We start from the raw sequence: 56098 nt of genomic DNA on the forward strand, positions 1-56098 counted from the left end.
TTCCCGCTTCAGAGTCAAGCGATTAATTTCGCTTTTCTCTGCTGACCCGGCGGCGTGTGTGCCGTTGTTCCGTGTCAGTGGAGGCGCATTATAGGGAGTTATTCCGAAGCCGCAAGGGTAAAGTGAAAATTATTTACTAACCGCTCACTTTCCAGGCAATATTTACTCCAGACCTCAATTTTCGCCTGGTTTTTAAACAAAAACGAGCCGCAAGCGGCTCGTTTTTGCGTTTTGTGACTTACTGCACTGCCACAATGCGATCGTCGTTGGCTTCCAGACGGATAACTTTGCCCGGAATCAACTCTCCGGAGAGAATCTGCTGCGCCAACGGGTTTTCGATCTGCTGCTGGATAGCACGTTTTAATGGACGCGCACCGTACACCGGATCGTAACCATTCTCACTCAGCAGCTTCAGGGCCTCGTCGGAGATGTGAATTTCATACCCACGCTCTTCCAGACGTTTGTACAGACGCTGCAGCTGGATCTGTGCAATCGACGCAATATGTTTCTCACCCAGAGGATGGAATACCACAACTTCATCAATACGGTTGATGAACTCAGGACGGAAGTTATGGCTGACGACACCGAGCACCAGATCCTTCATATGGCTATAGTCCAGTTCACCGAAACGTTCCTGAATCAAATCGGAACCCAGGTTCGAGGTCATGATGACAACCGTATTACGGAAGTCGACCGTTCTCCCCTGCCCGTCGGTCAGACGACCATCGTCCAGGACCTGAAGCAGAATGTTGAACACATCCGGGTGCGCTTTTTCCACTTCATCCAGCAGGATGACGGAATAAGGGCGACGGCGAACCGCTTCCGTCAGATAACCACCTTCTTCATAACCTACGTATCCCGGAGGCGCACCGACCAGACGTGAGACGGAGTGTTTCTCCATAAACTCAGACATGTCGATACGCACCATCGCATCGTCGCTGTCGAACATAAAGTTAGCCAGCGCTTTACACAGCTCGGTTTTACCGACTCCCGTCGGCCCCAGGAACAGGAACGAACCGATCGGACGGTTTGGATCGGACAGCCCCGCTCGGCTACGGCGAATAGCGTTCGAAACCGCTTCAACCGCTTCGTTCTGGCCAATCACCCGATTATGGAGATCTTGCTCCATGCGCAGCAGTTTTTCACGCTCGCCTTCCAGCATGCGTGCCACCGGGATACCGGTCCAGCGAGCAAGCACTTCCGCGATTTCTGCATCCGTCACTTTATTACGTAACAGACGCATCGTTTTCCCTTCTGACTGCGTCGCTATCTCAAGCTGTTTTTCCAGCTCAGGAATTTTGCCGTACTGAAGTTCAGACATACGAGCCAGATCGCCGACACGGCGAGCCTGCTCAATGGCAATTTTTGCCTGTTCAAGTTCAGCTTTAATGGTCTGAGTGCCGGAAAGGGACGCTTTCTCGGCTTTCCACTCTTCTTCCAGCTCAGAGTACTGGCGCTCTTTATCGTCCAGTTCTTCATTGAGCATATCCAGGCGTTTCTTACTGGCTTCATCAGACTCTTTCTTCAGCGCCTGCTGTTCCAGCTTGAGCTGAATGATGCGTCGGTCGAGTCGGTCCAGCTCTTCCGGTTTCGAGTCAATCTGCATACGAATGCTCGAAGCCGCTTCATCAATAAGGTCGATCGCTTTATCCGGCAGCTGGCGATCGGCGATATAACGATGTGAAAGCGTCGCCGCCGCAACGATAGCCGGGTCAGTGATCTGCACGTGGTGGTGCAGTTCATAGCGCTCTTTCAGACCACGCAGGATCGCGATGGTATCTTCAACGCTTGGCTCAGCAACAAACACTTTCTGGAAACGACGTTCCAGCGCAGCATCTTTCTCAATGTACTGACGATACTCGTCAAGCGTGGTGGCACCGACGCAGTGAAGTTCACCACGCGCCAGCGCAGGTTTCAGCATGTTCCCGGCATCCATCGCGCCGTCCGCTTTACCCGCCCCGACCATGGTGTGCAGTTCGTCGATAAACAGGATAACGTTCCCTTCCTGCTTCGCCAGGTCGTTAAGCACGCCTTTCAGACGCTCTTCGAACTCGCCGCGGTATTTCGCACCGGCCACCAGCGCGCCCATATCCAGCGCCAGTACGCGGCGGCCTTTCAGGCCTTCCGGCACTTCGCCGTTGACGATACGCTGTGCCAGCCCTTCAACGATGGCGGTTTTACCGACACCCGGTTCACCAATCAGCACCGGGTTGTTCTTGGTACGACGTTGCAGTACCTGAATCGTACGGCGAATTTCTTCATCACGGCCGATAACCGGGTCAAGTTTGCCCTGTTCAGCACGCTCGGTCAGATCGACCGTAAATTTCTTCAAAGCCTGACGTTGGTCTTCGGCTCCCTGATCGTTCACGCTTTCACCTCCGCGCATTTTCTCAATCGCCTGAGTCACATTGGCGGTGGTCGCACCGGCAGATTTCAGCAGGTCGGTCAAGGTACCGCGTGATTCAAGCGCCGCCAGAACAAACAGCTCTGACGAAATAAAGTTGTCCCCACGTTTTTGCGCCAGCTTGTCGCAAAGGTTAAGCACGCGCACCAGATCCTGAGACGGCTGAACGTCGCCGCCGGTACCTTCTACCTGCGGTAAACGGCTCAGCGCCTGATCGATAGCGCTGCGTAACTGGCCAGCATTAATGCCAGCGGACGTTAATAAAGGACGTACCGATCCCCCTTCCTGATTCAGCAAGGCGCTCATTAAATGAAGAGGTTCGATAAACTGGTTGTCGTGCCCCAGTGCGAGGGACTGGGCATCGGCGAGAGCAAGCTGGAATTTATTAGTAAGACGATCCAGACGCATAACTCCTCCCATAACAGGTCAAATTTGCTACTGGAGATTAAATGAGGTCATCCCTCAATTATTCAAGGTTAATGACCTGAATTATGTGAAAAGAAAACGGCACGTACCGGATCGTCTTGATTCTTTAGGTTATATCAGCCAAATGAAACTTGCCATACGCCCCGTGGTCTTGTCGCGACGATAGGAGAAAAAATCACCCTTTTCGGTGAATGTGCAGCGATCGCCGCCGAAGATCTGCGTCACGCCAACGTTATTCAGACGCTGACGGGCGAGCTGGTAAATATCGGCCAGATATTTATCTCCCGAAGGCAGGAAGGCTTCAACCGCTTGCGGATCTTTTTCCATAAAGGCTTCGCGAACCTCTGGCCCTACTTCAAAAGCGCGAGGACCAATGGCCGGGCCAAGCCAGGCCATAATATTGGCTGGCTCATCGCTAAAGCAGGCGACAGTTTCTTCGAGCACGCCTTCACATAGACCACGCCAGCCCGCGTGTGCTGCTGCCACCTCGGAACCTGCACGGTTACAGAACAGAACCGGCAGACAATCGGCGGTCATCACGGCACAAACGGTTCCCGGAGTATTACTGTAAGAGGCATCAGCGCGTTTAGAAGCATAGGGTTCCCCCGTCAACTTCAGCACCGCGTTACCATGAACCTGTTCCAGCCAGATCGGTTTTGACGGCAAATTACCCGCAGCAAACAAACGTCTGCGGTTCTCTTCAACATGTTCCAGGTTGTCGCCACAGTGCGCACCGAGGTTCAAAGACTCCCACGCGCCCTGGCTAACACCGCCAATACGGGTTGAACTAAAGGCGGCCACGCCAGCAGGCAATGGCCACTCCGGGACAATCAGTTTGGTCATAACCAGTCCACTTGATCCTTATGTTCTTCGAAATCAGCACGCATAGCGTCGATAAGATCCACCATATCCTGCGGGATAGGCGCATGCCACTCCATCTGAATACCGGTGATAGGGTGGTAAAGACGCAGCATGGTCGCGTGCAGCGCCTGACGATCGAATTTACGCAATACGCTGATGAACTCATCCGATGCGCCTTTAGGTGGACGCGGGCGGCCACCGTAGACCTGATCCCCTACCAGCGGATGGGTAATGTGGGCCATATGCACGCGGATCTGGTGAGTACGTCCGGTTTCCAGACGCAGACGCAGGCGCGTATGAATACGGAAGTGCTCCATAATGCGATAGTGCGTCACCGCCGGTTTACCCATCGGATGCACCGACATATGGGTACGTTTAGTTGGGTGACGGCTGATTGGCTCTTCCACCGTTCCGCCAGAGGTCATATGCCCAATGGCTACCGCTTCATACTCGCGGGTGATTTCGCGCAGCTGCAGCGACTCCACCAGACGGGTCTGAGCAGGAACGGTCTTCGCCACCACCATCAAACCGGTGGTGTCTTTATCCAGACGGTGCACGATGCCCGCGCGCGGAACATCCGCGATCGGCGGATAATAATGGAGAAGTGCGTTAAGTACCGTACCGTCAGGGTTCCCCGCACCCGGATGAACAACCAAGTCGCGCGGCTTGTTGATCACCAGAATGTCATCATCTTCATAGACGATGTCCAGTGGGATATCCTGCGGCTCGAAGCGGATTTCCTCTTCGATTTCAGCATTGATGGCGACAGCTTCCCCACCTAACACTTTCTCTTTTGGTTTGTCCCAGATCTTGCCGTTTACCAGCACGCGCTGGTCAAGGATCCATTCTTTTATGCGTGAACGCGAATAATCAGGGAACAATTCGGCCAAAGCCTGATCTAAGCGTTGACCGAGCTGATTTTCGGAGACTGTTGCGGTGAGTTCTACTCGTTGTGCCATAAACTGCTTCTTCGTTTAACGTTGGGTTTTACGGCTTTGCCGTTTAATATAGTGTGCTATTGTAGCTGGTCTTAATCGGGAGCAGGAACAGAGTTTCTCCCGGACAAACATTTGAGGAAAGTCAAAACGTCATGACGCGCATGAAATATCTGGTGGCAGCGGCCACGTTGAGCCTGGCTTTGGTGGGCTGCTCCGGTTCAAATGAACAGGTCCCTGACAATCCGCCGAATGAAATCTATGCGACTGCACAACAAAAGTTGCAGGACGGTAACTGGAAACAGGCGATAACGCAACTGGAAGCGTTGGATAATCGCTATCCATTTGGTCCATATTCGCAGCAGGTACAGTTAGATCTCATCTACGCATACTATAAAAATGCCGATCTGCCGCTGGCTCAGGCAACTATCGATCGTTTCATGCGTCTGAACCCGACTCATCCTAACATCGACTACGTGATGTACATGCGCGGCCTCACCAACATGGCGCTGGACGACAGTGCGCTGCAGGGCTTCTTCGGCGTGGATCGTTCCGACCGTGACCCGCAGCATGCGCGTGATGCCTTCAATGACTTCTCCAAGCTGGTGCGCGGCTATCCGAACAGTCAGTACGTGACCGACGCGACCAAACGTCTGGTGTTCCTGAAAGATCGTCTGGCAAAATATGAATACTCCGTAGCGGAATACTATACCCGCCGTGGCGCATGGGTTGCCGTGGTTAACCGCGTAGAAGGTATGCTGCGTGATTATCCGGATACCCAGGCAACGCGCGATGGCCTGAAGCTGATGGAAAATGCTTACCGTCAGATGCAGATGACCGCTCAGGCTGAAAAAGTGGCGAAAATCATCGCCGCGAACAGCAGCAACACCTGATCTTGCCTCAATGCAAAACGGCAGCCCGAAGGCTGCCGTTTTTTTATTCATTTTAGCGCGTCGCTGAAGCGCTTAAGCCCCAACACATCCAGTCAACTATGGCCCCAATTTTTTCCTTCGACAAGGTAAATCTCACCCCTTCCTGCCCTGCCTCACAAAAAAGATTCCCTGACAAAAACCGACAAAATAACGTGATATAAATCACACATTTTGACATTAGGTCGGGTATGCTGGAATCACCAAGACGGAAAGACAAGAGGTAAAATTTATGACAATGAACATTACCAGTAAACAAATGGAAATTACTCCGGCAATCCGCCAGCACGTCGCAGACCGTCTCGCCAAACTGGATAAATGGCAAACTCATTTGATTAATCCACATATCATCCTGTCCAAGGAGCCGCAGGGTTTCATCGCTGACGCAACTATCAATACTCCAAACGGCCATCTGGTCGCCAGCGCAAAACACGAGGATATGTACACCGCAATTAACGATTTGATCAACAAGCTGGAACGGCAGCTCAATAAAGTGCAACACAAAGGTGAAGCCCGTCGCGCCGCAACATCGGTGAAAGACGCCAGCTTCGCGGAACAAGTTGAAGAAGAGTAATCCTTTAAATTGAGTGTACTGCCAACGCGCCTTCGGGCGCGTTTTTTGTTTTTTATTGACAGGGTGAAAACAGTACGGGTACTTTAACGGTATCAATCACAGGATGACTTTATGAAACTTACGCCGTTCTTCTTCGCATTCTTTTTTACCTTCCCCTGAACGGGAGGCGTTTCGTCGTGTTATAAAGAATGCGAAGACGAACAACAAGGCCTCCCACACCAGGGGGGCCTTTTTTATTGATAACGATAAAATGAGACAGGCAACACTATGACACCGGAAAACCCGTTACTGGACCTGCGAGTAAAAATCAGCGCGCTGGATGAGAAACTGCTGGCGCTGCTGGCCGAACGCCGCGCGCTTGCCGTTGAAGTGGGCAAAGCCAAGCTGGACTCCCATCGCCCGGTACGAGATATCGACCGCGAGCGCGATCTGCTGGAACGTCTCATTCAGCTCGGCAAAGCGCATCACCTCGATGCCCACTACATCACCCGGTTGTTCCAGCTCATCATCGAAGACTCCGTTCTCACTCAGCAAGCGTTACTCCAGCAGCATCTGAACAAAACCAATCCGCACTCTGCGCGTATCGCCTTCCTCGGTCCGAAAGGCTCTTATTCTCACCTGGCCGCCCGTCAGTATGCCGCACGCCATTTCGAAGAATTTATTGAGAGCGGCTGCGCGAAGTTTGCCGACATATTTAATCAGGTTGAGACCGGCCAGGCGGATTACGCCGTCGTACCGATTGAAAACACCAGCTCCGGCGCTATCAACGACGTTTACGATTTGCTGCAGCACACCAGCCTGTCGCTGGTTGGCGAGCTGACGATCCCTATCGATCACTGCGTGCTGGTCGCCGGATCAACCGACCTGAGCAAGATCGAAACGGTCTACAGTCATCCACAGCCGTTCCAGCAGTGCAGCCAGTTCCTGAACCGCTATCCGAACTGGAAAATTGAGTACACCGAAAGCACCTCGGCGGCGATGGAAAAAGTGGCGCAGGCTAACTCCCCAACCGTCGCCGCGCTCGGCAGCGAAGCAGGCGGCGCGCTGTATGGTTTACAGGTGCTGGAACGCAACCTGGCGAACCAGACGCAAAATATCACCCGTTTCGTGGTGCTGGCACGCAAGGCAATCAATGTGTCTGACCAGGTGCCGGCCAAAACCACGCTGCTGATGGCGACCGGCCAACAGGCCGGTGCGCTGGTTGAAGCCCTGCTGGTGCTGCGTAATCACAACCTGATCATGACCAGGCTGGAATCACGCCCAATCCACGGTAACCCGTGGGAAGAGATGTTTTATCTTGATATCCAGGCCAACCTGGAATCTGCTTCCATGCAGAAGGCCCTGCGCGAACTGGGCGAGATCACGCGCTCCATGAAAGTGCTGGGCTGCTATCCGAGCGAGAACGTGGTCCCGGTTGACCCGGCTTAACGTTCGATAAACCGGCTTTTCTTCTTCCCTGCCACGCTCACCGGCAGGGTGAAGATGGCTCCGGAGAGCGGATACTTCGCCACCTCGTCCGCATCCATATTTTCCCGCGTGGTGGTAATAAACAGCGTTTTCATGTCATCGCCGCCAAAGCAGACCATCGTCGGGCAACGCACCGGCATGCGGTATTCTTCCAGCTGCTCCCCTTGCGGAGAAAAACGCGCAATACGCCAGCCGTCAAACAGCGCGCTCCAGTAGCAGCCTTCCACATCCATGGCCGCGCCGTCCGGTATCCCTTCGCCCTCTTTAAACTGACGAAACACCTCGCGCCTGCCGGGTTCGCCCTGCTCATCAAGCGGCGTTCGGTAAATAACGCCATTTGGCGTATCAGAAGTAAACATCCATTGATTATCCGGGCTAAACGCTAAGCCGTTGTGGCCGTGAATATCGCACTGGATCACTTTCGGCGTCAGGTCGTTGTCGATGCGCATCAGCAGGGCACCGTTGTAATCTCCCGGCCCCCAAAACGTGCCCGCATAGAATCGCCCCAGAGAATCGGTGCCGCCGTCGTTAAAACGTGCGAGCTGCGGGTTAGAGGGGTTATCGCACACCTTGCGGCGCAGCAGGCCGTGTTTATCGGTCAGCCAGATACCCGTTCGCATCGCAACGATAAAACCACCCTGCTCTCGCAGCGCGAAACAGCCCACCTCCTCGTGAAAAGAAAGCACGGTGTGTTCCGCCGTTGGCAGATGGTAACGGTGGATCTCCCCTTCCAGAATATCAGCCCAGTAGAGCGCGTGCTCTTCTGCGCTCCACGTCGGGCATTCAGGCAGATGCCCGGTGTAATTCAACAGCAGCTGCGGTTCGGCCATGACAATCCCCCAAAATAAAAAAAGCCAGCAATGCTGGCTTTCAGTATATACATCATCGCATTACTGGCGACTGTCATTTGCCTGGCGCAACAACGTCCGGCTTTCACTCTGGAAACGCTGCGCGTAATCGCCAAACCAGTGCTCGACCTTGCGGAAACTGTCGATAAACGCCTGCTTGTCTCCGTGCTCCAGCAGCGTAATGGCTTCACCAAAGCGCTGATAGTAGCGCTTGATGAGCGCCAGGTTGTTCTCGGAGGACATAATAATGTCCGCATAAAGCTGCGGGTCCTGAGCAAACAGGCGCCCAACCATCGCCAGCTCAAGACGATAGATAGGTGAAGAGAGCGCCAGCAGCTGTTCAAGCTGCACGTTCTCTTCCGCCAGATGCAGACCGTAGGCAAATGTCGCAAAGTGGCGCAGCGCCTGAATGAACGCCATGTTCTGATCGTGCTCGACCGCGCTGATGCGGTGCAGTCGCGCACCCCATACCTGAATCTGTTCCAGGAACCACTGATAGGCTTCCGGCTGACGGCCGTCGCAGTAAACCACCACCTGCTTAGCCAGGCTGCCGCTGTCAGGGCCAAACATTGGGTGCAGACCCAGCACCGGGCCCGTATGCGCAGCCAGCATCGCCTGCAGAGGACCATTTTTGACGGAGGCCAGATCCACCAGGATACAGTCTTTCGGTAAAGGAGGAAGCTTTCCGACGATCTGCTCCGTCACGTGGATCGGCACGCTGACGATAACCATCCCGGCATCCTTCATGAGTTCCGGTGCCTGCGCCCAGTCCTCTTTTTCCAGAATGCGCACCTGATACCCAGAAAGCGTCAGCATTTTTTCGAACAGACGCCCCATCTGTCCCGCACCGCCGACAATCACCACCGGCCGCAGGGACGGGCAGAGGGTTTTAAAGCCTTTGTCGTTTTCGCTGGAATAGGATTCCCGCATCACGCGACGCAGAACATCTTCAATCAAGTCCGGAGAAACGCCCAGCGCCTGCGCCTCTTTACGACGGGAGGCCAGCATTGAGGCTTCGCGCTCCGGGACGTAAATCGGCAGGCCGTATTTGCTTTTCACCTCACCGACTTCGGCAACCAGCGCCATGCGGCGCGCCAGCAGGTCCAGCAGCGCCTTATCCACTTCATCAATTTGATCGCGCAGTGCGGTCAATTCAGCAACCATAACTAACCTCTTAAGCCAGACGCGTCGCCAGCTGGCCGCTCAAATCTTTGTGGATCTCACGCAGCAGCGCATCGGTGGTTTCCCAGCTGATGCAGGCATCCGTCACGGAGACGCCGTGCTTCATTGCGCTACGCGGTTGTTCCGATGACTGATTGCCTTCATGAATGTTGCTCTCAATCATCAGACCAATAATCGAACGGTTGCCATCTTTGATCTGTGCGATCACGGATTCCGCAACCGCAGGCTGGCGACGGTAATCTTTATTTGAATTACCATGGCTGCAATCTACCATCAGTGCCGGGCGCAGTCCCGCCTGCTCCATCTCTTTTTCACACTGCGCCACGTCCGCCGGGCTGTAGTTAGGTGCTTTCCCGCCGCGCAGGATCACATGACCGTCCGGGTTGCCCTGCGTTTGCAGGAGGCATACCTGGCCCGCCTGGTTGATACCGACAAAACGGTGCGGCATCGCAGCAGCGCGCATGGCGTTGATTGCCGTCGCCAGGCTGCCATCGGTACCGTTTTTAAAGCCAACCGGCATCGACAGGCCAGACGCCATCTCGCGGTGGGTTTGCGATTCTGTGGTACGCGCACCAATCGCCGACCAGCTGAACAGATCGCCCAGGTACTGCGGGCTGTTCGGGTCCAGCGCTTCGGTTGCCAGCGGCAGCCCCATGCTGACCAGCTCCACCAGAAGGCGACGCGCAATCTTCAGGCCTGCTTCCACATCAAACGAGCCATCCATGTGCGGATCGTTAATCAACCCTTTCCAGCCGACGGTCGTACGTGGCTTCTCAAAATAGACGCGCATCACCAGATAGAGGCTATCGCTGACCTCCTCCGCTAACGCTTTAAATCGACGAGCATATTCTATGGCGGTTTCAGGATCGTGAATGGAGCAAGGACCGCATACCACCAGCAGGCGCGGATCGCGGCCGGCGATAATGTCAGAAATGGTCTGGCGAGAGTGCTCGATCTGAGCCTCCTGCGCAACGCTCAGCGGAAATTCCGCTTTCAGTTGATCCGGAGTGATTAACACCTGTTCGTCAGTGATATGTACGTTGTTCAGCGCGTCTTTTTGCATGATGGCGATCCTGTAAAGCTCGTTTGCGATAGTTGTTTTCCTCAATGAGGTGAAACCACGATACCATAAAAAGTAAACATTTCAATCCAAAATACGTACACTTTACTTTACACACACCAATTTATTGCAAAAATAAGCCGATAAAAACGTAAACTTTAAATTACAGACAGGTTTTCTTTAGCCAGGCTATGCTGAAGAAAAAAGGAGAATGGCTATGCGTTCAATTGCTCTCGCGCTGTTGTCGCTGTTTTTAACCGGCTGTCAGATCAATCCTTACACCTTCCAGCCCGACTGGACCAGCCCATCCTGGTTTGATGCAGGTAAAGAAGACGCCATGAATGGCCTGCCGGTTAAAGATAACCAGGCCCTGGCCGATAGTTTTAACGACACACAGGTTGATCGTAGCGAATATCTTCGCGGCTATGCTGACGGTCAGAAGAAAGTCTGCGAAGAAGGGTTTATTCACGCCTGGGGATTAGCCGGCAAATCTTTCCCTGCCAGTTGCGATACAGCCGAAAACGCGGCCAAACTGCGTGCGTCATGGCAGCAAGGGATGGATGAAAGTATGCGCTCCAGCAGACTGAATTAATCTAATTTCATCCACCGGAAAATAAACAACAGTAGGATTTAGCTTAGGTCGGCCTCATGCTATTTCTGACATAATGACGGCCCTGATAAACAATGGTATTCTGCCCGCAACTCTTAAGGACATCTATTTCCAGAGCGATGTGGCGGATTCTGGTGAGAAATTTATTCTTGATCTCTTTTTTCCGACTCACTCTGGTGCTAACGCTGTTCCTTATGGTGGGCCCTGTGGCGGCAGGCACGCTTACGGAAACGGATAAATCGGTACGCTCGATTGTCTCAGGCATTGTGAGCTATACGCGATGGCCGTCACTTTCCGGGCAGCCTAAACTCTGCGTCTACGCCACTTCTCACTATACGCACGCCCTCAGCGGCGATGAGGGGCATAGCGAGTTACCTTATACTCCCGTTATTGTACGTAACGATCAGGAAGCCCTGGCCGCGACGTGCGATGCGATCTATTTCGGGTCTGAATCACCGGCAAAACAACTTGAATTAATAAGTCAATATCAGGGCAGAGCGTTGCTATTAATCTCAGAGCAAAATCCGGAATGTGTAATTGGCAGTGCCTTTTGCCTGATAATCGATCGCGGCCAGGTACGGTTCGCCGTCAACCTGGATGCATTGACGCGCAGTGGCGTAAGAGTCAATCCGGATGTATTAATGCTTGCACGGAATAAGCAGCATGGATAAAGATTTCACTTCAACGCCACGTCCGACGTTTAAAAGAACGTTGAGGCGAAACAGCATGATAAGCGTCATCATCACGATGACGTTAATATGGCTGCTGCTCTGTTTTGCTTCCGTCGTGACGTTAAAACAATACGCGCAAAAGAATCTCGAATTAACCGGCGCAACAATGAGCCACAGCCTGGAAGCGTCGCTGGTGTTCAACGACTCGCTGGCGGCCAACGAAACGCTGGCCGCCCTGGGCAAACAGGGCCAGTTTGCCGTGGCCGAGGTTATTAACGCGCATAAAAAGCGGTTTGCCTACTGGTCGTGGAACCCGGAGGACAACAACGATACGCTGGGCGCACTGGTCAGCCGCTGGCTTTTCCCCGTACCGGTTGCGCAGCCCATCATGCATAACGGCGCAACGATCGGCGAAATTCGCCTTACCGCGCGTGACAGTCTGATCGGCCATTTCATCTGGATGTCGTTTGCCGTTCTGACCGGCTGCATTCTCTTTGCCGCCGTCGTCGCGCTTATCATTACCCAGTCTTTGCATCGTGGGATGGTTATGGCCCTGCAGAACATTACCGACGTCGTGCATGATGTACGCACAAACCGCAACTTCTCCCGCCGGGTGAAAGATGGGCGTATCGAAGAGTTTCACCAGTTTGGTGAGGACTTCAACAGCCTTCTGGATGAGATGGAGGAGTGGCAACTCAAGCTCCAGGCGAAAAACGCCCAGCTGCTGCGTACCGCCATGCACGACCCGCTCACCGGTCTTGCCAACCGCGCGGCGTTTCGTAACAGCATTGCGGCCTTAATGAACGACCCTTCAGCCAGAACAAACTCGGCCCTGCTCTTCCTCGACGGTGATAACTTTAAGTTTATTAACGACACCTGGGGCCACGCGGCAGGAGACTGCGTGCTGATCGAAGTCGCCAGTAGGATGATGGAGTTTGGCGACAAACGTCATCAGTCTTACCGTCTTGGCGGGGACGAATTTGCCATGGTGCTGTACGGCGTGCACTCTGAACTTGAGGTTCAACATATTTGTGCTGCGCTATCGCAGCAGTTTATCCGTCCGTTTGATCTTCATAACGGACAAAAAGCATCGATGTCACTCAGCATTGGCTTTGCTCTGGCGTGGGAAAATGCTTCCGTGGAAGCATTACTGGAGAGGGCTGACCGCAACATGTACCAGGTGAAAAACCAGCGTACGAAAACAACAAGTTAGAAGGGATACACTATGTTAAAACGTTACTTCGCGCCGATAGTTCTGGCCTCACTGGTTCTGGCAGGCTGTCAGTCGCCGCCGGAAGGTAAATTTACTCCTGAGCAAATTTCGGCGATGAAGTCTTACGGTTTTAACGAACTGAACGGTGACTGGTCGCTTGGCATGTCGGACACCATCCTGTTTGATAAAAATGACGCCAGACTGCGCCCGGAAAGTGAAACGCAGATCCAGTCCATGGCCTCTCGCCTGGCGGAAACCGGCCTGAACCACGCGCGAATGGACGGTCACACGGATAATTACGGGGAAGAAAGCTACAACGAAGCGCTGTCGTTAAAACGCGCCAATGCCGTGGCCGATGCCTGGGCGAAGGGCGCAAATATCCCGCGCAGCAATCTCACCACGCGGGGGTTAGGTCAAAAATACCCGGTTGCGAGCAACAGTACCCCGCAAGGGCGCGCTGAAAACCGCCGCGTCGCAGTGGTGATCAGCACGCCATAGGGTTATTTAGCGGAGGATTCGGCGAGCGTCACCCTGGTTGCCGCTCGCCAGCGCAGCCAGTCCACCAGAACAAACAGCGCCAGACTCATGCCCATGACCGGCAAGGCCAGCCCCAGCAGTATGCTGATTACCACCGTAACCCCTCTTCCCCATCCTGACAGCGCCAGCCAGCTCTGACAAAGCGTCTGTACCGGACTCACTGCCGACCGTGCCGGACGACGCATCCACCACATCCGGTAACCCCAAATAATGAGCACGCACAGGGCGAGGCCGAACGCCACCAGCAGCAGCTGATTCACCAGCCCGAATAAGATCCCCATATGGAAATCCACGCCCCAGCGGGTCAGTTTTGCCATTAACGGGAAACCCTCGAAACGGGTTCTGTCCAGGACCTGCATCGTCGAAGGATCAACCGCAACGGCGTCCACCTGAGTCGGCCAGCTGCGATCGATTTCCGTCACGGTCCAGGCGCTATCCGCCGTTTTTGCCGGGCGGATCTCCAGCCTCTTGGCATCAATTCCTGCGTTACGGGCCGCGCTTAATACTCCGTCAAACTGCGTCAGATCCATCGCCATTTCCGGCATCATCATTCCGCCGTGATGGCCCCGGTGTTCGGCATGCTCATCCACGATCTCCTGTTGGCCGGAAAGCGTCGTGTTCACCTGCGGGGTGAGCCAGTTCATCTCTGCCCGCAGCTTATCGACGTTCCCGCCTGCCCATTGAGACCATGTCAGGCCGGTTGCAGAGAACAGCAACATTCCACCCAGCAGACTCCAGCCCAGCGTCACGTGCAGGCGACGACGATTCTGGAAGCGATTGTTGATCCGCCGTTTGGGTCGGGTGTAAAACCACAGGGCAATACCGCCCAGCGCGGCAACCCACATCCAGGAGGCGGCAAGCTCGCTGTAGAGCCGGCCCACGTCGCCCAGCATCAGAGAGGTATGCAGATAATCAATGGTCTGACGCAGCGGTAAAATCCCGCTGGTGCCGTATACCGTCATATCTCCCAGCACCGCCAGGCTTACCGGATCAATAAAAATAGCCCGGTTCTCCGATGGCCCAAGCGTCGGGTCAGCAAACATTACGCGGGTAGTTTCGCCTTCAGCCAGCCCCGGACGCACGGCGTGCAATTGCAAATCTGAGCCAACGGTTTTTTCCGCCACGGCGATTTGCTCCGCCAGCGGCTGCAGCTCGCCTACGGAATCCATGTGGAGCGCGTGCCGGTAGAGCGCATTCTCCAGCTGTGGAGTCGCCACATATAGCGTACCGGTCAGCGCGGCAAAGAAGATAAACGGACCAACAAAAAGCCCGACGTAGAAATGGAGGCGACGCAGCAGGTTTCCCCATGCCGCGCGCGGAGTGCAGGTTGTCATACTTTTCCTTTTTAAGGCAGTAAGTTATTGATTTATTTTTTAAAGGGAAAAAGCAGACTGCCGCGGCGGCGCGCGGGTATCAGGGTAAAGCCAGGGGAAAAAGTGCCAGTGACTGACCGCCTGGCGCGGCGGCTTAACGCGAAGCCTCTGCAGCACCGCGCTGAGCAGGACGATCAGCGCCAGCATCACGCCAGGAACATGCGCTAACAGTACGCAGTAGCCGCACGCTTCAGCATGGTCGACAGGCATCGTGTGCGGCATATCGCCGTGATGCTCGTCCATCGACATCATGCTCATGTCATGATGCATGCCCGGCATGGCGCTCATGGGATCTTTCTGCAAGGAGACGGAGATAAGCGGCGCTACCACGATCAGCAGGATCGCAAACAGCGCGGTCAAGGCCGCTGCGCGTTTCCGGTTAGTCTGATGCAGTACGTTATCCACTTCCCCTCCATTCAAGAGGCAAGCATTGTAAATGATTTATGACAAAAGGGTTAACGTAAGAAATGCGCAGGGATAAAAAAAGGGCCAGCCTTTCGGCCAGCCCTTTCTAACAGGATGTCGCTTAAGCGAATCTTAGTTCAGACGCTCTTTAATACGAGCAGACTTACCAGTACGCTCACGCAGGTAGTACAGTTTAGCTTTACGTACAGCACCACGACGTTTAACAGCAATGCTGTCAACTACCGGAGAGTGAGTCTGGAAGACACGCTCAACGCCTTCGCCGTTGGAAATTTTACGAACAGTGAATGCAGAGTGCAGACCGCGGTTACGAATAGCGATAACCACGCCCTCGAATGCCTGCAGACGTTTTTTGGAACCTTCAACAACCCATACTTTCACTTCCACGGTGTCACCTGGACGGAAGGAAGGTACGTCCTGCTTCATCTGCTCTTGTTCAAGTTGCTTAATAATGTTGCTCATAATTTAATCTCTTATCCTGGGTAAACTGATATTCGGGAGCGTATTACGCATTCCCATCATGTTCATGCTGCTGGTGCGCGTGTTCTGTTTTGAACTCGGCCAGCAACTTTGCTTGCTCTTCAGTCAGAGCCAGGTTTTCCAGAAGTTCAGGTCTTCTAAGCCAGGTTCGGCCCAGCGACTGCTTCAAACGCCAGCGACGTATCTCGGCATGGTTTCCAGACAGTAACACTGCCGGTACTTCCATCCCTTCTAACACTTCAGGACGAGTATAGTGTGGACAGTCCAGCAACCCATCGGCAAAGGAATCTTCCGTTGCCGAAGCTTCATGGCCCAGAACCCCCGGAATGAACCGGGCGACGGAGTCAATCAGCGTCATTGCGGGTAACTCACCACCGCTGAGAACGTAATCCCCGATAGACCATTCTTCGTCAATCTCGGTTTGAATTACGCGCTCATCTATCCCTTCGTAGCGCCCACAGACCAGAATCAGCTTTTGATTCGTCGCCAGTTCGCTCACGCCCGCTTGATCAAGCTTGCGTCCCTGAGGTGAAAGATAAATCACCTTTGCGCCTTCACCTGCCGCGGCTTTTGCTGTGTGAATGGCGTCCCGTAAGGGTTGCACCATCATTAGCATCCCCGGTCCGCCGCCGTAAGGACGATCGTCCACGGTACGGTGCCGGTCATGAGTAAAGTCACGAGGACTCCAGCTCTGGATGCTCAGCAGGCCATTCTTTACTGCCCGGCCAGTTACCCCGTAATCGGTAATCGCGCGGAACATTTCAGGAAACAGGCTAATTATGCCAATCCACATAGCGCCGTCTTTTACCGTTTATCCGGAGAATTTAAAAACCAGGATCCCAATCTACTTCAATGGTTTGAGTAGTGAGATCGACTTTCTTGATAACCTGTCCATCGAGGAACGGAACCAACCGCTCCTTGATGCCAAATGCATCTTTCAGGTTTGCCTTAATGACGAGAACGTCATTTGACCCGGTTTCCATCATATCGATGACTTTCCCCAGGCTGTAGCCTTCGGTAGTGACTACCTGGCAACCCATAAGGTCTTTCCAGTAGTAGTCGCCCTCTTCCAGCTGTGGCAACTGCGACGAATCCACGACAATTTCACAATTAGTCAGCGCATTCGCAGCATCACGATCGTCAACGCCTTTCAGCTTGATGATGATGTCCTGATTGTGGTGACGCCAGCTTTCCAGCTCGACCTCTTCCCACTTACCGCCTTTCTGGATAAACCAGGGCTGGTAATCAAAAATGCTATCAGCGTCTTCAGTGGAGGAAAACACTCTGAGCCAACCACGGATACCGTAGCAAGAACCCATTTTTCCCAATACGATCGGTTCAACAGGTGCTTTATTGCTCATCATGACCACCGTGACAGATTAAGCTGCTTTGTTTGCTGCTTTGATCAGCGTAGCAACGCGATCGGAAACAGTAGCGCCCTGGCCAACCCAGTGAGCGATACGATCCAGATCCAGACGAGTTTCTTCTTCTGCGCCAGCGGCCAGTGGGTTGAAGAAACCAACGCGCTCGATGAAGCGACCGTTGCGTGCATTACGGCTGTCAGTCACAACAACCTGGTAGAACGGACGCTTTTTAGCGCCGTGACGAGCTAAACGAATAGTTACCATAACATCCTCTTGTGTGAATAAAACAACCGGGCCCCATCGAGGAACGGAGCCCGGGTGTCATATTAAAAGCCCGAAAATTTTACTCATTTTCGGGCAAAAAGCAATCTCAAAAGCGATTAACGCCCTGGAAAACCGGGGGGCATCATGCCTTTCATGCCGCGCATCATCTTCGCCATGCCGCCTTTCTTCATTTTCTTCATCATGCGCTGCATGTCGTCGAACTGTTTCAGAAGGCGGTTAACGTCCTGCACCTGCATGCCGCAACCGGCTGCGATACGGCGTTTACGGGAACCTTTGATGATATCCGGGTTAGCGCGCTCCTTGAGGGTCATCGAGTTGATGATCGCCTCCATACGCACCAGCACCTTGTCATCCATCTGCGCTTTCACGTTGTCAGGGATCTGGCCCATGCCCGGCAGTTTGCCCATCAGGCTGGCCATGCCGCCCATATTTTTCATCTGACGCAGCTGCTCAAGGAAATCGGTGAGATCGAAACCGTCACCTTTTTTCAGCTTGCTGGCCAGCTTCTCGGCCTGCGCGCGGTCAACCTTGCTCTCGATATCTTCGATCAGCGACAGCACGTCGCCCATGCCGAGGATACGGGAGGCAATACGATCCGGGTGGAACGGCTCGAGCGCTTCAGTTTTCTCGCCCACCCCGAGGAATTTAATCGGCTTACCGGTGATGTGACGAATGGAGAGCGCCGCACCGCCGCGGGCGTCACCGTCCACTTTGGTCAGCACCACGCCGGTTAACGGCAGCGCTTCGTTAAACGCTTTTGCGGTATTCGCCGCATCCTGACCGGTCATGGCATCGACAACGAACAGGGTCTCTACCGGGTTGATAGAGGCATGCACCTGCTTGATCTCGTCCATCATCGCTTCGTCAACGTGCAGACGACCGGCGGTATCCACCAGCAGCACGTCGTAGAATTTCAGCTTCGCTTCTTTCAGCGCCGCGTTAACGATGTCGACAGGCTTCTGCGCCACGTCGGACGGGAAGAAATCTACGCCGACCTGCTCAGCCAGGGTTTCCAGCTGTTTGATCGCCGCCGGGCGATAGACGTCCGCAGAGACCACCAGCACTTTCTTCTTGTGCTTTTCACGCAGGAATTTACCCAGCTTACCGACGCTGGTCGTTTTACCTGCACCCTGCAGGCCCGCCATCAGCACCACGGCCGGCGGCTGAGCCGCCAGGTTAAGCACCTGGTTCTCTTCGCCCATCGCCGAAACCAGTTCATTACGAACGATTTTGACGAACTCCTGACCCGGGGTCAGGCTCTTGTTAACTTCATGACCAACCGCCTTCTCTTTTACGCGGTTGATAAAATCACGAACAACCGGCAACGCCACGTCTGCTTCCAGCAGCGCCATGCGCACTTCACGCAGCGTTTCCTTGATGTTCTCTTCAGTAAGGCGTCCGCGGCCGCTGATGTTGCGCAGCGTGCGCGACAAACGATCGGTTAAATTATCAAACATTGTCTCTCGCCTGAGTAGAAACGTTGGGCCGCATTGAGCGACACATACACAGAATTTTGCCGGAGTATAACATGAAGGCGCCTTTGTTGTTATGCAACGGTTGGAGCAGGCGTCACGTAACGTTATACTGCTTCTCTTTCTTATTAAGACAACTGTCGATGCCTATATGCCTGTTTTCGCACTGATCGCCCTTGTTGCCTACTCTGTCAGCCTCGCGCTGATTATTCCCGGACTGCTGCAAAAAAACAGCGGCTGGCGGCGCATGGCTATTCTTTCGGCGGTGATCGCACTGATTAGCCACGCCTTTGCGCTGGAATCACGCATTATCCCCGGCGACGGCAGCGTGCAAAACCTGAGCGTCCTCAACGTCGGCTCGCTGGTCAGCCTGATGATCTGTACGGTAATGACCATCGTCGCGTCTAAAAATCGCGGCTGGCTGCTGCTGCCGATTGTCTATACCTTCGCGCTGATCAATCTGGCCCTCGCCACCTTTATGCCTAATGAGTTCATTACGCATCTGGAGGCGACGCCGGGGATGCTGGTGCATATCGGCCTGTCGCTCTTTGCCTACGCGACGCTGATTATCGCCGCGCTTTACGCCATGCAGCTCGCCTGGATTGACTACCAGCTGAAAAACAAAAAGCTGGCGTTTAACCATGAAATGCCGCCGCTGATGGTCATTGAGCGAAAGATGTTTCACATCACCCAGGTGGGTGTGGTGCTGCTGACGCTCACGCTCTGCACGGGCCTGTTTTACATGAAGAACCTGTTCAGCGTGGAGAATATCGATAAAGCGGTGCTCTCTATCATCGCGTGGTTTGTCTATATTGTCCTGTTATGGGGCCATTATCATGAAGGCTGGCGCGGTCGTCGCGTGGTCTGGTTCAACGTCGCGGGTGCGGGCATTCTCACCCTTGCCTATTTTGGCAGCCGCTTCATACAGCAATTTGCTGGCTAAGTAACAAAAGGAGTTCCCCCTGGAACACATCTCTACCACCACGCTGATCGTTATCCTGATCGTCATGGTGGTCATCTCCGCCTATTTCTCCGGCTCGGAAACCGGCATGATGACCCTAAACCGCTACCGGTTACGTCATCGTGCTAAACAGGGTAATCGTGCCGCGCGCCGCGTTGAAAAACTGCTCCGCAAGCCGGATCGCCTGATAAGCCTGGTGCTCATCGGCAACAACCTTGTCAACATTCTTGCCTCAGCCCTCGGCACTATCGTCGGGATGCGCCTGTACGGCAACGCCGGGGTGGCGATTGCCACCGGCGTGCTGACGTTCGTGGTGCTGGTGTTTGCCGAAGTGCTGCCGAAAACCATCGCCGCGCTTTACCCGGAGAAAGTCGCTTACCCGAGCAGCTTCCTGCTGGCACCGCTGCAGATCCTGATGATGCCCCTGGTCTGGCTGCTGAACATGGTGACGCGCGTACTGATGCGGATGGTGGGAATCAAAGCCGATGTCACCATCAGCAGCGCGCTCAGCAAAGAGGAGCTGCGCACCATCGTGAATGAATCCCGCTCGCAGATCTCCCGGCGCAATCAGGACATGCTCCTGTCGGTGCTGGATCTGGAAAAGGTGAGCGTGAACGACATCATGGTGCCGCGTAATGAAATCGTCGGTATCGACATCAATGACGACTGGAAAGCCATCGTCCGCCAGCTGACGCACTCCCCGCACGGGCGTATTGTGCTTTACCGCGACTCGCTGGATGACGCCATCAGCATGCTGCGCGTGCGCGAAGCCTACCGTCTGATGACCGAGAAAAAAGAGTTCACCAAAGAAGTGATGCTGCGCGCCGCCGACGAGATTTACTACGTGCCGGAAGGAACCCCGCTCAGCACGCAGCTGGTGAAATTCCAGCGCAACAAGAAGAAGGTCGGCCTGGTAGTCAATGAGTACGGCGACATTCAGGGGCTGGTGACGGTCGAAGATATTCTGGAAGAGATTGTCGGAGACTTTACCACGTCAATGTCGCCTTCCCTCGCGGAAGAGGTCACCCCGCAAAACGACGGCTCGGTGCTGATTGACGGTAGCGCGAACATTCGTGAACTCAACAAAGCCTTTAACTGGCATTTGCCGGAAGATGAGGCTCGCACGATTAACGGGATGATTCTGGAAGCGCTGGAAGAGATCCCGGCGGCGGGCACGCGGGTGCGCATTGAGCAGTACGATATTGATATCCTGGACGTGCAGGACAATATGATTAAGCAGGTGAAAGTCCTGCCCGTTAAACCCCTGCGCGAAAGCATCGCGGAGTAAGGCTGTAGGCCGGGTGAGGCGAACGCCGCCACCCGGCACTACGGATAGCGAATTATGCTTTCGCTTTCGCCACGGTCACCATCGCCGCGCGAATGGTACGCCCGTTCAGGGTGTAACCTTTCTGCATCACGCCCAGCACCTTACCGGCTTCCACCTCTTCGGACTCCACCATCGCAATCGCCTGGTGAACGTTTGGATCCAGCGGTACGTCGGTGTCGGCAATCACTTCCACGCCAAACTTACGCACCACGTCGAGCATGGATTTCAGCGTCAGCTCGATACCTTCGATCATCGCCGCGTTGTCCGGATTCGCTTTGTCAGCCACTTCCAGCGCGCGATCGAGGCTATCAATTACCGGCAGCAGTTCGTTGACGAATTTCTCCAGCGCAAATTTATGCGCCTTCTCAACGTCCTGCTCGGTACGGCGACGCAGGTTTTCCATTTCCGCCTTGATGCGCAGAACACCATCGCGTTCGCGATTCTGCGCTTCTACCAGTTGGGCTTCCAGATTCGCAATTTTTTCATCGCGCGGGTCCACCTGCTCAGCAGATGCGTCTGGCTCTACAGCCTCAACTTCATCATGCTGTTCCGTGATAATTTCTTCAGGGGCTTGCCCCTCAGGCGTTTTCTGTTCTTTACTACTCATGAATTTCTCCGCGTTTTTCTGCATTCATCTCGCTAACTTCGCTTATTATGGGGATCAGTTTCCGGGATTCAAGGGAACAAGACAGATTGTCATCATTCATCAGGCACAAGGACCTCCAGAAAATGAATAATCATTTCAGGTGTATTGGGATCGTCGGGCATCCGCGTCACCCTACCGCACTAACGACACATGAAATGTTGTATCGCTGGTTGTGTAGCAAAGGCTATGAAGTGATGGTCGAGCAGCAGATTGCGCAGGAGCTGCAGCTGAAGAGCGTCAAAACCGGCACGCTGGCGGAAATTGGCCAACAGGCCGATCTCGCCGTGGTGGTGGGCGGCGACGGCAACATGCTCGGCGCGGCCCGCACGCTGGCGCGTTATGACATTAAGGTCATCGGCATCAACCGTGGCAATCTCGGCTTTTTAACCGATCTCGACCCGGACAATGCGCAGCAGCAGCTGGCTGACGTGCTGGAAGGGCACTATATCAGCGAAAAACGCTTTTTACTGGAAGCGCAGGTGTGCCAGCAGGACTGCCAGAAGCGCATCAGCACCGCGATTAACGAGGTGGTTCTTCACCCCGGAAAAGTGGCGCACATGATCGAGTTCGAAGTTTATATCGACGAAATCTTTGCTTTCTCCCAGCGTTCCGACGGGCTGATTATCTCCACTCCGACAGGCTCAACCGCCTACTCGCTTTCTGCCGGTGGCCCGATCCTGACGCCCTCGCTGGATGCCATTACCCTGGTGCCGATGTTCCCGCACACGCTCTCCGCCCGTCCGCTGGTCATCAACGGCGACAGCACGATACGTCTGCGCTTCTCGCACCGCCGTAACGACCTGGAGATCAGCTGCGACAGCCAGATAGCGCTACCGATCCAGGAAGGTGAAGATGTTCTCATTCGTCGGTGTGATTACCACCTTAATCTGATTCACCCGAAAGATTACAGCTATTTCAACACATTAAGCTCGAAGCTTGGCTGGTCAAAAAAATTGTTCTGATTTTGCATCCAGTACTTTACTGTATAAAAAACCAGTTTATACTGTATGAAAACACAGTTATGGTTTTTCATACAGGAAAACAATTATGCTGGCACAACTGACCATCAGCAACTTTGCCATTGTTCGTGAGCTTGAGATCGATTTCCACAGCGGCATGACGGCGATCACCGGGGAAACCGGTGCAGGTAAATCCATTGCCATTGATGCCCTCGGCTTGTGCCTTGGCGGCCGCGCAGAGGGCGACATGGTGCGCATGGGCGCAAACCGTGCCGATCTGTGCGCCCGCTTCTCCCTGAAAGACACCCCTGCAGCCCAGCGCTGGCTGGAGCAAAACCAGCTTGAAGATGGACGTGAGTGTTTACTTCGCCGCGTGATCAGCAGCGACGGTCGTTCACGTGGCTTTATCAACGGCACGGCGGTCCCGCTCTCCCAGCTTCGCGAACTCGGCCAGCTGCTTATCCAGATCCACGGTCAGCACGCGCATCAGCAACTCGTCAAACCTGAACAGCAGAAAGCGCTGCTCGATGGCTACGCGGGTGAGTACGCGCTTACTCAGCTTATGGCGGAACACTATCGCCAGTGGCATCAGAGCTGCCGTGAACTTGCCCAGCACCAGCAGCAAAGCCAGGAGCGCGCCGCACGTGCGGAGCTGCTTGCGTACCAGCTTAAAGAGCTGAACGAATTCAACCCGCAGCCGGGTGAGTTTGAGCAAATCGACGAAGAGTACAAGCGCCTGGCGAACAGCGGTCACCTGCTCTCAACCAGCCAGAATGCGCTCAACCTGCTGGCGGATGGTGAAGACGTGAACCTACAAGGGCAGCTGTATAACGTCCGCCAGCTCATTACCGAACTGGTCGGCATGGACAGCAAGCTTTCAGGCGTCCTGGATATGCTGGAAGAAGCGGCGATTCAGATCTCCGAAGCCAGTGACGAACTGCGCCACTACTGTGAACGTCTGGATCTCGATCCGAACCGTCTGTTTGAGCTGGAGCAGCGCATTTCCCGTCAAATTTCACTGGCGCGCAAGCACCACGTCACGCCGGAAGAGCTGCCAGAATTCTATCAGTCTCTGCTGGAAGAACAGCAGCAGCTTGACGATCAGGCTGACTCGCAGGAGACCCTCTCTCTCGCGGTGAACCTGCACCATGAACAGGCGCTGGCGACAGCGCAAAAGCTGCATGAAATCCGTCAGCATTACGCTCAGGAGCTAAGCCAGCACATCACCGACAGCATGCACACGCTGGCGATGCCGCACGGTATCTTCACCATCGATGTTCGCTTTGAAGAGAACCACCTGACGGCAGAAGGTGCGGACCGCATCGAGTTCCGCGTCACTACCAACCCGGGGCAGCCGTTGCAGGCTATCTCCAAAGTGGCATCCGGCGGTGAACTGTCGCGTATTGCACTGGCGATTCAGGTGATTACCGCGCGTAAAATGGAAACCCCGGCGCTGATTTTCGATGAAGTGGATGTCGGTATCAGCGGCCCAACGGCGGCGGTGGTGGGTAAACTGCTGCGCCAGCTAGGCGAATCAACGCAGGTGATGTGTGTGACTCACCTGCCGCAGGTCGCGGGCTGTGGTCATCATCACTTTATCGTCAGCAAAGAAACCGACGGTGAAATGACCGAAACGCATATGAAGCCGCTGGATAAACGTGCGCGTCTGCAGGAGCTGGCTCGCCTGCTCGGCGGCAGCGAAGTCACCCGTAATACGCTCGCGAACGCGAAAGAACTGCTGGCGGCATAAACTTTTTCGGGATCTCAGGGTCATACAGAACAACAAAAACGCCGCCAGACCGGTTTCAAAGTGGGGCAAGGTCTATTATCATCGGCATATTACATATGAGCCGCGTTCTGCTCGGGCCCGAAAAGGAATCAAATCACTATGCGTTGTAAAATGCTGACCGCTGCCGCAGCGGTTCTTCTGATGTTGACCGCAGGCTGTTCCACTCTGGAGAAAGTGGTTTACCGTCCTGACATCAATCAGGGGAACTACCTTACCCCTAACGATGTGTCCAAAATCCGTGTGGGGATGACACAACAGCAGGTCGCTTATGCACTGGGAACCCCGATGATGTCCGATCCGTTCGGCACTAACACCTGGTTCTATGTATTCCGTCAGAAGCCGGGCCACGAAGATGCGACCCAGCAGACCCTGACGCTGACCTTCAGCAGCGCCGGTGTGTTGACCAACATCGACAACAAGCCTGCCCTGACCAAGTAATCAGAAATGCAAAAAGGTGCTCATTGAGCACCTTTTTGTTTTTCTTTTATCCCCTCGCCCCTGTGGGGAGAGGGTCAGGGTGAGGGGAAAACACGCTACTTACCCGCTTTCTCCGCACGCTGACGACGCAGCTCTTTCGGGTCGGCAATCAGCGGACGATAAATCTCCACTCGGTCGCCCTCTTTCAGCACATCACCCAGCTTCACCGGACGGCTATAAATCCCGACCTTATTTTTCGCCAGGTCAATATCGCTGCGAAGTTCGAGGATGCCGGACGCGCGGATAGCCGCCTCAACGGTTGCCCCCTCTTCCAGCGTCACGCGCTGCAGATACTGCTTCTCCGGCAGCGCGTAGACCACTTCTACAGCAATCTTATGCGACACTGTAAACCTCTTTGGCGCGGGTGGTGAACGCCTGAACCATATTCGAAGCCAGCTCTTTAAAGATGCGGCCAAACGCCAGCTCAATCAGCTTATTGGTAAATTCAAAGTCCAGCTGGAACTCGATGCGACAGGCGTCAGCACTCAGCGGCGTAAACTTCCAGCCCCCCATCAGGGTTTTAAACGGACCATCCACCAGATGCATCAAAATACTCTGATTGCTGGTCAGCGTATTGCGGGTGGTGAACGTCTTGCTGATCCCCGCTTTGGAGACATCCACCGCCGCGGTCATCTGCGTCGGGCCGGACTCCAGAATGCGGCTCCCGGTGCATCCCGGAATAAATTCTGGATAAGACTGAACATCGTTCACTAACTGATACATTTGTTCCGCGCTGTAAGGCACGAGCGCAGTACGGCTAATCTGAGGCATAGCATTTCCCATGGTCACACAACGGACAAATAATAACATTTATCACCTGTTAAAAAAACGCTAAGCCTCATCTCGTGCTAAGATAGCGCGTTAGACCTCACAGGACGCAATGAGGTGACTTTTTGAAATCAGATTACCGACGGCTTTACGACACTTATGACGAAGAAAAAAGCACATAAACCAGGCTCGGCGACCATTGCGCTCAACAAGCGTGCTCGCCACGAGTATTTCATTGAAGAAGAATTCGAAGCTGGCCTTGCGTTGCAGGGCTGGGAAGTAAAATCGCTGCGCGCCGGGAAAGCCAACATCGGCGATAGCTACGTGATCCTGAAAGATGGCGAAGCCTTCCTGTTCGGCGCGAACTTTACGCCGCTTACCGTCGCCTCCTCACACTACGTGTGTGACCCAACGCGCACCCGCAAGCTGCTGCTGAACAAGCGTGAGCTGGAATCCCTCTACGGACGCATCAACCGTGAAGGTTTCACCGTGGTAGCCCTGTCGCTGTACTGGAAAAACGCATGGTGCAAAGTGAAAGTTGGCGTCGCGAAAGGTAAAAAACAGCACGACAAACGTACTGACCTGAAAGAGCGCGAATGGCAGCTTGATAAAGCGCGCATTATGAAAAACGCAGGACGTTGATTCTGCACACTTATTGTACTATTCAATAAGTTAGCGTTCCGGGCTGGTATCCAGGAAGTGAAATCTGGTATACTTAGTTCAACACTATTGGGGCTGATTCTGGATTCGACGGGATTTGCGAAACCCAAGGTGCATGCCGAGGGGCGGTTTGCCTCGTTAAAAGCCGCAAAAAAATAGTCGCAAACGACGAAAACTACGCTTTAGCAGCTTAATAACCTGCTCTGAGCCCTCTCTCCCTAGCTTCCGCTCTTAAGACGGGGATCAAAGAGAGGTCAAACCCAAAAGAGATCGCGTGGAAGCCCTGCCTGGGGTTGAAGCGTTAAAACTAATCAGGCTAGTTCGTTAGTGGCGTGTCTGTCCGCAGCTGGCGTGCGAATGTAAAGACAAACTAAGCATGTAGTACCGAGGATGTAGAAATTTCGGACGCGGGTTCAACTCCCGCCAGCTCCACCAATCATGATTGGACAGTGATAGGACATCACTAGCAATATCAGGAAGTTAGCAGTCTCGGCAGGACACCGACCAGACGGTGAGGAGACAAAAAAGGATACGCAAAGGAGCCGCGGCTCCCGAGTGACAAAAAAGCCCGCTTATGCGGGCTTTTTTGTTTTACTTCACCGACAAGCAAACCGCTGTATCATGCCGGTATGAAGATGAGCTAAGGATAGGCTTTTGTATCAGCTCAATGTTCATATAAAAAACATTTTGAACTTTGGTGCACAACACTACATAGGGATAACTTTATGTCTCTTCGTTTCAGACAAACCTTTACTTTGTTTCCTGGCGTTAGGCTCAACATTGGTAAGCGTGGAGTAAGTGCGAGCATCGGTGTACCCGGTGCAACTATCAATGTTGGGAAAAAAGGGCTCAGAGCGACCGTAGGACTACCGGGTACAGGCTTATCTTATACTACACCCACCGTGCCCTATGATTATGGGCACTCAGTTACTAATCCATTAAATCCGTCCTCCACAGAACCTCATTTTGGAGTGCCGGAGACATCCCCAAGTAACACACCATCGAACGCTAAAATATATATGCCCATGGCTGGCATGAATGAAATTTCCAGCGCTTCGGTAGAAGTCCTGACAAGTTCCTCCCTTTTACCTATACGAGATTTGATTGCTAAAGCACGAGAACAAAGGGCAGAGATAAAAGCGGATCTACAAGAGGCTCTTGCTGAAGAATCAAAACAAAAGAGCGAGCTGGTTCGTCGCAAATCAAGTCTATTCCGTTGGTTTTACAAACGGCGCATCGCTGAACTTGAGACAGAGCTCCCCCTAACGCAAGCTGAGATATCTCGCCTAGTATCCTGGGAAGACAATACAAAAGTAGCCATAACATTCGAGAGCAGTGATACTTCGCAGCGCGCATATGCAGCAATGGTCCGCGCATTCGATATGTTAAAATCAAGTGTTAAAAAATGGGATATTACTGCCGATAAAGCTACAGACCAGTTTGCCGAAAGAACATTGGCAACCCGGTCTGTTAATCGTCACCCAGTTACCTTTGATTTCTGTTCAACAGATCTCATTCAGTTTACAGGGCGTGCGATGCGGTTTGAAAATGTGAATGGCGACGATATTTTGCTTTATCCTGGAGTTGCAGTCATACCACGAGCTGACGGGGCATTCGCTCTGATTGATTTACGCGAATTACAAATCAGTTCAGAATATCGAAGATTCCATGAGGAAGAAGGTGTTCCTAGTGATTCACGCATAGATGGGTATACATGGGCGAAAACGAATAAGAATGGCTCGCCAGACCGTCGATTTAAAGACAACTACCAAATCCCTATTTGCGTTTATGGCAATATTACCTTCCATTCTCAAACAGGGGTGACTGAAGAATACATGGTATCAAATGCAGATGCAGCGCAAGCCTTTACTGAAGCAGTAAAGCGCTATCAGACCTCACTCACAGAATCCGAAGCGTTGGGAATGGCCTAACTTATAGCTGACATGGCATGTCGGGGGTCGGAGGTTCAAATCCTCTCGAGCCGACCAAAAACACATTGAAAACCAGCCTCTTATGGCTGGTTTTTTTATTGGTAATTTTCTTGTGGGGAAACATTGGGGAATAACTGGGGAATAACCACCAATAATTTCTCTTCAATTGGACGAAAAAAACCCATCCTGTAGACCGTATCACTCACTTGACACTGTATGTATTTACAGTAAAAATGTAACCTCCTCTCACAGAGATTAAGGAGACTGTTATGTTTGTTGAGTTGGTTTACGATAAGCGAAATGTTCAGGGCTTGGATGGCGCAAGAGAAATTATTTTAGCTGAGCTGACGAGGCGAGTTCATAGCATATTCCCTGATGCTGAAGTGAAGGTTAAGCCTATGCAGGCTAACGGATTGAATAGTGATGCCAGCAAAAGTGACCGTGAAAAATTGAACCGTATGCTGGAGGATATGTTTGAAGAGTCTGATATGTGGCTTACTAATGAATGAATTTCCATATTGTCATCACAGCGAACCCGGATCCCCTACCGGATTTAGCGTTCTCTTTTGGCTTTGTCGCAACTTTGCGTAGCTCCTTCCAGTTTCACAACGTATCGCTTTACGCATTTCATTCTCATCAGCATAATCACCGCGAATCCGTTTGTAAGACTTAACCAACGCGCGCTACTTTTTCTCCCTGCCCTATACTTTCAGTCTGACTGACTGGAGGTTTCTATGTGTGGACGTTTTGCACAAGCCCAAACCCGTGAAGAATATCTGGCATACCTGGCCGATGAAGCCGATCGTGACATTGCGTATGATCCGGAACCTATTGGCCGGTACAACGTGGCGCCTGGAACCAAAGTTCTGCTGCTGAGCGAACGCGACGAGCAGCTGCATCTTGATCCGGTCCTGTGGTCTTACGCGCCAGGGTGGTGGGATAAAGCACCATTGATAAACGCGCGGGTCGAGACGGCGGCCACCAGCAGGATGTTCAAGCCTCTCTGGCAGCATGGCCGGGCAATCTGCTTTGCTGATGGATGGTTCGAGTGGAAGAAGGAAGGCGAAAAGAAGCAGCCATATTTTATTCACCGAGCAGACGGCCAGCCGATTTTTATGGCGGCGATCGGCAGCACACCGTTTGAACGCGGCGATGATGCGGAAGGTTTTCTCATTGTGACATCGGCAGCAGATAAAGGTCTGGTAGATATTCACGACCGTCGGCCACTTGTTTTGTCGCCAGAAGCCGCCCGGGAGTGGATGCGCCAAGATATAGGCGGGAAAGAAGCTGAGGAGATAGCCGCAGATGGTGCTGTGCCAGCTGACAAATTTATCTGGCACGCCGTGACGCGCGCCGTGGGTAATGTGAAGAACCAGGGGCCGGAGCTAATCGAGGCGGTACAATGAAAAGTAAAAGAGACCAGACGCGTCTGAAATGAGCGATCAGCAGACGTTTGGGTTCTAGTTGGGATAGACTTGCTATATTTTATGTCAGTGTCGTTATTTATTGACTGATTTTAATTCATTTAACAATTTGATACTTCAAGCAATAACATTCCCAGACAATGGTGTTTTACAGTTTACACAAAGCCTTGGTTTTGGCTTTAGCTTATTAATGCGCCCTGCTAAAGTCCAAGAGGACATCTTAATTTGCTCTTGGTTGAATTTATTAATTTTGTCTTGGTATGTGTTGATGTGAGCCTTATTCGGAGATTCTATTAAATCTTCAATTATCAAAGATAACAAGGTGAAGGAATTTTTGTATCTAGTAAGAGTTATGATGTCAAGCATTCTAATTTTAGTGCTGAGAGCATCGTTTATTCTGGTGTTATCTTTATTTAAAGCAGTTACCCATTGACCATGAGCCATACGGTTTCTTACTTCACTAGGCTCTTTAATATAGTTTTGAAGAAGAGTAGTCACATCAACAATAACTTTATCTTTATATGATTGTTCTTTCGTGGTTATTTTATTCACTACTACTTTTAGGCACTTAACCCATCCTTTATAAGAATTACTTTTAAATTCTGATTTTAAAGAATTTATCTCAGATTGTGTTAAAGCATGTGGAGTATGTATAAGTTTAGAAAAAATAGCTTCAGTGTAGGAAGAAAATAACAAAGCCATAAGCTTTGTTTGAATAGATATTGCGTCTTGATTTTGACTTCTGAGCGACTCATTCAAAAGGCGATTACCTTGCTCCCAAGCTTTTTCAAGTGCGCGAACATTATCAGTCTGAATTGAAAAAATACTTTTAGGGGGCGTAGATGGAATTGAATTACTTTGAGTCATCGACTTCTCCGAATAAACTAGACAAAGTACACTTTAAAAAATGTATTTTGTCTAGCTGGACTCGAACCAGCGACCTCACGTTAAAAACGTGCGCTCTCACCCTTCTGAGCTATAGACCTTTAAAAATATTATCATTTTTTTAATAAAAAACAAGCCTTTTACCTACCTTTTTAGTATCCACTCTGGACTCCTGACTATCACTGTAAGGACGTTTTGGCTCTGCTAAATGTGTGCTTTTACGATTCCGCAGTATTACGATTAAGTCTATGATCGTCCGCTCCTGGCACAAAGCGGACCAAGACATCAGGAATACTTATCGGACTCTTAGCAGATCTGAATATCTCGTCGTATATCGAGGCGACAGCATTTCTCGCTTCATTTGCCACTGTTGCTGAATGCCCTGCCCGGCAAAGTAGAGCGTTCCTCTGCCGTCTCTGGCATTGAGTTGATCAAGAACCTCCATCAGTTTATCACTACCGGGCCGCGGCGCGTTTTCATCGAACAAGTTGAGCTGGGCTACCCCCTGACTGAAGAAATCACCCAGCATAATGCCGGCTTTCTGGTACCTGTTGCCATCCTTCCAGATTTTGTCCAGGCACTTTACCGCGGCGTTAATGATGTCGCGTGAATCCTGAGTGGGGGTAAGAAGCTTCATGGACGCACTGTTACCATAATACGGCTCGTTAAGCGCAAAGGGAGAGGTTTTCACGAACGCAGAGATAAAACGGCAGTACTGATGTTCGCCCCGCAGTTTTTCAGCACCACGGGCAGCATAGCTGCAGATAGCCTGGCGCATCTGTTCGTACTCGGTGACGCGTTCGCCGAAAGACCTGCTGCAGACAATTTCCTGCTTTGCTGGTGCAAACTCTTCCAGGTCGAGGCATGGCTCGCCACGCAGCTCCCTGACCGTTCGCTCGAGTACCACGTTAAAGTGTTTACGGATAATCCAGGTGCTTTGTTCAGAGAGGTCCAAAGCATTTTTAATGCCCATGGCGTTAAGCTTCTTGCTGATGCGCCTGCCGACGCCCCACACATCTTCTACAGGCACGATAGCCAGCAACCTACGTTGCCGATCGATATTGGATAAATCGACCACCCCGCCGGTCTGGCGCTGCCATTTTTTCGCGGCGTGGTTTGCCAGCTTGGCGAGTGTTTTTGTCTGGGCAATGCCAACGCCAACGGTAAGGTGCGTACGCTTCAGCACAGTAGCTCGGATTTCTTTGCCGAACTCTGCAAGGTCCCGGCAGTTGCGAACACCTGTAAGATCGCAAAAAGCTTCGTCGATACTGTAAATTTCGACTCTGGGACTCATCTCCTCCAGCGTGGTCATCACCCGATTCGACATATCAGCGTAAAGCTCGTAATTGCTGCTGAAGCAAACAACGCCAGCGCGCCGGAAAAGCTCCTTTTGCTTGAAGAAAGGCTCGCCCATTGCTATCCCTGCGGCTTTTGCCTCTGCGCTGCGCGCGATCACGCAACCATCGTTATTTGAGAGAACGACAACCGGCCGCCCTCTCAGGTCCGGCCTGAATACAGTCTCGCATGATGCGTAGAACGAATTCACATCACAGAGAGCAAACATATTCAGCTCGCAGATTTAACGATGAAAGTTACGACACCGAAAACGTCCAGCGTGTCTTCGCTGCCAACAACAATCGGGCTGTAGGCGCTGTTCATAGGATTGAGTTGCACGGTCGGGCGCAGCTGCAGCCGCTTAACTGTAAATTCCCCTTCTACCGCGGCGATAACGATATCTCCATGCTCAGCAGTGCGGGAACTATCCACCACCAGCAGATCGCCGTCGCTGATCCCAGCCTCAATCATCGAGTCGCCTGCAGCCTTGACGAAATATGTCGAGCTGGGATGAGCAACAAGAAGCTCATTGAGATCGATACGCTGTTCAACGTAATCAGCCGCGGGGCTCGGGAAACCACACTGTACTAAGTCACTGAAAAGCGGAAGAGCGATAATTTCGCGCAGTTCTGCAGGCCTGATAAATTCCATGTTGCACACCTCAAATACTGTTTTTATATACAGTAGTTTCATTTGAGTGAGCGCGCAAGACAGCGGTACTACACTGACTGCTTAAAGCTTCGCCGTTTCGTTTCTAAGTTTCTATGTCGCTTCGAATTATGAGTTTTGTAAATTTTTCGATAATGGCAGAGTTTAAGCAGACCTGAGTGAGACAAAGCCGGTTGAATACCGACACGAGCTGTGGCTGAAAACTAGGACTTCATGATTCCACTATTTTTAGCTTAAGCTCCTGGAGCTCTTGCTGTGTTGTCTCCAGCTGTTTAATGACGTAGTTCAGGGCCAGCACTGTATCAAGCATAATGACGTTCGTATCAAGCGCCAACGTATCATCAGCATCAATCCTGTTGCCTTCACTATCGAAAGCCGGTGATGCAGGAACCAGTTTGACGTACTCGCTGTCAATCTTCATGACATCTTGGGCAATAATGCCCCGGCGAACCCTCTCTCGAGGGTCATCATTGTAGATGTAAGTTGCTGGCAGGAATCTCTTGATATTCTCGTATGACTGAAAACCATCATCGTATTTCACGCTATGTTTCAGTTCGATATCACAGTTTGGTTGTTTAGAGAAAATATAATTCCCCCCAAAACCACCACTGCCTGAAACTGAAATATCCGCGGTAACGGTATTAAACGAGAAAATACGCGTTCCTGCAGATCCGCCGTCACCGATGGTGACAAGCTCTATAGATGGCCAGTTGCTTGCTCCCTGAGCGATAGACCCAAGAGCAGTTACGGCATGATATCCACCTGAGCAAAAAGTATGCCACCGGCCAAAAGGTACAAAACCACCATCGTTGGGAGTTGAGAGGTTCGGGCGTGCAAACGATGTGTTCGTACTGTAGCCGTTAACTATATCTTGATAACCGCCACCGTACCCCTCCCCGGGGCCGATATGGACTTTTGACTGAAACGCTCCGTAAGGGTACCAGCGGAAATCAGCACCGGAGCTTACACCGTCAAAGATGTTCATTTGTACCCGAGCTAAATCAGTTCCCGCGCCGCGTACTGCACCGAGCCGCCAAGTGCCCGAATAATAGTTACCAGAAAGCCAGTTAACATAATTCTCGGCCGGACCATCGGAGCCAACATTACCTAAAGTAATGGCTTTATTACCCCCACTACCAGTAGCAATACCGACCTCATTACCTGCGGTTGAGATAACACTTCCTGTAACAGTACCGCCTAACTTTCCTTCAATGGTATTAAGACGCGAATCATCCCCGGCCGCCACGGTTCCGGCAGTCGTTCCAACGTTCCTTGTGGCGCTGTTTCCCAAACCGAGGTTTGTGCGACTGCCTTCTGCCGTTGTTGCCCCGGTCCCGCCGTCAGCGATTGCAATGGCACCATTGCTCCCTTTCTGCGCCAGTTTCCCGATTCCGGGAATAGTTACAGGGCTGCCGTTGATGGTAACGGTGATGCTCTGGTTCGCCGAGGTTGTGGCGAACGTCTCCCACGCGCCAATGTTCTCGTCATACTCTTTGATGAGCTGCGACATCGCCTGTGCCAGTCCGTCGACAGAGATATTATCGGACACCAGAATTCCATACTTCTGGCCGCTCAGCGCCGGGGAAGCAGCTGGCGTAACCGTCATTGACGTGGCGCTGATCACGGATGAAATCTGGAACATCTGAACCGGGTTAGACATGACGATGATCGTCTGGCCAGCGCGGACCTGGCTGGCCGCAGCGGTCCAGTTAGTGCCGGTGCCGGTTGCGGTATTCCCGTTGATGGCGATGGTGCCAGTGTTATAAAGCATATTTTCTCCAGGCAATAAAAAACCCCGCCATGGCGGGGCTTGTTAATGGGGTTGTGTCAGTACATTGCAGGGATGATGGGAATACTCATTCCGGTATATCTCTCGCCGGTCACAGAATACCTGTCGGTCCATCGGGAACGGACACGGCCATTTCCACCTTTTACAGAGTTCCCGCTCATAACCAGTCCCTTAGAACGCATGTTGCACCACCCACTTGCAACTGAAGAGTTAAAACCATAGGAACCAAGTGCAATCATGCTGTTGCCAATATCGACCCAGCTATTGCCTGGTGAATAAAACTGATTACGGAATATAAATGGACGGCGGGTGGTAGAGAAAGTGCACTGACCAGCAGCGTTGATGAAATTTAATCCTCTCCCTGGTACAGGAGCATGAACCGCAAAAATCGCAATATCTACATTCACAGAACGGGCAATATCGTCATAGCCCGTGTAATCCTGCCGGGAGTAAATATTATTACCATCACATTCAAGCGTAGCGGCACTGTCATTCCAGCGGGCAAAAACGAGCCCTTTGGCCGGAAGTGCGTAAGTACCATTTACATTGACCGTTCCACTGAAAACACAGGAGGCAACACGGCTGACATCAGTGATCGCAATAAAGTCTGTCGAATCCTCAATGAGCAAACCACGGTTTCCACTCTGCCCCGCGGGTAAAATCTGCCAGACTGTGCCGGGAAATGTTTTATCTTTCCCCCAGCCATCTGATGACCAGACTCTCTGAGTCAGGGTTCCGTTGCCGTTATTGGTTATCCCATCGAGAACCATAATCGTTGTTATCAGATTCGGCGAGCGAGTCACATTCACAACCGAGTTTGATGGAATGAAAAAAGGGGTCGCTCCGGCAACATAGCCCTGAACAGTCATGGTCTGCTGGCCCCATGCCTCCACAGCCTCCCCACCATACGACGGACACTTCATTCCGGCAGTGATGGTCATTGCCGGACGCCCGTCATTCAAATCGATATAAAGCCCCCTGGCCATCAAAATTCTCCTAGAACAATACGCCCACCGTTCGACAAATTGACAGTGACACCGTTGTTATTGATCGTGACTCCTCCTGTTGAGTTGGTAAATCCAAACTGCCCGTTTTGGGCGTAAACCCCGCCACGAACCGTCACATTATTGAAAACGGCATAACCCGATTTGTTGATGTGCCAGCCAACGTTTCCGGTTCCGTCCCAGGTTGTCGACTGGATGTAGCTGCCGATTTTGAGGTTGCCAATTGTCCCGTCACCAATGACCGTGTCCCGGATTATGGTTTGCCCGTTCTGAATAACGAACGGCAGCGTAACCTCAGCACCGGCCTGGTGAGTCACCGCAAAGCGGTCGGCCAGGAAGATAACCTGCGACTGCATGCCGGATGGCGTATTCTCAACGCCAATCCCCATCCCAGCAGCGTAATACTGACCATTACTGGATAACCCGACCTTGATGCTATACATCGCGCTGAGCTGGCCGTTTACGTTCGCAATGGCCTGGGCGTTGGTTGTGATGGATGAGGTGTGCCCGTTGACGGTCGCAGTTATGGCGTTAATCTGCGTCGCCGTGGCCTGCTGATAATTCGAAACCGTCTGACTCAGACTGTTGATGGATGCCGTATTGCCGTTGACGTTCGTCTGCAGGCTCAGCAATGCGCGTGCCGTTGCCTCCCTGTCTGTGACGATCACCTCATCAATGCGGTCCAGCTGCGCGCTGTTACCGGCTACCGATGCCGACAGAGTTTTACGCGTGGCCACCTGAGCGAGATTGGCCTGGATTATCGCAATTGCCGAGTTCTTAACGCCTCCCGTCATGCCGTCCATCGATACAGAAATCTCGTCTATCTTCACTTCGGCCTGCGCCAGCCCGTCAGCGTTCTCCTGGATGTCTTTCGCCTGCTGCTCCAGCTCGTCGGCATGCTTTTTGATGTCATCCGCCATGCCTGCAACTTTTTCATTGCTGTCCACCGCGTTCTCGATCAGGTCTTTGAACGTGTCGGAATCTTTCATGTCCTCCAGAATGTCGTTAGTTATTTCACTGACGTCTATCGAGGACGTGCCCATGACCCAGTCGGTCCAGTCACCAGCATTACCGATACGATCAATCAGACGCGCACGATACCACTGGCGGACGCCGGCAGGCATGGGGCCATGCTGATAATCTGCGGCCGGGTACGGCACCAGAACCAGCAATTCAGGATTGGCAAAGTCAGAGGTTGTGGCACGCTGAATCTCTGTATAGGCCGTGTCGCCTGAGCCATCCGGAAATTTCCAGGTCAGATCGATATGCCAGACCACATCTTCGGTCGCCAGGAAGTTGAGCGGGGTACCCGGTTTTCCCGTTTTTCCGGAAAGATACGTTGTTTCGGCATATCCCCATGGTGACGACGTATCCTGCGCATTCAGCGCCCGGACACGCACATCATAGCTGCCTGAATAAATGCCCTGAACCGAGAACCCCTGCGCGCTGGTAACCGGAACGTTGATCCAGTCCCCGTTATCCTTGCGCCACTGGGCAACGTACCGGATTGCGCCCTCAACCTTGTCCCATGACACGTCAAGGCTTGCTACCGTCAGACCCTGAGACACATGATCACTCTCAGTCACCACGATATTCTTCGGCGCAGACAGGACGCTTATCGGCGTGACGGTGATCGGGGGCGACTCGATCCGAACGCCGTCATCGATGTAACGGTATTTGTTTGGATCGTGCTGAACGGCCGTAATTGTGAAACCGCCTGTGCTGTCGTCGTTGGCCGCGATTGAAGTGACCCGGAAGTACTGTATCGCGAGGTTATCACTGTCTATCGCCCACACAGCACCAGCGGCAGGTGCCTGACTGAAGGCTGTAGCCACCGTCACCGTTATTTTATCGGCGCTTACCGCGCTGATTGTCCGCGTCTGGGCTTTTCCGTCGGGCAGGTTAACCACCAGCCGGTCTTTCGCTGCGTAATCTATTTCTCGATCCAGCGTAATCTGGCGGCCATTGACCGCCACTATGCGGCCCCCGTTCTCCTTTCCGGAACGGAAAGGATCGGCGACACCGATAATTTCAGCGGGCAGAGGGATATAGCCGTCCAGCCCCACCCCAAACGATACGGTCCCGTCTTTGGCATTGGAGAGTAATACCCAGCGACCGCGCCGGTGCGCTTCACTTTGCGAGGTGCAGCCGATTGCGGTCAGGGACGTTTGCCTGACGTCGTAACGCTCTACAAGCTCTGAATCGTAGACCCCCTCAACGGTATCGCTGTAATGGTTCTGCGGATCGGACCAGGACACGAGGCAGGAGCTGTAGCGATTCTTGTATGAGCCGCCCGCATAAGTAAACAGCCCATCGATAACGTTTGAGGCGTTATAAACCCAGTCAACATCGTCCTGCGGGACGTCAGCCTGGACATAAATCTGATCGTTGCCCCAGAACGTTATTCCACGAAATACCGCGGCGAGATCGTTAAGTACCTGCCAGGCATCCTCCTGGCTCTGAATGAAAACGTTGCAGGTGAACCGCGGTTCGGTACCACCGGCCCCGTCGGAAACCATTTCGTCGCAATACTGGGCAATTGAATACAGCGCCCACTTATCCACCATGGACGCATCCACGCGCGTGCCCATGCCGTATATTTCATCAAGAACCAGATCGTGAAATATCCAGGCGGGGTTATTGGACCAGGCCATTTTGAACCCACCGGACCATGAGCCAGAATAGGTTCGGGTTGTCGGATCGTAATTATCCGGAACCTTAATAAGCTTGCCTTTTATCTTACAGGTCACTTTCGGCGCGCTGCCATTGAACTGGCTGCTGTCCACTTCGACATACAGGAGCGCGGTTAAAGGATAACGAAGCTTGCTGTCGATGACTTCCGCATACGAAAACACCTTGAAGGCGTTAACCAGCTTCGAATTTGATCCGCTGGCATCAGCCGTAATACGCCTGACCCTGACAGACCAGCCGGACGTGGATTTTGGCAGATCGATACGGTGGTCTCGCTGATATTCCGTCGTGGTCTTTCCGTCAAACTTACCGTTTACAACCGTTTTCCAGGCACCGCCGTCCGTTGATAAATCGATCGCATACTCGGTGACCGTGCCCACCATATCGCCGTTATCTTTATAGAGATACTGGACCGGAAGGCTGAGCTTGATGCGGATGGCATCCAGGGAAAGGTTGGTAAACTGGCGTGTCCAGGGCGCGGTGGTGGTGACAGTTGTGCCCACCGCCAGCTCGTTATCGACCTGGGGCATCCCGGCAATATAGGTCTGGTCCTGTGTGCCCTTGCGGAACTCCCATTTCACACCGCTGAAGTTGTATTCCCCGCTGTCGTTTGCCAGCGGCGTATCGTTGAGAAAAATGTTCTGAGCGGTCAGGTCGCCCTGTATTTCCCCCTCAGAAACGGCAATGAGCATTTTTAATTTTGCGACCGACAGCAGATCGTCAGGTTGCTCAACCGGAGTATGGGCGCTCCCACCGCCCCCTTTAGCACCCTGTATGATGGTTTCACCATGGAGAAGTTGCATATTTACCCCATTAAAAAACCCAGCCTGAGCTGGGTTAATTGTTAGTATTAATGATGGCGTTTTATTACATGTTTTTGTAATAGCTAACTTTAGAGTCAAAGTCCTGTTTTGCGAGCGGAGTTTGGCTGGTTACATAAGCCTCCCACGAACTGTAAGCCTCAACAAGAGCACGACGCTCTTCTGTGTCTTTAGTGTTTGATTTCATTGTTTCAAACACATTCGACCCAATCTCTTTTAGTTTGCTCTTTCTGGTAGCTCCACATGTAGTTATTGCATCAGCTACCGAATTATCCCATCCAACTAACTGCAGAATTTCTATACGCTTCTGGGTAACAAACTGATCTGCCGAGGCACTAAGCGCAGCCTTGGATAAAAACTCCGCAAACTCCTTTTTACTTTGCGGCATTTGTTTTGGCATCGTGATGTTATCTTCGCACTTTGCTAAATCAGCGTATTGTTTTTGTAAATTGTTGTTCTGATTTTGGGGGGCACAACCTGAAATAAACAGCACACCTAATAAGACCAAACCATATTTTTTCACTTTCATCTCCTTGATTGGCATCATTTTGGACATGATAACTAAGGGTGATTGCAATGTAACGTTCATCTTTTTCGGTTGCATTTCACTATTGCTGATCACTCGAGTACATACCGGCGCTGACTATCGCTCCCCCTGCCTCGATCAGACCGTATGCCAGGGGGACAGGATGCCCCATAGCGACCGTATTAACCGGCGCCCCGAAGGCGTAGTTAGGCGTGTTGTCCGTGCTGGAGGATTTACCCGCGCCGAAGGATGGCTGGGGCGTGAGCATCTGGACAACGCCACCCAGCATCATTGACACCCCGACCCCGGTCAAAATTGACGTGGCGCTGATGGCTGTTGCACTCATCGCCGCCCCCCAGGCTGCCATACTCGCACCCGCGGTAAAGAATGCAGCGACCAGCGCAACAGCACCGACAACTATCTGCAGGACGCCCGAACTTTTGGCCCCCTCATAAACGGGCACGATCCGGTACACGCTTCCACCGCGGGTCATATCAAACTCTTCCAGCCCGATATTGTTGTCACCGTTAAAAAAGGCGAAACGGATCCCCTTCATATGAGCTTCCGACATATATTTTTTGAATCCGGGAACCTGTGAACACATGGCCCTGAGCATTTCGCGCAGGTCGGCAACATCAAACTGAACGCGTTTACCGAATTTTTTAGCCATTTTTCCTTCGAGAATAAGCGTCTTAACCATGCATTCGATCCTTATGCCTGACCACCCGGACCGTTCTGTCGCGATAATATTTTCCATAAGGCGTTCGCGAAGAAAGGTGCCCGAACAGATGATGGAGAATGATGTTGTCACCCACATATACCGCGGCGTGATTAGTCACCGATGCCTGCACGCTCATCATGATGATGTCACCGGGCTGCATTGCACCGGCGGCAATCTCAACAAATCCCTCACGCTCCCAGTTGTCGTCGTAGAGCCGTTCCTTGCCGCTCTCCCACCATTCGTAAGGTACTGAATAGTCCCCGAGAACAATGCCGTATTCGCGCAGATAATATTCACGGATAAGCGACCAACAGTCGGCGTAACCCAGTACCCACTGCCGCCCGGCATAATCCCGGTCTTCACGCGGGGAAATCGTACAAAAATCCCCGTCCGGCCAGGACATGATCCCCCACTCAATCCCCGACCAGTCGCACTGGATCCGGTCCAGCTCCGAGGGCACCAGCCGGACCACATCCGGATGGGAATGAATGAGCATGATGATCTCACCGCGCGCGCGGGCAGCGAGCTGATCTTCCGGGGAGAGCGTGAATGTCTCATCGGGCTTATCGGCAATGTTGCGGCAGGGAATAAAGATTTGCTGCTGGCCTGACTGAACAATCAGGCCGCAGGCTTCTTTGGGGTATTCAGCAGCGACGTGCTGACGGATAGCATCCAGCAATTTTTCACGCATCTTTATTTCCCCTGCAGGTTAGCGGCCGGAAAACCGCCGAACGGCAGCGGCGCGTCCGGGCCGTGACGATCCTGACAATCCTGCCGGCGGCCGCCACAAACGTCTTTCGACGGGTCATCGGTCGGCGTACCGTCTTTGGAAAAGTATTTCGTGCCGTTGTAATCGCATCCGGTCCCGCTTCGGTACCAGCCACGCATACACCAGGTGCAGACAGGCGTAATCTGTCGTGTCGGCAGCTGCAGGCTCTGAATATCGAAAGGAGAACACAGCTCGAAATCAACCTGTACCCGCGTCTCTGCGGTTTTAGCATTGACGTAAAAGAGCTGTACGCGCTCATCGGCAGGGCTGGCACCCGGATTACCGTTTTTCCAGTTGGCGGCATCGAGATACTTCGAAAGCGTGGTATGGATTTTGACCTTAGCCCTGACCATATCGTCATATTCAAGACACAGCGCGGTGACATAGTTTCCGACGTTCCCGACGGACAGCGTGGGCGTTGGCTGGGAACCTGTACTCGACAACTCCATCCCCTTCAGTTCGTAGGGATGGGGATCGTACTGATTTCCCTGCCAGATAATGGCGGGCAGGTTTTCTGCGGCGAAGGCTGCCCACCCCTCTTCCTGGATATTGTGCGCATGAAAACGCAGCACCTGATCCATACCGAATTCAGTGCCGTCGATCTCAATCAGCTGAATAACGCTGCCGGGCTCAAGCTGTTGGATGTCTGCCGTAAAACTCATACTCCCCCCATAAAAAAGCCGCCCGGAGGCAGCTTTCAGTGTTTGTCGAGAAAATCAGGGCGCGAACGCCTGTTCAAAAGTGAAGGCCACAGTGGCTTTTTTCCCGGTAGGGAAAGTAACGCTGAACGAATCGGCCTTCATTCTGAACAGCTTTTTTTCACCCCATGGCGTGGTCCACCAGAACGATTTAGTAACGTGAGACATCAGAAAAGCGCGCAGCGCAGCTGCCTCCTGTCTGGTGCCCGTCCAGTCCAGGTTCCACGTTTCCTGTTTGTCGTTGATCCCCATCCCCGCTATCTGTTTGTAGCCATCCCCGAACTGGGCCTGCAGCGTTCGGGCTGTTTCAGTGCCCTGCGCTGTTTTTCTCGTGCGCCAGGTAAACGTGTCCGTCACTGTGTCCTCCTCGAATAAAGCACGCCGCCTGCGGACATTTCTTTTTTGAGTCGCTCGGTGATTGTCTGCTGAACAATCGCCTGCAGCTGTTTCGCTGTCCCCGTGGCGTTCGCCTGATTTATGCTCCCGTCACTCCCCTGCTGGCTGATGCTGACTGGGGCATAAACACTGATCCCGCCCATGCCAGCACCGGCTGCGCTACCGCCGCCGACCAGACCACCCGAGGCATACCCGCGCATCAGGCGATAGAGATTAGCCACGCCGATGCGGCTGGTTGATTCTTTGGTGAAGACGAATTCCCCGCGGTGAACGATACCGGCTGGCTCGTACTTGCCGCCGTGCCCGGTAAAACCGCCCACATCAAAACCCTGTGGCCGGTATGACGGGACCGCGATGGACTGACCTGCAGAGGAGGTTTTCGCCCCGCCGCTAACCCAGCCCATTGCGCTCTGGATGGTGTAAGCCACCAGCAGCTGATTGATAACGGACACTATCATTTTAAGGATCGAGCTGGTGAAGTCCCTGAAGCTCGCCTTCCCGGTTGTCGTCAGGCTGGTAAGCTGGCCCGCCAGCCCGCTGAACGTAGCCTGCGAAATCTGCTGAACAGAGCTGAAAACGTTTGTCGCTGAATCCTGATATTCGGCCCAGCCCTGTTTCGCACCGGCCAGCCAGTTTGAACGCAGGGCATCTTCAGCCTCAAACGTCGCCCTTTGCTCTTCCAGAACCTTTTGCTGCGCCTGAGGGTTGTACGAATAGCTTTCGCCGAGATGCTGCAGCGTAGTTTGTCGCCTGGCTTCCCGGGTGGATACCCCCTCAGACTGAGCCTGCAGGCCCGCCCTGGCGGCTTTTTGCTGCTGCTCAAACTTCACGGCCTGATCGGCCAGCTGGTTGAGCTTTTGCTGGCTGGCAACCTTATCGCCCAGATCGGCCAGTTGCCGCTTGTACTCGAGCGTTTCTTCCTTGTGCGCCAGCAGGGATTTTTCCTGCGCCGTAAGCTGACGACGCCCCGCGGCCTCCTGCAGAACGGTGAACTGATTTTCAGTCTGCCAGAGATCCTGACGCTGTTTGCTTATGACGTCGTTCACGCTGGTATGCTGCTCGAGCGTTTTAAGCTGGGCCTGAAGGGTGAGAAGTTCGGCCTGCGCCTTTTCCTCGGCTTTATCGCCAGCGGGCGTTGAGTAGCTTTTGCCTTTCGGCGTTATAGGATCCTTCCACTGCTTTTCAATCCCGGCGCGGGCTGCGGCAATGTCCTTTTCAGTCCACAGCGTGGCGACACCATCTTTCGCATCCTGGCGGTTTTTCTCAATAAGCTGACTGAGCTTTTTCTCTGCTGAAGCCCGCTTTTCTGCCGCCGTCGCGCCGGACTCCACCAGCTGGTTAAACTGCTGCTGGTTGCGGATTGCCTGAGCCTGCTGGTCCGTCCGCATTTTTTCCCGCGCGGCTGCCAGCCCTTCCTGGGCGTATTGCTGATCTGCAAGATCGTAAGCCTGCTTTTTCAGCTCCACCTGCTGGCGCGCGTTTCTCAGCCTTTCCGCATCAGCTTTCTGCAGAACGTTGTTACCGGCATAATCCGGGTCGACTTTAAGATTGCTGGACAGCGCGCGGTACTCTTTCTCTGCTGCCTGCCATTCAGCAAAAGAGTCCTGGCGCTTCATCGCGGTGTCAGGATTACGCCCGACGCCCAGCATCGCATCCCATGCCCCGGAGGCTGCATTCTTCACCCAGTTCCAGGCTTTTTCGAGGGTTCCGAGATTGTCCTCGACCGCACCGGCACGCTGAATGACCGCGTCGGAATATGCCCGCATTGCCAGCTCGGCGGCTTTCTGAGAATCCCCCAGCGCCTGAGCAGAAGCTATCTGTTCATACTGGGTGGCCGTCAGAAAATGAAGGGAATCGTTGAGCGTCGCGACCGCGTTAACCGGATCATCCTTCAGGCGCTTAAACTGATTAATGGTTTCGTCAACGGCCTGCCCGGTAGCCTGCTGCAGCCTGGCGGCAACATTGCTGACCATGCTGACGTCATTACCGCTGAATGCGCCGCTGCCAACGACCTGCGCCAGCACACCAGCAGCGGCATGCTGCGTAATGCCATTACCGGCCAGCGAGCGCGCCAGCGCCTGAAGCTGCCCTGACGTTTTCCCCGCGTAGTTCCCGGTCAGGATCAGCTGCCTGTTAAATTCCTCAGACTCTTTGCTGCCGTCATACCAGGCCTTACCCAGCCCGAATACCGCCGTGGCAATCCCTCCGACCATGCCGACGATCCCAAGACCACGCAGCGACAGCAGCTGGTCTATCCACCCTGCCCGGTTCGCCAGCGTGATCCCGGAGCCGCGCAGCGCGCCGAAGTTACCGCGCATGACCTCGCCGATCAGTATCCCCAGCTCCTGCCGTGCGGCAGCACTTTGCAGCCCCAGACCGTGCGTGGCCACTTTCGCAGCTTCAAGCTTGCGGATATAGACCTCAGCCGCATCGCTGGCACCGACCTGCGCCGCCTTCATGCGCAGTAGCTCGGTACCGGAGAGCTTTTGCTCTGCTACCTGTTGCTTCAGCTGGCTGAGGAATCGCGTGCGCGCTGCGGCCGATTTTTCCTCCACGATCTGCAGTTCTTTTTGCCGGGCCGTGGTGCGGGAAATAAGGGCTAGATAATCCTGCTGGGTTATGTTGCCCTGTGCCCTCGCTGCGCGAAAGCGCGCCTGCACGTTCGCAAGCGACTGAGTCTCACCATTGAGCTGGCGAACGCCGTCAATCTGGCGGAAAAATGATGCCGCCAGTTCATCCTGTCGACGGGCAAGCGCTGCGGCCTGCCCGTCATTCTCACGCATGCGCTGATTAAGCTCGGTCACGCGGCGGTGAGTTTCATCAACGGACCTGGAAACGCTCTGCCAGTCTTTGGTCAGCCCTTCCGTTGCGGCTGACTGACGGGCTTTCATTTCTGCGGCCGCCGCCGCGCCAGCGTCGCCCACACTCTTTAGTGCAGCGCTCTGACGGTCCGCAGCACGCTGCATTCGCGCCTGAACTTTATCAGACTCATCCGCCATTCCTGTCAGTTGCCCTTTGATTCGGGCGACATGCTCGCTGAAGGTTGCGCGGTCAACATCCAGCTTAATAACCAGATCGCTAATCTGCTGGGCCATATCGGATACCTCCTGTTATCCCCTCAGCGGCGGTCATCAGCGTGTCATCATCCGGCTCGTCATCGCTGATGACGACATCCGAAGGAGAAAGCAGGCTGAAATGTGCGGGGGTAAGTTCCGGGTCGCGGAAGAAAAGAGTGGAGATGGAATAAAGCAGCTCTGAGAAATGCGCATCGAGCTGCGCGTCCTGAAAATAATGCTCCCGGTAGAACTGGTGCCAGTCGCCCAGCTCACTGGAAGTCATTCCAGCCAGCATGGCGCGCCAGTCGGGTCGCCCGAACTCGCGCGCCAGATTCAGGACAAACTTCAGCTCGCTGGCAAGGGCTTTTCCGCCGTAACGGGTTCAGCGCTTTCGGCCTCCACGGAGACATCCGGATCGGCAACGTTGTCATCATCAATCGGAACGAGCATGCCGGAGAGCAGCTTTATTTCCATTTCTGCTTTACCGATCGCCTCCGGCGGCCAGCTGCTAAGCACCTGCTGATAAAGCGTTTCCACATCCGTGCCAGCCGGATCGTTATGCCACAAAGACATCGCAATCAAACGCGCACCGCAGCGAATATTTGAGCCAATCAGCCTGGCCGTCATTTCCTGATCGCTGATGCCGGCGCTGTCAGCGCTGACGGCCTTTTCCTCTGCGGCCATAAACGTGATGTACTCAATACGCTGCAGCGCCGACAGCTCGAAGATGGTCAGTGATTCTTTTTGCCAGGTGAACTTATCTTTTTTCAGAAACATGCGTCCTTCCTTACGCTGCAGTTACGGTGACTTTGCAGACCGCAACGAAATTACCGTCGCTGGTGATAACAATAACGTCAGCGGTGCCTGCCGCCACGCCGGTGACGGTGATCACGTTGCCGCTAACGGTGACCGTTGCTTTTGCCCCGTCTGAGGTTGCCACGCGGAACGAGGTATCTGAGGCGCTGGCAGGGTTAACCGTCACATTGAGCGTTGTGGTTGCGCCGACGGCCACGCTTGCCGTGGCTTTGTCGAGCGTAACGCCGGTCACGGGGATATTCGGGGTACCGCTTTCTTCTGCCAGTTCCGGCTTGCCGGTATTGGTGATTTTCGCTGTACGGGTAATGACCTCTTTTGCCGGAATGGCTTTACCTAGGCTGCTGCACCAGCCGCGGAAAACGTCGACGGTACCGTTCGGGTATTTGATTTTGTAATAGCGTACTGAGCCATCAATAAACCATGCGACCAGGTCTTTTTGCCCTTCTTCGCCCGGCTTCCAGGCGAGGGTGAACGAGGTATCGCCAGCAGATTTTGCCCCCTGGGCCGTCGCGTTCCAGTCGGCATCCTCGTCGTCGAGGTAAGTGTCGTCATACGATTCGGCGGTCATTTCGCCCGGCGCCAGCTCTTTGATTTTCGCCAGGCGGTTCCAGTCGATATCAGAGAGTGGGTTAGCGAAAGCGTTGCCCGTTCCGGTGTAAAGCCAGAGCGTCGTACCGGCGCCTTTTACAGGAGCAAGTGGATTTGGTGTTGGCATGTTTTCCTCACATTTCGTAAGTGATTGAATATTTCATATCGGCGGAGGTCCACAGCCCCATCGCATCATCGCGCTGGTAATCGAAGCCTTGTGGAACCATGAGCGTTAACAGTGAATCGAGGCCGGGAACATCAGCGAGTGCCGGATAGATGTGGCTTTCCATCCATTCATCCAGTTCGGAATCTGGTACCTGCGAGGACAGGAAGACCTCGATATGTAACGTTGCCGCCCACATATCGGCATCAAGTTCTTCGCCGGTATACTCCGCATCGGTCAGATAGACCGCGACGGCAGGAAAATCCTCCTCCTCAATGACAGCCGGGCGCCCGTCAAAAAACATGACGTCGATCCCGATGGCCTCTTCAAGCACATCAATAATTTTCTGGCGAATGAGAGTGTGTTTCATCGTGTCAGATGCAACCTCAGTTGTTGCCTGAGGGCATAGCCAAGTTGTTTTGGCATTTCCTCTTCAAGCATGCGTTTCTTCTCTGCTTCGAAAGCAGTAGTGAGGGGCGCGGACAATGGGATTTTGACCACGTCGATGGGATAACGACTTTTTCCTGCAATGCGCTTCATGACGTGCCAGCGGCCGTTCGCCAGGCACTGGATAAAGGCGTCGCGAAAAACATAACGGCCAATTCTCAGCACGCTACTTTTTCGAACCAGCGGGCCTTTTCGGTTCGTCGCCCTGACCTGCGCGGCACCGAGTTTGATGGCGGGAAGATTGCCCCGGTTAACCTTAATTCGGGCCGCTGAGTGCCCTGAAGCCGAGGCTTTGTTGATTCTCACCCTTTGTCTGACCAGCTTTACAGGTATCCCCGAAACGCGGTTATCACCGGCTACAGTTTCTTTCGCCACCCTTCGGACGGCAACCGAGACGCCATTAGCAGCAACCCGGTTCACAGCCCATGCGCTGGCATTGGGAACCATATTTCTGTCCAGGCTATCCAGGTTAGCAATCGCCTGCTCAAGACCTTTTATCGACATGAATGCTCCTTAACGACGCCGCGATCCGCCGGGAGGTGATCCACTACCCAGCCATACATGGCAGGAACCGCAATCATCCGGGCCCACGCGATCAACCCAAAATTCACGCCCGTTTACCTTCAGCGTGTCCAGACGTTCCAGCCCGCTTACATCCGATGAGTTCACAAAAAACGTCGGCCTGGTTCCGTCAATTCTGATCCCCGCTTCTGCGAAACCGATGTTCTCTGGATCGTCAAAGACCCCGCGGAGCGTGACGCCGGATAAAGATCCAGAGGTTATCCTTGCCTCTGCGCCCATCACTCCACGTATAGTGGTATCCGCGCGCGCCATCGCTTCATCAAAAAGATTATCGAAATCAGCCATTAGGCCCCCTGTCAGACTTCCCGGGCCAGCCCATGAGAAATCAGTTCGGTAGCCTCCGCGTCGGTCACGCGAATAACGACACCAGGCTCAACAATAGAGAGGGACTCGTTGCGTGTGGCGTGAAGTGCATCAATGTGCAAGGTCACCAGTGTCTCAACCGCCACCAGTTCGCCGGGCTCATTTGACGCAGGATTCTCGGTAATAGAGCCAGAGGTGTTCTCTGGGCCGGGCTGGCCCGAGGTGCTGCCAGCAGTAGTGCTGGCAACGGACACCTCAGCGCCCTCTTCTCCGTCTTCGTCGAGTTCCTCTTCGAGCTCAGAAATACGTAACGTAAGCTCCTGGATGGTGCCTGTGACGTTGACCTCACGATCAAGCTTTACACCCAGCTCTTTCAGTCGGGCGATAAGGGTTTCTTTTTCTGTCATGGGAAATACTCCAGAAATGTGGCCCAACAGGGCCACTGGGGAAAGTTATGCCAGCTTGACTGAAACGAAAGCGTCCGGATCTGGCAGCAGCATCAGCGGAGCTGACTGAATCATGGTGAACTCGCGAGCCGGGTCGCCCGTTTGCACCCAGTTTTTCGGATAGCGCGTTGAAGCATTAATGCCTTCGCGCTGTGCATCTGCATCCAGAATGCAGCCATAGGTACGCAGACCGCGCGCTTGGGTATTTCCCAGCACCATTGTCAGATCCGGCAGGTAGTTCTTTTTGACGTCATCCTCGATGTACTGACCGGAGTAAACAACGATGGCCACGTCGCCATACATCCCCTTATAAGAGACGGCCATTCCCAGGTCTTTCACGGCGGTTTCCAGCTCAGAGCTTGAACCGCGACGCGTATCCAGTTTTTCCTTCACCGCGTCAAAGGAGCGGAACAGCGCCCAGCCCTTTGGATCGAAGACGATAATGTTGACCACACCGCTGGCGTTAAGCGCGTACGCTTCAATATCATCGGTCGGGTCGTACGTTTTTTTGTCGCGAGAAGACCAGGCAGCTGCACCCGCCTGGGTGATGTTGTTACCGGCACTGCGTCCCATATCAACTTCAACCGGCTCAAACGCTTCCCCGGTCATGGTGTATTTACCACTTAGGACTGCAGCAACGGCCTGCTTTTCTTCTACCTGCGCAATTGCAAGCTCTTCATCTTTCATGTTCTGAAGAATGATGCGTCGGCGGCGATAGGCAGGGTCGGCCAGATTCTGTGGATCTTCATCAGGCAGGCGGCGGAGGGTCATCAGCGGATTCACTTCGTGTTTTGGCTTCACATACCCCGGCGTAAATTCCGACGTGCTGCCACCACGGGAACGAATCACTTTCCCGGAGACAATCGGCGATACGTACAGCGCCATATTGACCATGCCCGGAATTTGCGAAAGGTAGACTTTTTCTGTACTGAAGGGATAAGTTTCGCGAAAGAAGATACGCAGGAAGAGCGGATCGAACTTGAATTTCTTCTCATTGACCGCCAGAAGCTGGGCTGTTGTGTAAACTGACATAGATTTTTCCCGTAAAAAAAGCCGCATAAGCGGCTTTTATGAAAGTTGAGGGTGATTAAACGATGCTGATCGCAGTACCGGCGAACGCGTTACGCTTGATATTTTCGTCGGTAACGGCAGATGGCCAGAGCACATCTTCGATGCGGAAAGAACCGGATTTATAGAATGCCAGTTCAGCACTGCTCTGGTCAGCGGTAACTGCCAGAATGCCGGTTGCTGCACCTGCATGCTCGCCGTCCCAGACGGTTAGCTTGCCGGACGTAGCATCGAGCATGAGCGGGGTCATTGCCGGGGTGGATGCTGTCAGTTCGCCCGGTGCATACGCGGTGTGTGCCGGATCGCTGTTACCGAGCGGCTGGTGATGAGTAAATACTTCGGTGATTGCCATGTTAGCCTCTTAAACGGGGGTGTTTAACAAATCGTCGCCGGCTTCAGCAGAGGCATTCCCTGCTGAAAGAGCGCCTGGTGCGGTTTCCATCAGGCGATCCAGCGCCGTATCGGTACGCGCCTGGGCGCTTTGCGGCGCCGCGGCCAGAATGCGCTGTGCACTCTCGACCGTCATGCCCGGCGTTTCTGCCAGCGCACGGGCCTGTGATTCACGACCTTTTGCCTCTTCGCAGTTCAGAATACCCATGATGCGACCATTCTCGGCGGCTACGGCTGCCGATACCTGAGCGCTGAGGTCTGCCGGGGCCGTTAAGGCAGCAGTTGTTGTGTCAACGGTGGTGACCTGCTCAGCCGGTGCAGTCGTCTGTGTTGCTGCCTGGTCAGCTGGCTGATTGGTCGCTGCAGATGCAGAAGGTGATGGCATAGTTCCTCCAGTGGTTGTTTTTTTGCGTCTGTCGAGTGCTTCACGCATCACGCTGAGCGCGTCGGTATTGTTAACAAGTTCATCCGCCAGACCGTTATCCACGGACTCCTGACCGGAGAAGACGGCCGCTTCGGTGTCCAGTACGGCCTGCACTGACATTCCGGTATAAGCGGAAACCTTTTCGGCAAACATCTGACGAGTGGCATCGATGCGCGTCTGAAAATCAGCGCGAACGTCCTTTGGTAGTTTTTCATAGGGATTGCCGTCGACTTTATGATCGCCGCTGTAAATCAGCGTGACCTCAACGCCGTTAGTTTTCAGCGCAGCGCCATAATTACTGTGCGCCATCATGACGCCGATGGAGCCGGTTCTGGCCGTTTGCGTGACAAGCCGTCGCGATGCAGAACTGGCAATGAGCTGCCCTGCACTGCAGTTCATATCATTTGCCAGCGCCCAGACGGGCTTGATATCCCGCATCCGGGCAATAATGTCGGCACAATCAAAAGCCCCGGACACCATCCCGCCCGGCGTGTCCATATCCAGCAGAATACCGTCTACGCCGGGATCACTCATTGCCTGCTGCAGTCGGGCAATTACCCCGTTATAGCCCGTCATACCGGAATAAGGCTGCAGTGAACGGGTTTTGCTGACCAGCGTCCCGGAAACGGGCAGCACCGCGATCCCGTTTGTTACATGATAGCTCCGCGCTGGCCGGGGCCCCATTTCCTCGTCATCGCCAAACAGCGCCAGCGGCTCTGCAATTTGTTCAGCGCCGAGCGAGACGCCAGAAGCGGAATCAGTCAGTCGGGTGATACCCAGCTGGCCTGCCAGCGCGCAAAAGAAAACCCGCGCGTAGGCGGGTTCAAGCATCAGCGGCTCATTGAAGGCCATGCTGGCAATATGCGGGAGATTACGCAGCTCTGGCGTCATCTTTTACCTCCTCGTTTGATTTTTTCAGCCCAGATTCAAATGCAGCTGCCGCCCATGCCGGAGGTTTAAGTCCCGCGCTCCGGCGCTCCATAGTTTCACGTACCTGCTGAGAAAATATCTCCTGATAGTCATCTCCGCGTTTGGCACACTCCTTCTCATATGTGCTGAGACCAGCCTCAATCAGCATCACGGCCTCCTGCACCTCCTTCAGTCCATCAATAGCCATGCGCCCCGAGCCAATCCAGTTGGCGTTACCCCAGGCAGTTCTCGCCTCCTGGAAGCTAAACCTGGCTTTGGACGGGAGCGTGACAACCCGGCGCGCAATCGCCTCTTCGAGCCAGCAGACGAACATCTGGCAGGCTTGCCGGGCCGCGACAAACTTGCGACGCCCCATAAAGAACGCCCAGGATTCATTGGCGCTGGCGCGCGCCGTCGAATAGCTCATCTGAGAGTAGTTACGGGAAAGCTGCTCATACGAAACACCAAGACCAGCAGAAATATAGCGCAGGAGTGATTGTTCAAAGGTGGAATAACCGTTATCGGTATCCTGTGCTGACTGAAGGTTCAGGGAATCGCCCGGCATAAGATGAGGAACTTTCGCGCCACCGAGGCGAACCGGCGCTGCAGCGTAGTATGCTGCCATTTCGCCAAGCCAGCCCGTCAGCTTATTTTGCTGCTTACTATCAGCGCCGAGGATAAAGTCCATCGCCGTATCGGTATCAAGCTCGCTCTCAATTGTCGCCGCATACATAGCTTTTACAATTGCGCTCTGGAGCTGAGTATTTTGCAGGGTGTCGAGCATTTTCATCTGCTCCATCACGCTGTAAAACACGTTTGCGCCGCGGGTCTGTCCATCCTCAAGCGGTTCAAAAATATGGATGAATGATGGCCTTCCGCCCGGCAGTTCCCGTGGTATATAGGTCCATTTTTGCGACATCCAGCCAGGATAGCTGTCTTCACTGACGTAGTACCCCAGCGCTGCGCCGCTATCACTGATTTTGACACCCGCGCGACAGTTACGCGTGTCACCTGTATTACCGGGATTACTCACGCGTTTTGGACTAACCATTTTAAATTGCGTGCGAAAAAGTCGCGATGAATCACTGTCCCAGGTGGGCTGGACGCACAGTTCACCGTTAAATGCGTGCGTCGCAACGCCTTCACGGATCATCATCGTAAAGGTACGCTTGCGCTCGGCATCAATCCCGCAAAAGTCATCCTCCGCATATTCATACCAGGCGGCCTCCACCTCCCTGGCAAATGCTCGGCTTTCCTCTTCTTTAATGCCGAGATAACGCCAGCTCGGGCAGTAACTCAGTCTGAAAAAAGACCCGACGATGTGATCCTGGTGAAGCTGAACGGCGTTTGCCGCATAACCATTGTTACGGACCAGATCATCAGCACGGGCATTCCCCCGGGCGAAGTTCGGCAGAAGTGCGGCGTCGGCACTTTCACTCTGGGGATTCCAGGCATTTAACTGCCCACCGAATCCGCCGCCACCGGCGTGATAGCCTGCATATTCCCTCAGGGAGGTTTTCCCGTCGGGGCCAACTAAAGAAGGAATTTTCATGCGTAGAACCTTGCCGGCCCGCGGCGTCGTGAAGTGGTACCGACCTGTGACTCTAGATCGGCGATGTACTTTTTCAGATCGATGACTGACGTCGCCGTAAATTCCACCCTTCGACCGTCTTTCTGTACCGTCGCAACCCGTTTTCCCATCATCAGATCATGTAACGCTGCACGCGCGGCATCCAGTTCAGCCTGTGTTGCCATTATTCATCTCCCGCTAATGCCCTGGCATAATCCGCCAGAGATTTATTATTTTTACGGCCAGTGTCTTCTTCCCGTAAGCTGGCCAGAAGAGAATCCAGATCCAGCTGCCAGCGGGAGATACTTATCCGCAGAGCTGCAAGTGCATAGACAAAACAGTCAAGCGCCTCATTTCGTCGTTTTTTACTGTCCCAGACGATTTTTTTCTTCCCGTCTACCCACTTCTCAACCTGCTCTTCAGCCGTAAGCTGCTGAGCCTCAGCTAAATCATATATTTCAGGGTTATTAGGGAAGTGAACCGCTCCCGCCAACGGTTCGTCGCCTTTTGCCACCAGCGTGAAACGGTTATAAATCTGCTCTTTCGCGGTGTCTGTTCCTACCTCAGTGAGATAAACGCCGTTCTTGTTACGCTTACGAGGCATATTCGCCACGGGCTTGCCGTAGACAGATGCGCCTTTAACGGGGATGACACGAAACAGACCATGCTTTTTCGAGCGGTTATAAACAATCGTTGGGTCTATGCCGCCGATATCCCAGCAGATGCGGGAAATAAGCATCTCAACGCCGTTAGGCCTCGGATAGGTTTTGTTGATCGCCTCATCCAACCTCAGAAGCGTGGATTCATCATCATGTCGCCCCATAATGATAATTTTGTCGATAAGCCAGCTTTCCTCACCAGGCCCCCAGCCCCAGACACGCATTTCGTAACGGTCAAGCTGGGAGTCAATACCGGCAGTAAGATAGGCCACGCGCTCCGGCACCCTGGCACCGAAGTGCTCAATACGTTCGGCCATCACCTCAGCATCAGGACGCTCACCAATTTTAGGCTCCCACGTTTCACCAAGCGTTGTGTTGACGAACGTCTTACGCTTGCCCGTGTCCCCTTTGGTCTTGATCCAGTCCTTGACGATTTGCACCCAGGTTGTGAAGGGGCTATAGGCCGTCCAGATGTGAAAGGTTACGCTGTCAGGCGGATCAATTTCGGTACCCGATGATGAAAACCAGAAAAGTCCGTCGCGCGTCCAGATCCCGGTTTCATCACAGATGTACCGCGCCTGCGAAAAATCGAGCTCCTGCTGTTTAATTACGCATGCATTGTGTTCACACAGATATATAACGCTGGCAGGATCGCCCGGCGTCCATTTGAACCCGAATGGCGTCTCTTTATCGCCGAATTTAAGGAACTGCTCCTCCCCACAATGTGGGCAAGGAACATAGAAGCGCAAGAAATGCTCTGACTCCTTGGCGGCACGTTCAATCTGGCATGTCCCTTTAATTTTGGGTGTGGATCCTCGTATCGATTTAGGCCAGACCGACCCTTCAATACGTTTATCCCCCAGGAACGTTGGAGAGCCCTCTTTCTCGATATCATCGTCAAATGCCGCCAGCTCGTCATAACCCGCCACATCAACAGATTTTTCACGGTAGTTTTTTGCAGCTTTACCACCGAGGCACCAGAAACCTCGCCCATTCGAGAAACGTTTCATACTCAACGTGTTGTCCCGGTGCTTTTTACCGTACCAGGGCGCCAGCGCCAGCAGTGAGGGGATGTCCCGAATTGTCGGTTCGACATGGGATTTCATGAAGTTTTCTGCATCACCGTCGGTAGGTAACCAGATAAGCGAGTTACGCTGTTTATGCTGGATGAAATACGCATACACGCCGAGCAGCATTTTTGAATAGCCTACTCGGGCAGACTTAACGACATTGACCTCGCGGATATAGTCATTACCCATCGCATTCATTATCGCACGCTGAAACGGCAGCGTTTCCCAGCGCCCTTCCTGATAAGCAGACTCTTTTGGAAGGTAATAATTTTCGTCTGCCCACTCAACCGCCGTTTGCGGTTCTGGCCGGTACAACGAACGGAGCCCCGAGCGCGCGGAGTGCTGTAGCCCCTTAACCTGACTGTTCGATATATTCACTCAGCAACCCCGGTATCATTTCATCCAGCGCAGCTGCTTTGTTCATGGCTTTTATGATGTCCTTCTTGAGGAAATCAATATGTCGATTTTCCAGTTCCGGAAAGCGCCGCTGAACCGACAGAGGTATTCCATCAAGGATACTGGCAATTTCTCCGGCTATCCGCGACAGCACGAACGTGCAGAATGCGGTCTCCACCACCTCAGCGGACTCTTTTGCATTTTTTAGTTCCTGAGCATCAGCCTGGGCTCGGGTAAGCCTATGGCGCTCATAATCAATCGTGCCAGGCACAAGGTCTGATTCTGAATCAACTCTCAGCTGTTCAACCTCTTTGCGCAGCTTTTCGTTTTCTATCGCTGCGTCACGGGCGGAATACCATTCGATTACGGCGGCAGAGTCATAAAGCACTTCATTACCTTTTCCACCACCGCGCGCAACTGGCATTCCCTGATCCTGCCAGTTCTGGATCGTGCGGATGCTGACACCAAAAATCTCTGAAAGGCGTTTTTTATTGACCTCCATGACGAACTCCAGGCGAAACACAGGGTAAGGAAACCATGCCGGGTAAAATGACTACTACCAGGCTTTAACACTTCCTTTCTTGTGGTGGGTTATACCCAGTAAAGACAGATACTTAGCAAGAAGAAGAACGGAAAAGGCAAAATCCTGAAAAATTCTCATAAATAGCGAGAACCTGCGAGGTCGCCGCCCCGTAACCGAGCAAATTGCCGGAAAGGACCCGTGAAGCCCTAAACGCCCGTAGGTACGGCCGTCACAATCCAATGGTTAAGTGCGGGGTTCAGAAATTATCTCTGGGACATAAGCTGCCTTATCTCCTTGTGATATAAGCCTTTCCGGACGGAAGGTGAAC

At 53.3% G+C, this 56098-nt stretch carries 59 protein-coding genes, 1 other RNA gene, 1 pseudogene and 1 other annotated feature; of the genes and pseudogenes, 18 read left to right on the plus strand and 43 right to left on the minus strand.

Annotated features, from left to right (window positions below; translation table 11 throughout):
• Positions 1 to 238: 238 nt before the first annotated feature.
• From clpB to rluD, 3 genes are all read right to left on the minus strand, one after another.
• On the minus strand, positions 239 to 2812 hold the full coding sequence (gene clpB, locus ACOTZC_RS08695) for an ATP-dependent chaperone ClpB (protein ID WP_047174743.1): 2574 nt from the start codon (positions 2810 to 2812) through the stop codon (positions 239 to 241).
• Between the two features lie 129 nt (positions 2813 to 2941).
• The gene (yfiH, locus tag ACOTZC_RS08700; protein ID WP_421635715.1) at positions 2942 to 3673 is read right to left on the minus strand and encodes a purine nucleoside phosphorylase YfiH; all 732 of its coding nucleotides are present in this window, start codon (positions 3671 to 3673) and stop codon (positions 2942 to 2944) included.
• Positions 3670 to 4650 carry a 23S rRNA pseudouridine(1911/1915/1917) synthase RluD gene (gene rluD / locus ACOTZC_RS08705; RefSeq protein ID WP_023308866.1) on the minus strand — a complete coding sequence of 327 codons (981 nt, stop codon included), beginning with the start codon at positions 4648 to 4650 and terminating at the stop codon, positions 3670 to 3672. The genes yfiH and rluD overlap by 4 nt, the downstream gene beginning before the upstream one ends.
• A gap of 131 nt (positions 4651 to 4781) precedes the next feature.
• Between rluD and bamD the strand changes: the two genes are divergently transcribed.
• The 4 genes from bamD to pheA all read left to right on the plus strand — a co-directional run bounded on the left by bamD (position 4782) and on the right by pheA (position 7557).
• A complete protein-coding gene (bamD, locus tag ACOTZC_RS08710; protein WP_023308867.1) occupies positions 4782 to 5519 on the plus strand; it encodes an outer membrane protein assembly factor BamD in 738 nt (245 codons plus the stop codon).
• A 268-nt stretch (positions 5520 to 5787) separates the two neighbouring features.
• The gene (gene raiA, locus ACOTZC_RS08715) at positions 5788 to 6129 is read left to right on the plus strand and encodes a ribosome-associated translation inhibitor RaiA (RefSeq protein WP_045405277.1); all 342 of its coding nucleotides are present in this window, start codon (positions 5788 to 5790) and stop codon (positions 6127 to 6129) included.
• 110 nt (positions 6130 to 6239) lie between these two features.
• Positions 6240 to 6366, plus strand: a sequence feature (Phe leader region).
• Entirely contained in the window at positions 6241 to 6288 is a 48-nt protein-coding gene (pheL, locus tag ACOTZC_RS08720) for a pheA operon leader peptide PheL (RefSeq protein ID WP_100249759.1), read from the plus strand. Its footprint overlaps the feature before it by 48 nt.
• Positions 6367 to 6396: 30 nt before the next feature.
• The gene (gene pheA, locus ACOTZC_RS08725) at positions 6397 to 7557 is read left to right on the plus strand and encodes a bifunctional chorismate mutase/prephenate dehydratase (protein WP_023308868.1); all 1161 of its coding nucleotides are present in this window, start codon (positions 6397 to 6399) and stop codon (positions 7555 to 7557) included.
• Here the strand turns inward: pheA and ACOTZC_RS08730 are convergent.
• Genes ACOTZC_RS08730 through aroF form a run of 3 tightly spaced genes read right to left on the minus strand, consistent with a single transcriptional unit; the run spans position 7554 to position 10689 of the window.
• Positions 7554 to 8426: an SMP-30/gluconolactonase/LRE family protein gene (locus tag ACOTZC_RS08730; RefSeq protein WP_047174746.1), complete on the minus strand. Its 873-nt coding sequence runs from the start codon at positions 8424 to 8426 to the stop codon at positions 7554 to 7556. The genes pheA and ACOTZC_RS08730 overlap by 4 nt on opposite strands.
• A gap of 60 nt (positions 8427 to 8486) precedes the next feature.
• Positions 8487 to 9608 (minus strand): bifunctional chorismate mutase/prephenate dehydrogenase, encoded by a 1122-nt coding sequence (tyrA, locus tag ACOTZC_RS08735; RefSeq protein WP_023308870.1) that lies wholly within the window; start codon positions 9606 to 9608, stop codon positions 8487 to 8489.
• Positions 9609 to 9618: 10 nt separating this feature from the next.
• Positions 9619 to 10689: a 3-deoxy-7-phosphoheptulonate synthase AroF gene (aroF, locus tag ACOTZC_RS08740; protein ID WP_047174747.1), complete on the minus strand. Its 1071-nt coding sequence runs from the start codon at positions 10687 to 10689 to the stop codon at positions 9619 to 9621.
• Positions 10690 to 10903: 214 nt separating this feature from the next.
• Between aroF and ACOTZC_RS08745 the strand changes: the two genes are divergently transcribed.
• From ACOTZC_RS08745 to ACOTZC_RS08760, 4 genes are all read left to right on the plus strand, one after another.
• Positions 10904 to 11278: a DUF2799 domain-containing protein gene (locus tag ACOTZC_RS08745; protein WP_047174748.1), complete on the plus strand. Its 375-nt coding sequence runs from the start codon at positions 10904 to 10906 to the stop codon at positions 11276 to 11278.
• Between the two features lie 152 nt (positions 11279 to 11430).
• Positions 11431 to 11967 carry a YfiR family protein gene (locus tag ACOTZC_RS08750; protein WP_196351460.1) on the plus strand — a complete coding sequence of 179 codons (537 nt, stop codon included), beginning with the start codon at positions 11431 to 11433 and terminating at the stop codon, positions 11965 to 11967.
• On the plus strand, positions 11960 to 13180 hold the full coding sequence (gene dgcN, locus ACOTZC_RS08755; RefSeq protein ID WP_047174749.1) for a diguanylate cyclase DgcN: 1221 nt from the start codon (positions 11960 to 11962) through the stop codon (positions 13178 to 13180). Before ACOTZC_RS08750 ends, dgcN begins: the two co-directional genes overlap by 8 nt.
• Before the next feature lie 12 nt (positions 13181 to 13192).
• Positions 13193 to 13678 (plus strand): OmpA family protein, encoded by a 486-nt coding sequence (locus tag ACOTZC_RS08760; protein ID WP_029741023.1) that lies wholly within the window; start codon positions 13193 to 13195, stop codon positions 13676 to 13678.
• A 2-nt stretch (positions 13679 to 13680) separates the two neighbouring features.
• On the opposite strand, the gene ACOTZC_RS08765 is transcribed toward ACOTZC_RS08760, so the two are convergent.
• The 7 genes from ACOTZC_RS08765 to ffh form a co-directional block, all read right to left on the minus strand.
• Complete coding sequence (locus ACOTZC_RS08765) at positions 13681 to 15051, minus strand: PepSY-associated TM helix domain-containing protein (protein WP_126302997.1); 1371 nt, start codon at positions 15049 to 15051, stop codon at positions 13681 to 13683.
• A 39-nt stretch (positions 15052 to 15090) separates the two neighbouring features.
• A complete protein-coding gene (locus tag ACOTZC_RS08770) occupies positions 15091 to 15495 on the minus strand; it encodes a DUF2946 domain-containing protein (RefSeq protein WP_047174751.1) in 405 nt (134 codons plus the stop codon).
• A gap of 132 nt (positions 15496 to 15627) precedes the next feature.
• Positions 15628 to 15975: a 50S ribosomal protein L19 gene (gene rplS, locus ACOTZC_RS08775; RefSeq protein ID WP_002914145.1), complete on the minus strand. Its 348-nt coding sequence runs from the start codon at positions 15973 to 15975 to the stop codon at positions 15628 to 15630.
• 43 nt (positions 15976 to 16018) lie between these two features.
• Positions 16019 to 16786, minus strand: a complete 768-nt coding sequence (trmD, locus tag ACOTZC_RS08780; protein ID WP_014832949.1) for a tRNA (guanosine(37)-N1)-methyltransferase TrmD — start codon at positions 16784 to 16786, stop codon at positions 16019 to 16021.
• A 31-nt stretch (positions 16787 to 16817) separates the two neighbouring features.
• On the minus strand, positions 16818 to 17357 hold the full coding sequence (gene rimM, locus ACOTZC_RS08785) for a ribosome maturation factor RimM (protein WP_029741020.1): 540 nt from the start codon (positions 17355 to 17357) through the stop codon (positions 16818 to 16820).
• 15 nt (positions 17358 to 17372) lie between these two features.
• A complete protein-coding gene (rpsP, locus tag ACOTZC_RS08790; protein WP_003863133.1) occupies positions 17373 to 17621 on the minus strand; it encodes a 30S ribosomal protein S16 in 249 nt (82 codons plus the stop codon).
• 116 nt (positions 17622 to 17737) lie between these two features.
• Positions 17738 to 19099, minus strand: a complete 1362-nt coding sequence (ffh, locus tag ACOTZC_RS08795) for a signal recognition particle protein (RefSeq protein ID WP_014884878.1) — start codon at positions 19097 to 19099, stop codon at positions 17738 to 17740.
• 166 nt (positions 19100 to 19265) lie between these two features.
• Between ffh and ACOTZC_RS08800 the strand changes: the two genes are divergently transcribed.
• A complete protein-coding gene (locus tag ACOTZC_RS08800) occupies positions 19266 to 20057 on the plus strand; it encodes a cytochrome C assembly family protein (protein ID WP_032623031.1) in 792 nt (263 codons plus the stop codon).
• Between the two features lie 19 nt (positions 20058 to 20076).
• The gene (locus ACOTZC_RS08805) at positions 20077 to 21363 is read left to right on the plus strand and encodes an HlyC/CorC family transporter (protein WP_025759264.1); all 1287 of its coding nucleotides are present in this window, start codon (positions 20077 to 20079) and stop codon (positions 21361 to 21363) included.
• Between the two features lie 52 nt (positions 21364 to 21415).
• Here ACOTZC_RS08805 and grpE read toward each other — a convergent pair whose 3' ends face one another.
• The gene (gene grpE / locus ACOTZC_RS08810) at positions 21416 to 22009 is read right to left on the minus strand and encodes a nucleotide exchange factor GrpE (RefSeq protein ID WP_023308880.1); all 594 of its coding nucleotides are present in this window, start codon (positions 22007 to 22009) and stop codon (positions 21416 to 21418) included.
• Positions 22010 to 22131: 122 nt separating this feature from the next.
• Between grpE and nadK the strand changes: the two genes are divergently transcribed.
• The 3 genes from nadK to bamE all read left to right on the plus strand — a co-directional run bounded on the left by nadK (position 22132) and on the right by bamE (position 25234).
• A complete protein-coding gene (gene nadK / locus ACOTZC_RS08815) occupies positions 22132 to 23010 on the plus strand; it encodes an NAD(+) kinase (RefSeq protein WP_008502500.1) in 879 nt (292 codons plus the stop codon).
• 85 nt (positions 23011 to 23095) lie between these two features.
• Positions 23096 to 24757 (plus strand): DNA repair protein RecN, encoded by a 1662-nt coding sequence (recN, locus tag ACOTZC_RS08820; RefSeq protein ID WP_126302998.1) that lies wholly within the window; start codon positions 23096 to 23098, stop codon positions 24755 to 24757.
• 138 nt (positions 24758 to 24895) lie between these two features.
• Complete coding sequence (bamE, locus tag ACOTZC_RS08825; protein WP_008502502.1) at positions 24896 to 25234, plus strand: outer membrane protein assembly factor BamE; 339 nt, start codon at positions 24896 to 24898, stop codon at positions 25232 to 25234.
• 95 nt (positions 25235 to 25329) lie between these two features.
• Here bamE and ACOTZC_RS08830 read toward each other — a convergent pair whose 3' ends face one another.
• Complete coding sequence (locus ACOTZC_RS08830; RefSeq protein WP_023308884.1) at positions 25330 to 25617, minus strand: RnfH family protein; 288 nt, start codon at positions 25615 to 25617, stop codon at positions 25330 to 25332.
• Positions 25607 to 26044 carry a type II toxin-antitoxin system RatA family toxin gene (locus ACOTZC_RS08835; protein WP_197671921.1) on the minus strand — a complete coding sequence of 146 codons (438 nt, stop codon included), beginning with the start codon at positions 26042 to 26044 and terminating at the stop codon, positions 25607 to 25609. Before ACOTZC_RS08835 ends, ACOTZC_RS08830 begins: the two co-directional genes overlap by 11 nt.
• Before the next feature lie 156 nt (positions 26045 to 26200).
• Between ACOTZC_RS08835 and smpB the strand changes: the two genes are divergently transcribed.
• The 5 genes from smpB (at position 26201) to ACOTZC_RS08860 (ending at position 30038) form a co-directional block, all read left to right on the plus strand.
• Entirely contained in the window at positions 26201 to 26683 is a 483-nt protein-coding gene (gene smpB, locus ACOTZC_RS08840; protein ID WP_008502505.1) for an SsrA-binding protein SmpB, read from the plus strand.
• Positions 26684 to 26772: 89 nt separating this feature from the next.
• Positions 26773 to 27136, plus strand: a transfer-messenger RNA (tmRNA) gene (ssrA, locus tag ACOTZC_RS08845).
• A gap of 290 nt (positions 27137 to 27426) precedes the next feature.
• Positions 27427 to 28632, plus strand: coding sequence for a DUF4236 domain-containing protein (locus ACOTZC_RS08850; protein WP_252050807.1), 1206 nt, complete (start codon positions 27427 to 27429; stop codon positions 28630 to 28632).
• A gap of 269 nt (positions 28633 to 28901) precedes the next feature.
• Positions 28902 to 29141 carry a DinI family protein gene (locus ACOTZC_RS08855; protein ID WP_063157299.1) on the plus strand — a complete coding sequence of 80 codons (240 nt, stop codon included), beginning with the start codon at positions 28902 to 28904 and terminating at the stop codon, positions 29139 to 29141.
• 225 nt (positions 29142 to 29366) lie between these two features.
• On the plus strand, positions 29367 to 30038 hold the full coding sequence (locus ACOTZC_RS08860; RefSeq protein WP_135346170.1) for an SOS response-associated peptidase: 672 nt from the start codon (positions 29367 to 29369) through the stop codon (positions 30036 to 30038).
• A 135-nt stretch (positions 30039 to 30173) separates the two neighbouring features.
• Here the strand turns inward: ACOTZC_RS08860 and ACOTZC_RS08865 are convergent, their stop codons facing one another.
• The 27 genes and pseudogenes from ACOTZC_RS08865 to ACOTZC_RS08995 form a co-directional block, all read right to left on the minus strand.
• Positions 30174 to 30923: a hypothetical protein gene (locus tag ACOTZC_RS08865; protein ID WP_252050809.1), complete on the minus strand. Its 750-nt coding sequence runs from the start codon at positions 30921 to 30923 to the stop codon at positions 30174 to 30176.
• A 313-nt stretch (positions 30924 to 31236) separates the two neighbouring features.
• The gene (locus tag ACOTZC_RS08870) at positions 31237 to 32505 is read right to left on the minus strand and encodes a Y-family DNA polymerase (protein WP_252050810.1); all 1269 of its coding nucleotides are present in this window, start codon (positions 32503 to 32505) and stop codon (positions 31237 to 31239) included.
• 2 nt (positions 32506 to 32507) lie between these two features.
• On the minus strand, positions 32508 to 32927 hold the full coding sequence (locus ACOTZC_RS08875) for a translesion error-prone DNA polymerase V autoproteolytic subunit (protein WP_042719076.1): 420 nt from the start codon (positions 32925 to 32927) through the stop codon (positions 32508 to 32510).
• A gap of 229 nt (positions 32928 to 33156) precedes the next feature.
• Positions 33157 to 33930 carry a tail fiber domain-containing protein gene (locus ACOTZC_RS08880; RefSeq protein WP_348587043.1) on the minus strand — a complete coding sequence of 258 codons (774 nt, stop codon included), beginning with the start codon at positions 33928 to 33930 and terminating at the stop codon, positions 33157 to 33159.
• Positions 33931 to 34206: 276 nt separating this feature from the next.
• Positions 34207 to 34716 (minus strand): annotated as a pseudogene (locus ACOTZC_RS08885) (hypothetical protein); the annotation flags it as partial.
• A 56-nt stretch (positions 34717 to 34772) separates the two neighbouring features.
• Complete coding sequence (locus tag ACOTZC_RS08890; RefSeq protein ID WP_286087605.1) at positions 34773 to 35720, minus strand: DUF6453 family protein; 948 nt, start codon at positions 35718 to 35720, stop codon at positions 34773 to 34775.
• Positions 35720 to 39232 carry a host specificity protein J gene (locus tag ACOTZC_RS08895; RefSeq protein ID WP_421635716.1) on the minus strand — a complete coding sequence of 1171 codons (3513 nt, stop codon included), beginning with the start codon at positions 39230 to 39232 and terminating at the stop codon, positions 35720 to 35722. Before ACOTZC_RS08895 ends, ACOTZC_RS08890 begins: the two co-directional genes overlap by 1 nt.
• A 64-nt stretch (positions 39233 to 39296) precedes the next feature.
• On the minus strand, positions 39297 to 39773 hold the full coding sequence (locus ACOTZC_RS08900; protein ID WP_421635717.1) for a hypothetical protein: 477 nt from the start codon (positions 39771 to 39773) through the stop codon (positions 39297 to 39299).
• An 85-nt stretch (positions 39774 to 39858) separates the two neighbouring features.
• Positions 39859 to 40476, minus strand: coding sequence for a tail assembly protein (locus tag ACOTZC_RS08905; RefSeq protein ID WP_048993969.1), 618 nt, complete (start codon positions 40474 to 40476; stop codon positions 39859 to 39861).
• On the minus strand, positions 40469 to 41188 hold the full coding sequence (locus tag ACOTZC_RS08910; RefSeq protein ID WP_348586708.1) for a C40 family peptidase: 720 nt from the start codon (positions 41186 to 41188) through the stop codon (positions 40469 to 40471). The genes ACOTZC_RS08905 and ACOTZC_RS08910 overlap by 8 nt, the downstream gene beginning before the upstream one ends.
• 2 nt (positions 41189 to 41190) lie before the next feature.
• Complete coding sequence (locus ACOTZC_RS08915) at positions 41191 to 41928, minus strand: phage minor tail protein L (protein WP_421635718.1); 738 nt, start codon at positions 41926 to 41928, stop codon at positions 41191 to 41193.
• Positions 41929 to 41982: 54 nt separating this feature from the next.
• Positions 41983 to 42321, minus strand: coding sequence for a phage tail protein (locus tag ACOTZC_RS08920; protein ID WP_421635719.1), 339 nt, complete (start codon positions 42319 to 42321; stop codon positions 41983 to 41985).
• On the minus strand, positions 42318 to 45455 hold the full coding sequence (locus tag ACOTZC_RS08925) for a phage tail tape measure protein (protein ID WP_421635720.1): 3138 nt from the start codon (positions 45453 to 45455) through the stop codon (positions 42318 to 42320). The genes ACOTZC_RS08920 and ACOTZC_RS08925 overlap by 4 nt, the downstream gene beginning before the upstream one ends.
• Positions 45439 to 45711 carry a phage tail assembly protein T gene (locus ACOTZC_RS08930; RefSeq protein WP_023292728.1) on the minus strand — a complete coding sequence of 91 codons (273 nt, stop codon included), beginning with the start codon at positions 45709 to 45711 and terminating at the stop codon, positions 45439 to 45441. The genes ACOTZC_RS08925 and ACOTZC_RS08930 overlap by 17 nt, the downstream gene beginning before the upstream one ends.
• Positions 45712 to 45761: 50 nt before the next feature.
• Positions 45762 to 46193: a phage tail assembly chaperone G gene (gene gpG, locus ACOTZC_RS08935; protein WP_421635721.1), complete on the minus strand. Its 432-nt coding sequence runs from the start codon at positions 46191 to 46193 to the stop codon at positions 45762 to 45764.
• 10 nt (positions 46194 to 46203) lie between these two features.
• Complete coding sequence (locus ACOTZC_RS08940; RefSeq protein WP_421635722.1) at positions 46204 to 46947, minus strand: phage tail protein; 744 nt, start codon at positions 46945 to 46947, stop codon at positions 46204 to 46206.
• 7 nt (positions 46948 to 46954) lie between these two features.
• The gene (locus ACOTZC_RS08945) at positions 46955 to 47353 is read right to left on the minus strand and encodes a phage minor tail U family protein (protein ID WP_000683284.1); all 399 of its coding nucleotides are present in this window, start codon (positions 47351 to 47353) and stop codon (positions 46955 to 46957) included.
• Positions 47350 to 47934 carry a phage tail protein gene (locus ACOTZC_RS08950; RefSeq protein ID WP_421635723.1) on the minus strand — a complete coding sequence of 195 codons (585 nt, stop codon included), beginning with the start codon at positions 47932 to 47934 and terminating at the stop codon, positions 47350 to 47352. Before ACOTZC_RS08950 ends, ACOTZC_RS08945 begins: the two co-directional genes overlap by 4 nt.
• Positions 47935 to 47943: 9 nt before the next feature.
• Positions 47944 to 48297: a head-tail joining protein gene (locus ACOTZC_RS08955; RefSeq protein ID WP_023292732.1), complete on the minus strand. Its 354-nt coding sequence runs from the start codon at positions 48295 to 48297 to the stop codon at positions 47944 to 47946.
• Positions 48298 to 48308: 11 nt separating this feature from the next.
• Positions 48309 to 48722 carry a DNA-packaging protein FI gene (gene gpFI / locus ACOTZC_RS08960; RefSeq protein WP_421635724.1) on the minus strand — a complete coding sequence of 138 codons (414 nt, stop codon included), beginning with the start codon at positions 48720 to 48722 and terminating at the stop codon, positions 48309 to 48311.
• 45 nt (positions 48723 to 48767) lie between these two features.
• A complete protein-coding gene (locus tag ACOTZC_RS08965) occupies positions 48768 to 49793 on the minus strand; it encodes a major capsid protein (RefSeq protein ID WP_023292734.1) in 1026 nt (341 codons plus the stop codon).
• 55 nt (positions 49794 to 49848) lie between these two features.
• Positions 49849 to 50181, minus strand: coding sequence for a head decoration protein (locus ACOTZC_RS08970; protein ID WP_023292735.1), 333 nt, complete (start codon positions 50179 to 50181; stop codon positions 49849 to 49851).
• A 9-nt stretch (positions 50182 to 50190) separates the two neighbouring features.
• A complete protein-coding gene (locus ACOTZC_RS08975) occupies positions 50191 to 51534 on the minus strand; it encodes a S49 family peptidase (RefSeq protein WP_421635725.1) in 1344 nt (447 codons plus the stop codon).
• Positions 51515 to 53104, minus strand: coding sequence for a phage portal protein (locus ACOTZC_RS08980; RefSeq protein ID WP_032641872.1), 1590 nt, complete (start codon positions 53102 to 53104; stop codon positions 51515 to 51517). Before ACOTZC_RS08980 ends, ACOTZC_RS08975 begins: the two co-directional genes overlap by 20 nt.
• A complete protein-coding gene (locus ACOTZC_RS08985; protein WP_177336703.1) occupies positions 53101 to 53307 on the minus strand; it encodes a phage head-tail joining protein in 207 nt (68 codons plus the stop codon). The genes ACOTZC_RS08980 and ACOTZC_RS08985 overlap by 4 nt, the downstream gene beginning before the upstream one ends.
• Entirely contained in the window at positions 53307 to 55229 is a 1923-nt protein-coding gene (locus tag ACOTZC_RS08990; RefSeq protein WP_421635726.1) for a phage terminase large subunit family protein, read from the minus strand. The genes ACOTZC_RS08985 and ACOTZC_RS08990 overlap by 1 nt, the downstream gene beginning before the upstream one ends.
• Positions 55204 to 55749, minus strand: coding sequence for a terminase small subunit (locus ACOTZC_RS08995; protein WP_023292740.1), 546 nt, complete (start codon positions 55747 to 55749; stop codon positions 55204 to 55206). Before ACOTZC_RS08995 ends, ACOTZC_RS08990 begins: the two co-directional genes overlap by 26 nt.
• Positions 55750 to 56098 lie beyond the last annotated feature (349 nt).

Source organism: Enterobacter cloacae complex sp. SHL009 (assembly GCF_049237205.1).
GTDB lineage: Bacteria > Pseudomonadota > Gammaproteobacteria > Enterobacterales > Enterobacteriaceae > Enterobacter > Enterobacter cloacae_M.

Bases quoted from the DNA above. Each gene is read 5' to 3' on its own strand.
- clpB (WP_047174743.1), bottom strand. From the start codon at position 2,812: ATGCGTCTGGATCGTCTTACTAATAAATTCCAGCTTGCTCTCGCCGAT.
- yfiH (WP_421635715.1), bottom strand. From the start codon at position 3,673: ATGACCAAACTGATTGTCCCGGAGTGGCCATTGCCTGCTGGCGTGGCC.
- rluD (WP_023308866.1), bottom strand. From the start codon at position 4,650: ATGGCACAACGAGTAGAACTCACCGCAACAGTCTCCGAAAATCAGCTC.
- bamD (WP_023308867.1), top strand. From the start codon at position 4,782: ATGACGCGCATGAAATATCTGGTGGCAGCGGCCACGTTGAGCCTGGCT.
- raiA (WP_045405277.1), top strand. From the start codon at position 5,788: ATGACAATGAACATTACCAGTAAACAAATGGAAATTACTCCGGCAATC.
- pheA (WP_023308868.1), top strand. From the start codon at position 6,397: ATGACACCGGAAAACCCGTTACTGGACCTGCGAGTAAAAATCAGCGCG.
- ACOTZC_RS08730 (WP_047174746.1), bottom strand. From the start codon at position 8,426: ATGGCCGAACCGCAGCTGCTGTTGAATTACACCGGGCATCTGCCTGAA.
- tyrA (WP_023308870.1), bottom strand. From the start codon at position 9,608: ATGGTTGCTGAATTGACCGCACTGCGCGATCAAATTGATGAAGTGGAT.
- aroF (WP_047174747.1), bottom strand. From the start codon at position 10,689: ATGCAAAAAGACGCGCTGAACAACGTACATATCACTGACGAACAGGTG.
- ACOTZC_RS08745 (WP_047174748.1), top strand. From the start codon at position 10,904: ATGCGTTCAATTGCTCTCGCGCTGTTGTCGCTGTTTTTAACCGGCTGT.
- dgcN (WP_047174749.1), top strand. From the start codon at position 11,960: ATGGATAAAGATTTCACTTCAACGCCACGTCCGACGTTTAAAAGAACG.
- ACOTZC_RS08760 (WP_029741023.1), top strand. From the start codon at position 13,193: ATGTTAAAACGTTACTTCGCGCCGATAGTTCTGGCCTCACTGGTTCTG.
- ACOTZC_RS08765 (WP_126302997.1), bottom strand. From the start codon at position 15,051: ATGACAACCTGCACTCCGCGCGCGGCATGGGGAAACCTGCTGCGTCGC.
- rplS (WP_002914145.1), bottom strand. From the start codon at position 15,975: ATGAGCAACATTATTAAGCAACTTGAACAAGAGCAGATGAAGCAGGAC.
- trmD (WP_014832949.1), bottom strand. From the start codon at position 16,786: ATGTGGATTGGCATAATTAGCCTGTTTCCTGAAATGTTCCGCGCGATT.
- rimM (WP_029741020.1), bottom strand. From the start codon at position 17,357: ATGATGAGCAATAAAGCACCTGTTGAACCGATCGTATTGGGAAAAATG.
- rpsP (WP_003863133.1), bottom strand. From the start codon at position 17,621: ATGGTAACTATTCGTTTAGCTCGTCACGGCGCTAAAAAGCGTCCGTTC.
- ffh (WP_014884878.1), bottom strand. From the start codon at position 19,099: ATGTTTGATAATTTAACCGATCGTTTGTCGCGCACGCTGCGCAACATC.
- ACOTZC_RS08800 (WP_032623031.1), top strand. From the start codon at position 19,266: ATGCCTGTTTTCGCACTGATCGCCCTTGTTGCCTACTCTGTCAGCCTC.
- grpE (WP_023308880.1), bottom strand. From the start codon at position 22,009: ATGAGTAGTAAAGAACAGAAAACGCCTGAGGGGCAAGCCCCTGAAGAA.
- nadK (WP_008502500.1), top strand. From the start codon at position 22,132: ATGAATAATCATTTCAGGTGTATTGGGATCGTCGGGCATCCGCGTCAC.
- recN (WP_126302998.1), top strand. From the start codon at position 23,096: ATGCTGGCACAACTGACCATCAGCAACTTTGCCATTGTTCGTGAGCTT.
- bamE (WP_008502502.1), top strand. From the start codon at position 24,896: ATGCGTTGTAAAATGCTGACCGCTGCCGCAGCGGTTCTTCTGATGTTG.
- ACOTZC_RS08835 (WP_197671921.1), bottom strand. From the start codon at position 26,044: ATGCCTCAGATTAGCCGTACTGCGCTCGTGCCTTACAGCGCGGAACAA.
- smpB (WP_008502505.1), top strand. From the start codon at position 26,201: ATGACGAAGAAAAAAGCACATAAACCAGGCTCGGCGACCATTGCGCTC.
- ACOTZC_RS08850 (WP_252050807.1), top strand. From the start codon at position 27,427: ATGTCTCTTCGTTTCAGACAAACCTTTACTTTGTTTCCTGGCGTTAGG.
- ACOTZC_RS08855 (WP_063157299.1), top strand. From the start codon at position 28,902: ATGTTTGTTGAGTTGGTTTACGATAAGCGAAATGTTCAGGGCTTGGAT.
- ACOTZC_RS08860 (WP_135346170.1), top strand. From the start codon at position 29,367: ATGTGTGGACGTTTTGCACAAGCCCAAACCCGTGAAGAATATCTGGCA.
- ACOTZC_RS08865 (WP_252050809.1), bottom strand. From the start codon at position 30,923: ATGACTCAAAGTAATTCAATTCCATCTACGCCCCCTAAAAGTATTTTT.
- ACOTZC_RS08870 (WP_252050810.1), bottom strand. From the start codon at position 32,505: ATGTTTGCTCTCTGTGATGTGAATTCGTTCTACGCATCATGCGAGACT.
- ACOTZC_RS08875 (WP_042719076.1), bottom strand. From the start codon at position 32,927: ATGGAATTTATCAGGCCTGCAGAACTGCGCGAAATTATCGCTCTTCCG.
- ACOTZC_RS08880 (WP_348587043.1), bottom strand. From the start codon at position 33,930: ATGAACATCTTTGACGGTGTAAGCTCCGGTGCTGATTTCCGCTGGTAC.
- ACOTZC_RS08890 (WP_286087605.1), bottom strand. From the start codon at position 35,720: ATGGCCAGGGGGCTTTATATCGATTTGAATGACGGGCGTCCGGCAATG.
- ACOTZC_RS08895 (WP_421635716.1), bottom strand. From the start codon at position 39,232: ATGCAACTTCTCCATGGTGAAACCATCATACAGGGTGCTAAAGGGGGC.
- ACOTZC_RS08905 (WP_048993969.1), bottom strand. From the start codon at position 40,476: ATGGTTAAGACGCTTATTCTCGAAGGAAAAATGGCTAAAAAATTCGGT.
- ACOTZC_RS08910 (WP_348586708.1), bottom strand. From the start codon at position 41,188: ATGCGTGAAAAATTGCTGGATGCTATCCGTCAGCACGTCGCTGCTGAA.
- ACOTZC_RS08915 (WP_421635718.1), bottom strand. From the start codon at position 41,928: ATGAGTTTTACGGCAGACATCCAACAGCTTGAGCCCGGCAGCGTTATT.
- ACOTZC_RS08925 (WP_421635720.1), bottom strand. From the start codon at position 45,455: ATGGCCCAGCAGATTAGCGATCTGGTTATTAAGCTGGATGTTGACCGC.
- ACOTZC_RS08930 (WP_023292728.1), bottom strand. From the start codon at position 45,711: ATGCTGGCTGGAATGACTTCCAGTGAGCTGGGCGACTGGCACCAGTTC.
- gpG (WP_421635721.1), bottom strand. From the start codon at position 46,193: ATGTTTCTGAAAAAAGATAAGTTCACCTGGCAAAAAGAATCACTGACC.
- ACOTZC_RS08940 (WP_421635722.1), bottom strand. From the start codon at position 46,947: ATGCCAACACCAAATCCACTTGCTCCTGTAAAAGGCGCCGGTACGACG.
- ACOTZC_RS08945 (WP_000683284.1), bottom strand. From the start codon at position 47,353: ATGAAACACACTCTCATTCGCCAGAAAATTATTGATGTGCTTGAAGAG.
- ACOTZC_RS08950 (WP_421635723.1), bottom strand. From the start codon at position 47,934: ATGTCGATAAAAGGTCTTGAGCAGGCGATTGCTAACCTGGATAGCCTG.
- ACOTZC_RS08955 (WP_023292732.1), bottom strand. From the start codon at position 48,297: ATGGCTGATTTCGATAATCTTTTTGATGAAGCGATGGCGCGCGCGGAT.
- gpFI (WP_421635724.1), bottom strand. From the start codon at position 48,722: ATGACAGAAAAAGAAACCCTTATCGCCCGACTGAAAGAGCTGGGTGTA.
- ACOTZC_RS08965 (WP_023292734.1), bottom strand. From the start codon at position 49,793: ATGTCAGTTTACACAACAGCCCAGCTTCTGGCGGTCAATGAGAAGAAA.
- ACOTZC_RS08970 (WP_023292735.1), bottom strand. From the start codon at position 50,181: ATGGCAATCACCGAAGTATTTACTCATCACCAGCCGCTCGGTAACAGC.
- ACOTZC_RS08975 (WP_421635725.1), bottom strand. From the start codon at position 51,534: ATGACGCCAGAGCTGCGTAATCTCCCGCATATTGCCAGCATGGCCTTC.
- ACOTZC_RS08980 (WP_032641872.1), bottom strand. From the start codon at position 53,104: ATGAAAATTCCTTCTTTAGTTGGCCCCGACGGGAAAACCTCCCTGAGG.
- ACOTZC_RS08985 (WP_177336703.1), bottom strand. From the start codon at position 53,307: ATGGCAACACAGGCTGAACTGGATGCCGCGCGTGCAGCGTTACATGAT.
- ACOTZC_RS08995 (WP_023292740.1), bottom strand. From the start codon at position 55,749: ATGGAGGTCAATAAAAAACGCCTTTCAGAGATTTTTGGTGTCAGCATC.